Genomic DNA, 56,945 nt, shown 5'->3' with positions numbered 1-56,945 from the left:
CACGCTACATCCGCAACACCATCGCCGCCCAGCGTGCGCTTGAGGTGACCGGCCGCGCCCTTATCTTTGGGTCGCGCAAGCGAAGCCTTTGGTGGGCGGGTGCCACCACCCTCGGCGTTGCCAAGATTATCGAGAACATGGAACTTGGCCACAATGTGATGCACGGGCAGTGGGATTGGATGAACGACCCCGAGGTGCACTCCACGTCGTGGGAATGGGACAACACCGGTCCCAGCGCGCACTGGAAGCACACCCACAACTACATCCATCACAAGTACACCAACATCTTGGGCATGGACGACGACGTGGGCTACGGCCTCATCCGCGTGACGCGCGATCAGCGCTGGAAGCCGTTTAACCTGGGCAATCTGTTCTACAACACGCTGCTTGCACTCGGCTTCCAGTACGGTGTCGCAGCTCAGCACCTGGAGCTTGGCCGCAAGCGCCGCACGCCGGAAGATAAGGCTCAGTTCCAGCAGGATCTCCGCGATGTTGGCATGAAGATTGGCCGTCAGGCGGGCAAGGACTACGTGGTGTACCCGGCGATGGTTGGTGCCGTGACGCGATCGGGCACCGGAGCGCGGAAGGCGTTAACCGCGAACCTCTTGGCCAACGTGATCCGCAATGTGTGGACCAACGCGGTCATTTTCTGCGGACACTTCCCGGACGGTGCCGAAAAGTTCACCAAGCGCGACATGGTGAATGAGTCGCGCGGCGAGTGGTACCTGCGGCAGATGCTCGGCAGTGCGAATTTCCGGTCGGGCCCTGCGCTGGGGTTCATGAGCGGGAACCTGTCGTACCAAATCGAGCACCATCTCTTCCCGGACCTGCCGAGTAATCGGATGGCCGAGATTTCCGTGCGCGTGCAGGCGCTGTGCGCCAAGTACGACCTTCCGTACACCACGGGCTCGTTCCCGGTTCAGTACGCGAAGTCTTGGCGGACCATCGCGAAGCTGTCGCTGCCCAACAAGTACTTGGTCGCGACGCCCGACGATGCTCCGGAAACTGCTTCTGAACGCCGATTCAAGGAGCAGCCCGAACTGCGGCTGGTGTCGACGGTTGACCCGAAAACGGGCCGTCGTGAGGGACTTAAGACGGCAATTGGTGGCTTGAAAGCGCGCAGGAAGGAACGACGCGCAAAAACAAGCGCATAATGTGACCAATGGCGATTTCAGATATTAATGCGTATGCGCATCTGACCGACGCGGACGTCGAGGCGTTCGGTGTTGAACTCGATACCCTGCGTAGGCAGATTGAGTCGAGTCTGGGTGCGAAGGATCGTCGGTATCTGCGTCGCACCATTTACGCGCAGCGCGGACTCGAGGTGTTGGGGCGCGCAGCCCTCCTCGGCAGCAACCGTCGGCCCCTGTGGCTGCTCGGTGCCGGAGCCTTGGCCGTCTCGAAGATCATCGAGAACATGGAACTCGGCCACAATGTGATGCACGGGCAGTGGGATTGGATGAACGATCCCGAAGTGCACTCCACAACGTGGGAGTGGGACATGGTGTGCGCCTCTCCGCATTGGAAGCACTCGCACAACTACATCCATCACAAGTACACCAACGTGCTGGGCATGGATCACGACGTCGGTTACGAAGCGCTTCGCGTCACCCGCGACGAGCAGTGGGAGCCGCGAAAGCTATTTCAGCCGCTTCTCAACATCATCTTGGCTGCCGGCTTCGAGTGGGGGATCGGTCTGCACGATCTGCAGCTTAAGGACGCCCTGACCGGCAAGAAGCCGATGGAGCAGGCGCTTCCGGAGATCAAGCTTTTTGGCCGGAAGATCCTGCGGCAAGTCGGTAAGGACTACGTCCTCTATCCGGCACTGACCGGTCCGAATTTTAAGCACACGCTGACAGCCAATCTCACTGCCAACGTGATCCGGAATCTGTGGGCATACGTCGTGATTTTCTGTGGTCATTTCCCCGATGGTGCCGAGAAGTTCACGATGGAGACACTCGAAAACGAGACCCAGGGACAGTGGTACCTGCGACAGATGCTGGGAAGCGCCAACTTTGATGCTGGCCCCGCGTTGGCCTTTATGAGCGGCAACCTCTGCTACCAGATCGAGCATCACCTGTTCCCGGACCTGCCAAGCAATCGGTTGGCGGAAGTCGCGGTCACGGTTCGCGAGCTCTCCGAGAAATACGACCTTCCGTACAACACGGGTCCGCTCGCTGTTCAGTACATGCAGACGTTGCGCACCATCAACAAGCTGGCCCTTCCGGATCAGTTCCTCATTGACACCAGCGATGACGCCCCCGAAACCGCTTCCGAGCGTCGTTTCGAGGGACTTCCGAAGGTTGGTGGCGGACTCAAGACCGCCCTCGCCCAGGCCCGCGAACGTCGCCGCCGTCGCCCTCGCAAGCGCTAGCTTTTCCCGCCCCCCATTTGGGGTATCGGGGAACCGGGACAGGAACAGGCTCCCGGCGATGCCTACCTCGTCACCGAGTCGCGGCCGCAGCCCGTCGAAGATGGTTACCTACCGAATCACTTCACGTGGTTCCCGAAGCCGGAGCGGCTCAGCGAAGAAGAGTTCTTTCACGGCTGGCACTTTGTGCACACCCCGTCTGCGGCGAAGCTGCACCCGCTGCGGAATGGCACGACTATTTGCTCGGGACGAACCAGCGACCACCTGCGCCGAACTCCCGCTGTATGCCGACGGCGCCGACATCTCCAGTTGCCCCGTCCGGCGTACAACCTAGAAGGCGTCGTGGGACGGGTCTTCGGTGCCGTGCGAGGTCACCGAGACCAGCAGTTCCCGCACCGCCATGGCACGACGATGAGAACTGCCGGTGAGCGCGTCGAGGGCGCACTCGGGATCGGCGGGCGGACCCAAATGGGTACAGCCGCGGGGGCAGTCTTCGACGGCAGCCTGGAGGTCATCGAAGGCGTCGACAATCTGATCGGGGGTGACGTGCGCCAGCCCGAACGACCGGATGCCTGGCGTGTCGACGACCCATCCTCGCGGCGGGTCGCTCTCTTCACTGCCGGGTAACGGCAAGGCCACCGATTGCGTCGATGTGTGCCTGCCTTTGCCGACGCCGGAGACCACGCCGGTCGCGCGGAAAGCGTCCGGGACCAGTCGGTTCACCAATGTCGACTTGCCGACGCCAGAATGGCCGATGAGCGCGGTGAGATGGCCCTCGAGCACGGTCCACAGTTCATCGAGATTGTCGTCACGGCCGGCGGTGATGACCGGTAGGTCGAGGTCGGCGAAGTGTGCGGCAAATTCTTCCGGGGTCGCGAGGTCGGACTTGGTCAGGCACAGGATCGGCTTCAGGCCGCCAGCGTAGGCGGCGGCGAGCGCGCGTTCGACAAACCCGGTCCGGGGCGGCGGATCGGCGAGCGCTGTCACGATCAGCAGGTGATCGGCGTTGGCGACCACAATTCGCTCGTACGGGTCATTGTCGTCGGCGGTGCGTCGCAGGACGGTGCTTCGATCTTCGACGCGCACGATGCGGGCGAGGGTATCGGGCCTGCCGGTCAAATCACCAACTACGCCGACCCGATCGCCAACGACAATCGGAGTGCGGCCAAGTTCGCGGGCCCGCATGGTGACAACGCGCCGGTTTGGGTCGCCGTCAAGAACACAACCCCAACGGCCCCGGTCCACCGATACGACCATCGCTGTTTCCGCGTCGTCGTGCGACGGCCGGGTTTTGGTGCGCGGTCGACTGCCCTTGCTGGGCCGGATCCGAACATCGGACTCGTCGTATGTGCGGCCGCCGACCGTTCCCGCGCGACGGTTCACAACGTGATCCCCGCCAAGGCTTCCCACATTTGCACAAAGTCGGGGAGCGTTTTCCCGGTGGTCCCGATGTTCTCGACCTGCAGGCCTTGCACGCGCAACCCGAGGATGGCGCCGGCGGTCGCCATCCGGTGATCGGCGTAGCTGTGCCAGAGGTCGGCGTGTAGGCCGACACCGCCGTCGCCGGTGATGATGAGACCGTCGTCGGTTTCCTGGCACTGTCCGCCAATGCGGTTGATCTCGGTCCGCAGCGCTGTTAACCGGTCGGTCTCGTGGCCGCGCAGGTGGGCGATGCCGCGGAGGGTGGAGGTGCCTTCGGCGAGCACGCAGAGCGCGGCAATGGTTGGCGTCAGCTCACCGACCTCGTGCAGGTCAATGTCGAGAGGTTTCAACGTGCTCGGACCGGTAATCGTGAGCAGACCGTCCTCGGCGAGCTCACTGGTGGCACCCATCTGCGCCATGATTCCGACGATGGCGGCTCCGGGTTGCGTGGTGACCGACGGCCAGCGGGGAACGCTGATCCGACCGCCGGTCGCGGGGGCCGCGGCGAGGAAGGCTGCCGCGTTCGACAAATCGGGTTCGATGGCCCAGTCGACCGGCTTGATGGCACCGGGACCGATTCGCCAGCGCGTGGCTCCTGTATCGAATTCGACTGTGACGCCAGCAGTTTGGAGCATTTCGATGGTCATGTCGACATGCGGCATTGACGGAATCGATTCGCCGACGTGCGTGATCTCGACACCTGCGGTGAATCGCGGTGCCGACAGCAGTAGCCCGGAAACGAACTGCGACGACGCCGAGGCATCGATCGTGACCGGTCCGCCAGCAATGGTGCCGGTCCCGTGCACGGTGAATGGCAGGCCATCGCCATCGATGTCTGCGCCGAGCGTGCGGAGCGCGTCGAGGACGGTGCCGAGCGGGCGGTGGCGGGCTTGCTCGTCGCCATCGAAGACGACGTCTCCGGTGGCGAGGGCACCGACCGCAGGCATGAAGCGCATGACGGTGCCTGCCAGGCCGCAGTCGACGGTGGCGGCGTGCATCGGAGTGGGTGTGACGGTAACCGTCGACGGATCGGTGCCGTACTCGATACCGATTCCGAGTGCGGCGAGACCGTCGAGCATCAGGTCGGTGTCGCGCGAGCGGAGTGTGCCGGTGATGGTGGAGGGGCCGTCGGCGAGCGTGGCCAGGATGAGGGCGCGGTTGGTAATGGACTTGGATCCGGGAACGTCGACGGTGGCATCGACGGGGTGATCAAGGAACGGCGCGACCCAATTGCTCATGTAATCCAGTCTCTCATGCCGCTATTGGCGCACGTCCCGACGCGGTGAGGCGGCGTGGGGCTAGCGTTACAGGCATGGCGAAGGCTCAGACTAGCGCGGGAATTCTGCTGCATCGCACGACGGCGGACGGCGAACTGCAGGTGCTCCTGGTGCATCCGGGCGGGCCGTTCTTTGCCCGCAAGGACGACGGTGCGTGGTCAATCCCCAAGGGGTTGCTCGATGGTGACGAAGATCCGGAGACCGCTGCGCGTCGAGAGTTCGCGGAGGAGACGGGCCACCCGGCTCCCAGAACCGAAAGCGTGGATTTGGGTGACGTCCGACTCCGCAGTGGAAAGCGGGTGCGCTGCTTTGCGCTCGAAGGCGATCTGGACGTTTCGCGCATCGTCAGCAATACCTTCGAGCTGGTGTGGCCGCCGAAATCGGGTGTGGTGAAAGAGTTTCCGGAAGTGGACCGCGGCGATTGGTTCACGATCGACGAAGCCCGCGTGAAACTGAACGCCGCGCAGGCGGCCTTCGTCGACCGCCTGATTGCCGATCGCTCAGATCCTGCCCAGCTTTAGATGCTGTTCAGCAGGTTGCCCAGCCGTTCGATCGCTAGCGCGAGGTCTGCTTCGGATGCGGCATAGCTCAGCCGGACAAACCGTTCGGCTCCGGCGTCGCCGAAGTCCTTGCCGGGCGTGAGTGCCACGTGCGCCTCGGCGAGGGCTCGGTCGCAGAACTCGGACGCCGACAGGCCCGTCTTGCTGACGTCGAGGTAGACGTAGAACGCGCCGTCGGGATGCACCGGAACGTCGAGCCCAATGCGTTCGAGGCCGTCGAGCACCAGTTTCCGGCGACTGCGCATCTGTGCGCGACGATCTTCGGCGACGGCAAGGGTCTCCGGATCAAAGCAGGTCAGGGCGGCCATCTGCGATGGTGTGGGTGGGCAGATGTAGTAGTTTTGCGCGAGCCGCTCGGCCACCGGAATCATCTCTTCCGGAACCACCGCCCACCCGAGACGCCAGCCGGTGAGCCCAAAGTACTTCGAGAAACTGTTGATCACGATCGCACCGGGGTCGACGGCCGAGATGCTGCGCGGCGGGCCGTCGGGGCCGTCGTCGGCCAGGCCGAGGTAGATCTCGTCGACGATTCGCCAACCGTCATGGTTGGCGACCGTTGAGCACAGGGCGGTCAGTTCGTCGTAGGGCAGCGAGGTGCCAGTCGGGTTCGATGGCGTGGCCACCATGACTCCGCGCGTCCGCTCGCCCCAGGCGCCATCGACCATGTCCGCGGTGAGCTGGAACCGGGTCTCCGGTGTCGTCTCCAGCAATCGAACGTTGCCGCCGAAGCTCTCGGCGAACCGCCGGTTGCACGGATACGACGGGTCGGAGACGAGGACTTCGTCGCCCGGATCGATCAATGCAGCGCACGACAGCAGGAGTGCGGCCGACGCGCCCGTCGTCACGACCACCCGTTCGGGAGCGATCGGCGCCCCAAACTTGGTTGCGGTGAACTCCGCGATCCGACTGCGGAGCGTGTCGAGGCCCAACGCTCCCGTGTAGGCCATTGGACGACCATCGCTGATCCGCCGAACTTCCTCCAGAAACGCCGGCGGCGCACCGAAGTCGGGCTCCCCGATGTTGAGCTTCACCACGTGCACACCGCGTGCTTCCAGGGCTGCGGCCTTCTTGCCGAACTCCATGGCATAAAACGGAGTGACGGCATCGGCGCGAGCGGAGAACTTCATGCCCCGATGGTAGGTGCCCGATCGCCCTGCGACGAATCAGCGCGAGCCTGCCTCCGGCAGATTCCTCGAGCGAATTTGTGCTGCAGAACTCCTACTCGGGAATCCAGTTGAACTCGTCGGGATTGGGGCCGCGCCGACGGTCGGCGTTGAGGGCATTGATCCGGTCAACCTGGTCTGCGGTGAGTTCGAAATCGAAGATCTGGCGGTTCTCGACGATGCGCGAGGGAGTTGTCGATTTGGGGAAGACGATGCTGCCGAGTTGGACGTGCCACCGCAGCACCACCTGCGCGACTGTGCGTCCGGTCTCGGCGGCAATCGCCGTCAGAACCGGATCGTCGAGGACGTCGCCCTGCGCAATCGGCGACCACGCCTGCGTGTGAATCCCGTTGCTGCGGTTGAAATCTCGCAACGGAACCTGGGTCAGATAGGGGTGGACTTCGATCTGGTTGACGGCGGGTACGATCTCGGTCTCGGCGAACAGGCGTTCAAGGTGGGCTCGGTGAAAGTTGGAAACGCCAATGGCGCGGGTATGGGCATCCTCGTAGAGGCGCTCCATGGTTTGCCATGTGCGAACGAAGTCGCCGACGGCGGGCATCGGCCAGTGGACGAGGTAGAGGTCCATGGCGCCAATACCGAGGGCGTCGATGCTGCGCGCGGTCGCGTCGCGGGCGTCCTTCGGATCGTGCGCGTTGTTGTTCAGCTTGCTGGTGACGAAGACCTCAGTCCGGTCGAGCCCGGATTCGCGAACCGCCTCGCCGACCTCGCGCTCATTTCCGTACATCTGCGCGGTATCAATGTGCCGGTATCCCGCCTCCAGAGCGGTCAGGACCGCGGCCTTGGTGTCGGCGGGCGGGATTTGAAAGACGCCAAAACCCAGCTGCGGGATCTCGACGCCATTGTTCAACGTGATGTTCGGGATCTGATCGATAGCCATGGGAAGTCCAACTCTGCTCGGTCGCTGTCATATTCCCGTCCCCGCCAAATTATGAACAAGGTCGCACGCGTCGGGTGCCAACGATTCGACGAGTAGGGGAGGACCCTGAACTTACCCCCGTCTTGAGCTGCAGCGCGTGACTTTCTCGCTGAGTGGGACCACGGTGGAGTCATGGCTACCAACTATGAAACCAACACCCGCAAATCCGGTGGCGCGTCCATCTGGAAGATCCTGCTGATCGTCGTCGCGGTGCTCATCGCACTGTCGATCGTCGGTCCGCTCCTCAAGGCAGTCTTCTGGCTTGGCCTGATTGGCCTGGCCGTCGTCGGTGCCGCCACCCTCTACTTCAACAGCAAGAAATAGCGGAGCACATCAGGCGCGCGGGTTGAAGATCAGCTTCCCGCGCGGATGCGAGCCAGCGAGTTCTTCGAAGGCTTCGGCGGCGTCGTCGAAGCCGAACCGGCGGGCGATCTCGACGGTGATCCGCTTGGCCGCCGCGTCCTCCAGGAGGGGCTCGATAGCGCTGCGGCGGAAGTGCTTGCTCTGCTCGCTGCTCCCGTCGAGCACCACGATGCCGTCGCCGGATCGACCGAAGGCTGCCAGGCTGACGATGCGGTGCGGCTTCACCAACTGGAGTGAGACGTCGATAGCTTCGTCGGATCCGACGGTGTCGATGACGGCGGTGACCGCCTGGTCGCCGCGCGCCGCGTCGATAGCTTCAGCCAAGCCTTCGCCGTACGCGACCGGGATCGCTCCCAGCCTGCTCAGGTGCTCGTGATTGCGGGGTGAGGCGGTGGCGATCACCTTGGCACCGGAAGCGAGGGCTTCGCTCACGACGATGGATCCGACCGATCCTGAACCGCCGTGCACCAGTAGCACGTCGTCCTCCGAAATGCTGAGTGTCGCAAGGGTATCGATGGCGGCAACACCGGCCAGCAGCACAGATGACGCCACATCGAAACCCAACCCGGCCGGCTTGCTGTGCACGTTGTCGGCGCTCGACGACACGTACTCGGCCAGCGCGCCAGAAGCCGGATAGACAACCACCTCGTCGCCCACACGGAAACCTGAGTCGGCCCCAGCGGCATGCACTACACCTGCGGCCTCCCCGCCCAGCGACAGCGGCAGATTCTCCTCCTTGGTGCCCATCTGCCCGCGGACCACTTTCACGTCATACGGGTTGAGCCCCGCCGCGCGCACCTGCACGACCACGGTGCCGCGTCGCGCCCGCGGAATCTCCACTTCGGCCACTTCCAACACCTCCGACGGTTCCCCGTAGGCGGTCGCAGTGATTTTGCGTGCGGTAGTTGCCGGGGTTTCCGGGTTTTCGGTCGCAGGGGTCTTCTCGGCCATGATTGCGCACCAGCTCTCTGTCGGGGTGGGGTTGCCGTGCCGCGTAATCTGGCGCCTAGCAACCCTTTGGAGGCCATCATGCCAACTCCGTCGCCGTCAGCAAGCGCAGACCTGGTCAGCGGGTTGTCGGAGATCGTCGGTCGCAGTCATGTGCTCGTTGATCCGGCGACGACGGAGGGCTACCGAACTGACTGGACGGGATCTTGGCGGACCGGCGACGCCATTGTGGTGCGTCCGGCCAACGTCGATCAAGTGGCGGCGGTCCTCCGGCTGTGCGGGGATCTCGGAGCGACGGTGACGCCGCAGGGCGGCAACACCGGATTGGTGGGTGGGTCGCAGCCCGAAGCCGGTCAGGGCAGGCCCGCCGTGATTATGTCGCTGCGGCGGCTCGACGATGTCGGAGCCGTCGACGAGGTGAATCTGTGCGTCGGGGTGGGTGCGGGGGCCACGCTTTCGGCGGTACACCATGCCGCGGCCGCCGCTGGGCTGGCCTTCGGTGTGGACCTTGCGGCGCGTGACTCGGCCACGATCGGCGGAATGGTCGCCACCAACGCCGGGGGCATCGCGATGATTCGCCACGGCAACATGCGAGCGCAGGTACTGGGGATGGAGGCGGTGCTGGCCTCCGGGGAGATCCTGGTTCGCTGGCGCCCACTCCGCAAAGACAACGTCGGCTACGACCTCCCCGGGCTCCTGGCCGGCAGCGAGGGGACACTCGCGGTCATCACCCGGGTGTTACTCCGGCTCGTGATGCCGCCGCCCCGCACGGCGGTCGGATTGGTTGGTGTGGACTCGGTTGCCGATGCCCTGCGGATCGTCGGTTCGATAGAGCGGCAGGGGACTTCCCTCGAGGCGGTGGAACTAATGACGGCCGACGGCGTGGAGTTGGCGACGGCGGACACTCCCGCCGGGAACCCGATCGCGGAGAAGTCGAGATTCGTCCTTTTGGTAGAAGTCGCCGAAGACCCCGAGGGACTCGCCGACGCGCTCGCCCACCTCGATGGGGTGGTGGATGCGGTAATCGAGGAGGGTCCTGCGCGCCGGCTGTGGGAAGTTCGGGAACGGCACACCGAGGCGATCGCGGCTTCGACGACCACGCCGATCGTCAAACTCGATGTGTCGGTGCCGTTAGGAGTCCTCGGCGACCTGATGGTCGATGTGACTGAACTGGCACACCAAATTCCCGCTCGCCCCGTTCTGTTCGGTCACGTCGGGGACGGCAATGTCCACGTGAACTTGCTCGACGTTCCCACCGGTAAGCGTGAAGCGGTCACCGACCAGGTGCTGCGCCTGGTTGATGCGCTCGGCGGCAGCATTAGTGCCGAACATGGGATTGGGCGCGCCAAACGCAACTGGGTGCACCTGGGCCGCAGCGCCAGCGACATCGCGACCATGCGGGCTATTCGCCACGCCCTCGATCCGGCGGGAATGCTGAATCCGGGGGCTTTGCTGCCCGAGGGCCCTTCTGCTGCGGAGTGAATCAGGTTACTGTGTTTTCAAGTAACAGTAATCTGCAAGCGGCACCGCTGGTTGTGGGGATGGAGAACCGCCATGGGCGAACAGCAGCTAGACCACGAGGTCCTGATCATCGGTGCCGGATTCGGCGGCATCGGCGCGGGTATCGAGTTCAAGCGACTCGGGATCAACAACATCGCCATCATCGAACGCGAAGACGACCTCGGCGGCACCTGGCACGTCAACCACTACCCGGGCTTGGCCGTCGATATTGCGTCGGTGACCTACTCGTACTCATTTGAGCCCAACCCCCGCTGGTCACGACTGTTTGCGCCCGGTTCCGAACTGAAGGCCTACGCCGAGCACGTCGCCGACAAGTACGACCTCCGGCGTCACATGGAGTTCGGGATTGTCGTCGAAGGTGCCGAATGGAACGACGAAGCCAGCTTCTGGACCGTTCGCTTCGACAACGGACAGACCCGGACCTCCCGCTATCTCGTGACGGCGACCGGTTTCCTGTCGCAGCCGCACATCCCCGATTTCCCCGGGCTCAACGACTTCCAAGGCGACGTCCTCCACACCACCAAGTGGGAAGACGGCTACGACTTCACCGGCAAGAAGGCGGCGGTGATCGGTACCGGAGCGACCGCAGTCCAACTAATCCCGGAGATTGCCGAAACCGCAGACGACCTCACCGTTTTTCAGCGCACCGCCATCTGGGTGGTCCCGAAGGTCGACTTCGCGATTCCGTCAGCGGTCCAAAAGGCTTTCCAAAAGGTGCCATTCACCCAAAAGATTGCGCGCGCCGTCAACACATCGATGCTCGAGGTGCTGATGGTCGGCGGCGTCTTGCACTACAAGCAACTCAAGGCTGGCAACAAGCTGGCCGCCGAGGCATCGAAGGCCTACCTCAAGCGCGCCGTCAAGGACCCTGTCACCCGCCGGGCGCTGACCCCAACCTACGACTTCGGCTGCAAGCGACCGACCTTCTCGAACAAGTATTTCCAAGCCTTCAACAAGCCCAATGTGAAGCTGGAAACCGGTGGCATCGGCCACTTCACGCCCACCGGCATCGTGACCGGCGAAGGCACCGAGGTCGAGATCGACACGCTGGTTCTGGCGACCGGCTTCAACCTGTGGGATGTGAATTTCCCCGCCTTCACGATCACCGGGCGCGAAGGTCGAGACCTCGGCAAATGGTGGCGCGAAGGCCGGTTCCAAGCCTACGAGGGGATTACCGTCCCACAGTTCCCGAATTTCTTGACCCTCAACAGTCCGTATTCGTACAGCGGGCTGTCGTACTTCACGACCATCGAAGGTCAGATGAAGCACATTGGCAGGCTCTTTGGTGAAATGCGACGTCGTGGCACCGATCGGTTTGAAGTGTCGGAGGAAGCAAATGCGAAATTCCTCGACAAGGTCACCGGTGACTTGGACTCGTCGGTGTTCTACGCGGGCGACTGCAGCACGTCGCGCAGTTACTACTTCAACCAGCACGGCGAAGCCACGCTGCTGCGTCCCAGCGCCACGCTGACCACGCTGCGCGAGCAGGGCAGTTTCCCGCTGGAGGACTACCAGTACGCCTGACGGGTTGGTCTACCGTCCGTGACGATTCTGGTACTCGTCGCGGACGGCGTCCGCGCGCTTGGCTTTTCGTGCATCCAGCACGGACGCGTCGAGGCCATTGTTAACCAGCAGATGGCGGCGATACACCTGGCTCAACGCGATCTGGAAGTACACGAACGGGATCAATAGCAGCACGATCATCCCCAGCTGAACCCAAATGCTTGCCGGGATCAGCAGAAAGATGATGAACAACGGGATCACCGGGACCAGGCCGCGAACAAAGTAGCGACGCACGTGCCCCGGACCGGTGATGTCGGCCAGCACCCAGTCCTTCATGGATTCGGGCAGCGGTCGGCCCAGGAGGTAGCCGATCTTTTGGAAGAATCCTGGACGTTGAGCGCTCATGAGCACTGACTATGGCATGGAGTCGACGGGTTCGAGAAGTTCGGGACCGTTGTTCGAGACCCGGTTCACGAGTGGCGACACCTCGCGGATGGTAATGGCGTCGACGAGATTCGACGCGGGCGGCGCCAAGAGAACTGGATCAGCAGCGTGACCCGGGTCGAGCCAGGCCTCCCAGTATTCGAACGGCATGATCAGCGGCATCCGATGGTGCACGTCGGTCAGTTTCCCGACGGCGTCAGTGGTGATGATCGTCGTGCTCGACACCCACTGGCTGTCGTCGCCGGCGGCGCGTGCCTCGGCTGGTCGCCACGCTGCCCACAAGCCACCCATGAACAGTCGGGTGCCGTCCGCGGGGGACATAAAGAACGGGATTTTGGTCGGCTTGCCGTTGGCGCCGAGCGGACCTGGTTTCCACTCGTACCAGCCGTCCATGGGCACCAGGCAGCGCTTACCCGGTAGCGAACTGCGGAACGCGGGCTTTTCGGCGAGAGTTTCAGCGCGCGCATTGAACAACAGGGGACCTTTGCCCAGTTCTTTGGTCCACGACGGCACTAAGCCCCACCGCATGGCCCGCACTCGGCGCACTGGGTCGTCGTCGGGATGACCGTGCTCATGCCGAGAGACCACAGTCATGACCGTGGTGCTGGGCGCCACGTTGTACGACTCGCGCACTGCCTCGTCGGCCACCTCATTGACCGCGTCAATCTCCGCAGCCAACTTGGCCGGATCGGTAGTCACTGCATAGCGTCCGCACATAGCCTCCATGCTGGCATGGCTGAAGGGGCCGTGCCGGGCCCCTGGAACAAAGTCGCCCCGAGCGTTGTTGAGGGGGTCGATAACCATTGGAGTTCAGGAGGTGACAGGCACGTGGCTGCAGCAACACTTTCTCGCGGCACACAGGTGCATGGTCGGCTGGAAGGCGCGGACTTGGGACATGGCTCGCTAGACTTGGTTCAGCATATTTCCATCGAAGGGAAGCCATTGTCAGCCGAGAGTCCAGTTTCTCCTGAAGGTGTGACCTCGTCCGGGGTTGCCGAATCGGAAGTCAGTACCGCGCCGGAAGAGACGCAGGAGCAGCTCACCGAGCGCTTCGAGCGCGACGCCCTGCCGCTACTCGACCAGATGTACGGTGCCGCACTGCGGATGACCCGCAATCCGGCAGACGCCGAAGACCTGGTGCAGGAGACCTACATCAAGGCGTTCTCGGCGTTCAAGTCGTTCCGTGAAGGCACCAACCTCAAGGCTTGGCTGTACCGAATCCTGACCAACACCTACATCAACTCGTATCGGAAGAAGCAGCGACAGCCTGCTCAGTATCCGACCGACGAGATCACCGACTGGCAATTGGCCGCCAGTGCCGAGCACACATCGACGGGTCTGCGTTCGGCAGAGATCGAAGCCCTCGACGCGCTCCCCGACGACGAAATCAAGGAAGCGTTGGGCAAGCTGCCCGAAGATTTCCGGATGGCCGTCTACTACGCAGACGTCGAAGGACTTCCGTACAAGGAGATCGCAGCAATCATGGATACCCCCATTGGCACCGTTATGTCGAGGCTGCACCGCGGGCGTAAACAGTTGCGCGATGAACTTGTCGACGTCGCACGAGAACGTGGCTTCGGGCGCACACAGGAGGTCACGAAGTGAGCACCCCGAACGACGGCCCCAGCGAATTTGCGAACCTCGACTGCTCGGCAGTACTCGCTGACATTTGGCTGCTTCTCGACAACGAATGCGACAGTGGGGCCCGCGCCCGACTGGAAGGGCATGTCAACGGTTGCCCATCGTGCCTTGAGCAGTACGGCATTGAACAGCAGATCAAGGCACTCGTGAGCCGCAAATGCGGCGGCGAGCACGCGCCCGACAGCCTGCGTGAGCGACTCCGCATCAAACTGCGCACGGTGACGATTCAAACCACAACCACGTATCGCATCGAGTGAGCGAGCGGTAAGCCCCAAGATGCAAAAGTGGCCCGGTTCCCCTTGGGGGACCGGGCCACTTTTATACGCTGACGAGTTCGAAAACTCAGGCGTTGGGACGCTTGCCATGGTTGGCTGCGTTCTTCTTACGGCTGCGCCGCTTACGTCCACGCTTGCTCATGACGGATCTCCTTCGATCGTGCGGTGTCAAGTGCTGCCGTCCAGTATTTCATGCCAGCGCGTTGTCCAGGAAATCGCACCAACAACCTGACCGCCCGAACAGGCGCTCGGTTACCATTGCTCCCATGGCGGAAGACGTGATCAATGAAATCGTTGCGACTGTGCTCGAAGTGTCGGTGACGGCCGGTCAGAGCGTCGAGGTTGGCGACACCCTGGTGCTCCTCGAGTCGATGAAGATGGAGATCCCCGTCCTGGCCGAGGACGCTGGCGTCCTCGCCGAGGTCAAGGTCAACGTCGGTGACGTGATCCAGGCTGGCGACATCATCGCCACCTACCAGCGGGACTGACGCGGCATAGCCGGGCTGATCTAGAGATTGCCAATCTGAGCCCATGGCAACCCTGACCGATCTGCTCGCCGAGCACACCACCCTGTCGGCCTCGGCTGCCGAGCATCTGCAGCGACTCGTCGCCGAATGGCAGTTGCTCGCTGACCTGTCATTTGCGGACTACCTCCTCGCAGTTCCCGTCGACGACGACACGATCGAACGAGAGCACCTGGTGTATGTGGCACAGGTGCGCCCGAACACGGCGGCGACCGTCTTTCCCCGCGATGAGGTGGAGCGTCGCGTCGATCAACCCGCAAGCCCGCAGGGGGCTAATCCGCTGATGCCGGTGGCGCTGCGGTCGGGTGAGATCGAACGCGAAGGCTTGGCGACGCGATTCGGCAATCTGCTGATCGATCGGGTCGCCATCCCAGTGTCGTTTGAGGGGCAGGTTATTGCCGTCCTCGGGCGTGCGGGGGATGCCTCCGACCCTCGTCCCCCGTCACCGCTGGAGTCGGCGTATCGGGACGCCGCGGAAGCACTGTGCGCGATGGTCGTCGAAGGGACCTTTCCGCTCGACGAGGCCAACACGCTGGGCTTGTCAACACCGCGTGCAGGCGACGGTTTCATTCGCCTCGCGGCTGGCGGTGCCGTCACCTACGCCAGTCCCAACGCACTGTCGGCTGTGCACCGCATGGGGTGGACCACCGATCTCGGTGGGGTACGACTACCCAAGGTGCTTAGCGAACTGCTCACCGATCCGTTTGAAGCCGCAGAAGCGGGGGCGATGATCGAGGCCGCTGCGGGGACGGTCGGCGCGGGGTCGTTGCCCGCACCCGAACTGGCGTTGCGGATGGAACTTGACGCGCGGCGCGCGACGGTCCTGCTTCGCGCGGTACCGCTGCAAACGGGTGGACAGTCGCGCGGGGCGGTCCTGCTGATCCGCGACGTGACCGAAGTCCGACGCCGCGACCTAGCCCTCATTAGCAAAGATGCGACGATCCGCGAGATTCATCACCGGGTGAAGAACAATCTGCAGAGTGTCTCGGCACTGCTGCGTTTGCAGTCACGTCGGTCGGGTAACCCGGAGACGATCGCGGCACTCGGTGAAGCCGTCCGCAGGGTCTCGTCGATCGCCCTGGTGCACGAGATGCTTTCCGGCAGTGTCGATGAAGAAGTCGATCTCGATACCGTGGTGGACCGCTTGGGGACCTCGCTTGTCGACGTGTGGCTACCCGATGGTGCCACCCGGGTCACGGTGCGCCGAGACAGTCGCCTTGGCGTCTTGCCCGCCGATCTGGCTATGCCCTTGGTGATGGTATTGACCGAGGTTATCCAAAATTCCATTGAGCACGGGTTCACCTCCGGGAACGAAGGTGCGGAGATCGTTATCGGAGCCATTCGCGACGTGCGTGGCCTCCAGGTTTTGGTGACCGACAATGGAAGCGGTCTGCCCGACGGCTTCGACCTCAACACTTCCGACCGACTCGGCCTGCAGATTGTTCGCACCCTGGTGTCGAACGACTTGTCCGGCAGCATCGAGTTGCGGCCGGGCCCCGCCGGTATTGGCGCGCAGGTCGTCATCGACGTTCCGCTGCGCTGATTAGGCCAGCGCTAACCTAAACGCAGAGGAACCCTGGCCGTCACGGCCAGGGTTCCTCTGCAGAGTGCGTGTCTTTAGACGGCGCTGCGTGCGCGAGTGCGCGCATTGCGACGCTTCAGCGCGCGACGCTCGTCTTCGCTCATACCGCCCCAGACGCCGGCGTCCTGGCCGGTCTCGAGAGCCCATGCGAGGCAGTCAGCGGTGACAGGGCAACGCTGGCAAACCAACTTGGCATCCGCGACCTGGGCGATTGCCGGTCCAGAGGTGCCAACCGGGAAGAACAGTTCCGGATCCTCGTCACGACAAATGGCCTTGTGGCGCCAATCCATTACATACTCCTTCAAAGCTTTGCGGCGCTATGAGCGCGAGCTTGCATCATGGTCATTTTTGACAGTGTGCAATCCGAGATCGCCGGGTTCCGGGGATCACCTGGCTTGGGGCGCAGGACGTCGCTTGGCAGGGGTGGTTGATTGCGTCATTTACTGTTGTACTACTGTGTGTCGATCCTTGGCTAGGGTTGTTTCGCGATTGCCGTATACGTCACAAGGGGTTGGCAAGAAGTCAAACTCGTGCTTACCGGCCGGTAGCCCAGGGGTTAAACGGTCTTCGGGGGTGCAACCACATCGAGTACGCCGCGTCGGTGGCCGAACTCCAACTTTTCGAATAACCCCAGGTAGTCGCCGTCAATCTGGACGTCGGCAGGCTCGGGTGAGGTGAAACGAACCCAGTCCACATCGTCCTGGCGGAAGAGATGGCGGGCTTTGGGTTCGACGCCTGCGAGCAGTCGGGCACCGAGCAGAATATTGCGCGGCACGGACACAGAAGTAGCGGCGAAAATTCCGAGGCCGTGGTCAAAGTCCGTTCCCGGATTTGTCCGTATCTCGCGAGCACCAAAGTAGGTCCACGGGCCGGTATTGCTGACAAAACCGAAACGGACCCCGTCCACGGGGTCGTGGCCGGGCACTTCGACGGTGAATGACGGGGGAGTCACCGACGGGCGGAAGAAAGAACTGAGCGTGGTCCGAAAGTAGCGGCCAGCGGTCGCCTTGCGGCCTTTGTGGCGCAGTTCTTCCATTCGCCTGACGACGATCGCGTCCATGCCCATGCCTGCGTTGAAGAGGAACCAGCGGCCCGCAGTGTGGCCGAGACTAATGGTGCGCCGTTCACGCCGGTCAAGCATCGTCATGATCAAAGCGGTGGCCGCGAGGGGGTCGCGGTCGATTCCGAGCGCGCGGGCGAAGACGTTCGCGCTGCCGCCGGGAACCACACCGAGCGCCGGGAGCGTCGACGGATCGCGGGGGAGGGCATCTGGCGAACCAAGGATGCCGTTGGCGACCTCATTGACTGAGCCATCACCGCCATGCACGACCACCGCGTCGAACCCCTCGGTTACGGCACGTGCGCCGAGTTCGCCTGCATGCCCGCGGTGTGCGGTGTGCTCGACGACCACCTCGTAGCGGGAAGCGAGGGTATGGGCCAGCGCGTCACGACCTTCAGGCGTGGTGAAGGTGGCGAACGGGTTCGTAATGAGCATGACGCGCACGAGGCACCACGATATCCGCCGCGGGCCCAATTCACGATTCGAGGGTGTCGCGCCATAGGCTGATGCGGTGAGTAGTTCCTTCCCAGCACCCGAGCAACCCACCGTTCCCAGTACCCTCCGCTGGGCTGGTTTCGCCACGGCAGCCCAAGGTGCGCTGGGGCTGATCGTCGCCGTCGTTCTGATCGTGCGAGAGGCCGCAGGCCACCATGAAGCCGCCATCAGCGGGTATGGAACCGCGGCCTGGTTCATCGTGATTGGCGGTGCTGTCGCCGCCGGCGGAATGGCTCTGACACGCGGAAAGCGTTGGGGCCGTGGGCTTTCGTTGATGGCCCAGATCTTGTTGCTGCCCGTTGCGTACACGCTGATTACCGGCAGTGGGTTGCCACAGGTTGGCGTTCCGGTCGCCATCATCGCTTTGGCGATCCTGGCGCTGCTGTTTGCTCCGGCCTCGGTGACGTGGCTCAATGCCGACGAACTGCCTCCGGACGCCAAGCGATAGGCATGATTCGTGCCACCGTATGGTGGTGCCTATGACGCGCACCCTAGCTATTGCGAATCAGAAAGGTGGTGTGGCGAAGACCACCACCACCGCGTCGATCGGTGCGGCGCTGGCCGATAGGGACTTCTCTGTCCTCGTCGTCGACCTCGACCCGCAGGGATGCCTCACTTTTTCGCTGGGGCATGACCCTGACCAACTCGAAAAGTCCGTGCACGATGTGCTGATTGGTGCCGAAGAGATAGCGGATGTGCTCCTGGCTACCGAGGATGGGGTCACCCTCCTGCCCGCTACCATCGACCTCGCCGGTGCCGAAGCTCTGCTCCTCATGCGGCCGGGCCGCGAGTATGCGCTCAAGCGTGCGCTCGCCGAGGTCGCCGAAGACTACGACGTCATCCTCATTGACTGCCCACCGTCGTTGGGTGTGCTGACTCTCAACGGTTTGACCGCGGCTCAGGAAGTGATGGTGCCGTTGCAGTGTGAAACGCTGGCGCACCGTGGCGTGGGGCAACTGCTGCGAACCGTCACCGAAGTCCAGCAGATCACCAACCCCGACCTCAAGTTGCTGGGTGTTGTCGCCACCCTCTTCGACGCGCGCACCACACATAGCCGCGACGTCCTGTCGGATGTGAGTGACCGCTATGACCTGCCGGTGTTACTGCCGCCAATCCCGCGGACCGTCCGGTTTGCCGAAGCCTCCGCTTCCGGAGCCTCGGTGATGCGCGGACGCAAAAACAAGGGCGCGACGGCCTACCGGGAATTGGCCGACAACCTCGCCCAATCGTGGCAGGGCGGCAAACTCCGCACCTACGAACCCGAAGCAGAGTAGCGGCGCGCTAGTGCAGGGCTACCAGGTTTGAATCGCGCTGCTCCACGATGGTGGAGCCGATCACGCGGAGCGAGACCGGGGCAGCGGGTTCGCGGCCTGCGGCGTCCTTGCGGTCGACGGGGATAACAAACTCTTCGCGACCGTCGTAGGCGCGGCGTACGCTAATCGCTCCCGGCATGGGCACCAACAGCTGACCAGCCATAATGGTGCCAGCACCGATGCTGCCTGCGACCTGAAACAGGGGTGTGGCATTCGTGGCATCAAGCACCACTGTCGACTTCCCGGTCCAAAACGAAATGACGCCCTGCTCGGCGATCGGCTCACTGCGGACGGGAGCCCCCGGATCACCCGCGACGGGATGATCGGCGCGCACCTCGGCCTGCGGCGAGAAGAGGCGGATGCGCGGGCCGCCGGGCACACCGACGGCACCCGTCTGATCGCCGCCGCCGTCGTAAACCGCAATCGTGGAGTCGGTGGCAGCAATAACGCGGGGCGGGGGACTGCTCGCAGATGTCGTGATCAGCGTGGAACCCCACTGGCGGATCTTTTCATCGCTCGTCAGATTGGAACTCAGGACTGTCAGTCGATAGCCCGGGTCGCCGTCGCAGCGTTCCACAATCGCGACCCGATCGGCACCGGACAACGCTGAATAGAGGCGACATTCGGAGCGACCTGGCGTCACATCCGGATTGACGGGTGCATCGATACGGCCGTACTCGATGCCACGGACCAGATTGGAACCCCACGTCTCCAAACGGGTTGGTCCGTACAGGAGGGCATAGCTGGAATCGATAGACAGGTGCACCTCGGAGTCGGCGTCGCTGCTGCGAGACATGTGACGAGTACCGGTGCTGGCGCGAAGGGACATCACTTCGCTGCAACCGCGCGAATTTCGAAACACGGCAAGCACACTGTTGTCTCCGCCGGACCAGCCCGCAGCCGTTGCGCACAGCGGCAAATTACGGCTGTAACGCCACCGCTGCTTGCCGTCAGCCACCGCGTGGGCAACGACGGTCCCACCGTTTGCGGACACCACTGAGTCGCGGGTGATCTGCGGGATGGCCGTCACCTCCGACGGCGTCGACCAGCTCACCGAAACCTGTCGCGGCACGTTCTCCGCAGGCAGCTGAATCGGGGCGTCCGATGTTGCGGGCACCGACTCGCTCTGCCTCGCCGAAGAGGTCCACCACATGAGAACACCCGCAACAACCACGATCGCCGCAATCACTGCGGTAGCGATCAGGTCGGTGCGGGTGCGCCGCTCAGGTTTGATCTGTCCCATTCTCGCGAGAATATGTGAAAACTATTCGCTCGGCGTGGCTGATGATTCGCTTGGCGTGGCGGATCATTCGCTTGGCGTGGCTGATCATTCGCTTGGCGTGGCGGAGGGCTTTGAACCGGCACCGCTGCGGCGACGGCGCCGACGCGGACGACGGGCACCGCCCTCGGCGCCAGGCTCGCCGGCACCTTCGGTAGCGGTGGCAGCAGGCTTGTCGGCCACAGTTGTGTCGGCCGAGGTCTTGGCAGCGGCGTCGCTCTGGCCGCCGCGGGTACGTCGACGCTCACGCTTCGGGCGATCGGCCCGAGGCTCGCGCGGCTCACGGCGACGCTCATCCGGAGCGCTGGTCGGCGCGCCGACTCGACCGTTGGCATCGGCCGGGATATTGAGTTCTTCGAGCAGGTGATCGGAAGTCGAGTAGGTTTCGACCGGATCGGCCATATCGAGGCCGAGAGCCTTGTCGATCAACGACCATCGGTGCAGTTCGTCCCAGTCGATGAGCGTGATGGCAATACCGGTACGACCGGCGCGGCCGGTACGACCGATGCGGTGCACGTAGGTCTTTTCGTCGTCGGGGCACTGGTAGTTGATCACGTGCGTGACATCATCGACATCGATACCGCGTGCCGCGACGTCGGTCGCTACCAGGACGTCGATCTTGCCTTCACGGAACTTGTTTAGGGCCTTTTCTCGGGCCACCTGGCCGAGGTCGCCGTGAACGGCACCGACGGAGAAACCGCGCTCGGCGAGGTCGTCGGCTACCTTCTGCGCGGTGCGCTTGGTGCGGGTGAAGATCATCGTCGCCCCACGGCCCTCGGCCTGCAAGACGCGTGCCACGAGTTCAGCCTTGTCGAGCGCGTGCGCGCGGTAAGCGTACTGGGTGGTGCGCTCGTGGACGGCCGAGTCATTCGCGTGCTCGGCGCGAATGTGCGTCGGACGGTTCAGGAAGGTGCGCGCCAAGGTGACGATCGGACCGGGCATCGTCGCCGAGAACAGCATGGTCTGACGGTCTGTCGGCAGGGCACCCATGATGCGCTCAATGTCCGGCAGGAAGCCCAGGTCGAGCATCTCGTCTGCTTCGTCGAGCACCAGCACGGCAACCTTGCCGAGGACCAGGTGGCCCTGCTGTGCCAGATCGAGAAGTCGACCGGGCGTGCCGACGACAACGTCGACGCCGGACTGAAGTTCGGCGATCTGGTGCTCGTAGGGGCGGCCGCCGTAGATTGAGACGAGCTTCAGCGGGCGAACCTGGCCGTCGGCCAGGGTCACGTCGACGCCCTTGGCGGCGACTTCGAGGTCTTCGGTGACCTGGACACACAACTCGCGAGTCGGGACGATCACCAGGGCGCGCGGGGTGTTGTCGAGCGCGCGCAGACCCGTCTCTTCGGTGTGGAGCAGTCGGTGCAGCATGGGGATGCCGAAGCCGTACGTTTTGCCCATGCCGGTGCGAGCTTGGCCGATGAGATCAGAGCCAGCCATCGCCAGCGGAAGCGTCAGCTCCTGAATGGCAAAAGTGTGAGTCTTCCCATCCGCAATCAGCGCGTCAACAAGCGCCTGATCGACGCCAAGCTCAGCAAAAGTGGGTGCGGCGTGGTCTTCGGCGACGATCGTCGTAACGACGTCGTCGTCGGCTTTCGTGGCACCTGCGGTGGTGGTATCCACCGTGGAATCCGTGGTCATATGTAGTTCAAGCCTCTCGAGTGTTCATGCACGCACACAGGGAAAACCGCGAGATCTTGGGCTGTAGCGAGGTGCGCGCTCAAAGTCTGACGTGCCGCTCGCAACCGGTGTGGGTCGCCGAGAATTGTGCATTCGGCGGGTGGATCGGCCACACGTCTGGAATCTAGTGTACCGCCTTGCATACTCTGACTGGCATGTCGAACAACGCTGCCGCCATCCGAAAGCTGTACGAAGTCCTCCTCGCGGGCGAGTTTGCCGCGTGTTCTCGGCTGATGGATGAGTCATCGATGGCACCGACTTTGGCCGACCGGTTGGCGATTGCTCGTCTGATCGCCAGCGAGATGGGTCACTACGAGGTGTTGGCCGAGCAGATCACCGTGAGCGGCGGCAATCCGGAATCCGCACTCACCGCGCACCATCGCGTGTTCGACGAATACCACCGCGTCACCATGCCGACCTCCTGGCTCGAAGTGCTGGTGAAAATGCACGTCGGTGACGGCTTAGCGGCAGACTTCTACGCCGAAGTCGCCGACATGATGCCCGAGGAAGTGCGCCCGACAATGAGGTCGGTGATGGCCGAGACGGGGTCGTCCCAGTTTGCTGTTGACCAGGTGCGGGCCGCGGTCGCGGACAACCCGGCGGTCGCCTCGCCGCTGGCACTTTGGGGTCGACGCTTGCTCGGCGAAGCAATCACCCACATGCAGTGGGTTTTGGCCGAGGAGGAGGACGTGATGACCCTCTTGTTCGATGGGAACGCGACCCTTGCCAATGCGGCCGGTTTCTTTGACAACATGGCGGCCCGCCACGCGCAGCGGATGGCGGACCTTAATCTCGCCTGACGAGTACGATTCGAAACCATGAGCGTCGATGTCAAGATCGGTATTGAGAACAGCCCCCGCGAGTTGGGCTTCAGCACTTCAGCGAAGGCCGAGGAGGTCTACGCGGCGGCGGAACGGGCCCTCGACGGCACCGACGCAGTGCTGTCGCTGACCGACGATAAAGGATCGCGCGTGCTGGTCCCGGCAAGCAAGATCGCCTACGTCGAGGTTGGTAGCGCCGAGAACCGTCGCGTCGGCTTTGGCGCAGCCTAGGTACCTCCCTTCATCCAATAAAAATTCATGGCAGAACTGAACGCGACCCGGCTCGACGCACTGCTTTCCGAAGCAGTCGTCGGGCCGGAAGCGCATCGACTCCCGGGCGTGGTTGCTTCCGTGACGCGTGCCAGCGGAACCATCTACACCGGCGCTGCGGGCCGTCGAACCGTGGACCAGCCGATGACGGCCGACACCGTCCTAGCCCTGTATTCGGCGAGCAAGCCGCTGACCGCGACGGCGGTTCTGCAATGCGTCGAGGACGGACTCCTGGACCTCGACGCACCGGCGGCGGAGTACTTTCCCCTGCTGGGGGAAGTCGGTGTGCTCGACGGCTTCGCCGACGACGGCGGTCCCCGGATTCGACAAGTCCGCACACCCATCACGACGCGGATGCTGCTGTTGCACACGGCTGGATTCGCGTACCCGTTCTTCAGCGACAACTACCGGCGCCTGGTTCGCGACGGTCACTACCCGGATATCGCCACCGCGGCGGAAGCATCGTTGATGACACCGTTGCTGTTTGAACCCGGTTCATCGTGGAACTACGGCAGCAATATCGATTGGGCGGGCCGCATCGTCGAAGCGGTGCGCGGGGCAAGCCTTAACGAGGTGCTCGCGGAGCGGGTTTTCACACCGATTGGCATGGACAGTTCTGGCTTCTTCCTGACCGCTTCGATGAGCGAGCGGAGGGCGACCGTGCATCTCCGCCTTCCCGACGGCGGGCTGAAGGCCACTCGAATGGTCATGCCGCAGTCACCCGAGGTGCAGATGGGTGGGCAGGGCCTCTATTCGACGGTGCCCGACTACGTGCGCTTTCTCCAAATGTGGCTGCGCGACGGTGCAGCTGACGGTGGTCGGGTGCTGAGTACCGAGACCGTCAAATGGGCCACTCGCAATGGCCTCACCAATAATCAACACGTGCATCCGATGCGGAGCGTGGATCCGGTGATCGCCCGCGACTTCGAGTTTTTCCCCGGCCAGCCAGCCTCGTGGGCGTACTCGTTCCTCGTCAACGACGAGCAAGGCCCCACCGGACGCTCTGCGGGTTCCCTGGGCTGGGCGGGATTGGCGAACCTGTACTTCTGGATCGACCGCAGTGCCGATATCGCCGGAATGTGGGCCACGCAGGTCCTCCCGCTCGCCGACCCAACCGCCTGGAACAACTACCAGCGCTTCGAGACAGCGGTGTACGCGCCGTAGTGCGAGAACACGGTCAGGGAGCTATTCGTTCGACGCGTTCATCATTGGGACGCTAGCCAAACCGCCCCACAGGAGGGCGACGGTGGTGTCGATGGCGCTCTGCTTGTCGATGGGGCGGCTGGCGTCGACCCAGTAGCGGGCATTGACCACACTCGCGCCAACGAGGCCGGCGGCCAGCATCCGCGAGCGGTACGGATCCATGCCTGAGTCTTGCATCACAAGACCGTAAACCGCGTCGACGCAGGCTTCGGTGGCACCCTCAACGCGGCGAATAACTGCCGGATCCATGGCGTCCGAAGCGAAAATTAGGCGGTAGCCGGAGTTGTCATCGTCGATGAAATCGAAGAACGCTTCCACCGCAACCTGTACGCGCTGGCGGTTGTCACTGGTCGTCAATAGGGCCCGATTAACCTCGGACACCAGCTTGTCCGCATGCGAGTCGACAACCGCGATGTAGAGGTCCAACTTGGACGGAAAGTGCTGGTACAAAACGGGTTTGCTAACACCCGCGTGGATGGCAATTTCGTCCATTCCCGCAGAGTGATAACCCCGTTCGACGAAGATTTCGCTCGCTGCGTCGAGGAGTTGACGGCGGCGTGCACTGCGCGGAAGCCGGGTGCTGGTGCGCCCGCTGCCTTCCGTGGCCGACGTGGGAGAACTGGGAGAGGACATTCCTAAATGGTACTAGGAGAGGGCGCGATCACAGCTTTGGGATCGCGGAATCGGCGGGTAGATGTGCGGTGCCCAAGGCCATCTGTGAGAAAGTTGAGGCGTGACCGGTACACCTGAGCCAGGGACGCAACGTCCCCGTCGACCGCGGCCCGACCAGCCGCTGCGTGCTCGGTGGGACCCCATCGCCGACTCGGGACGAGTTCGCGCCGAGCGGGTGGAGCGCCGCAAGCGCAGCGCCCTTGGCAATTTTGTCAGCACCTACGGGTGGCGCGCGTACGCCATCCCGGTGCTTGCGGCACTCACCGTGGCGTTGCTGGTGCTGACGTTCCAACACAACGAGCCCGCCGCGCCCGCCGAGGCGACGATCACCGGGAACGACGTCCGGAACCCAGATGTGCAGCAGGAAGAGACGACGCCGATCGGTGCTCCTTCCGGGGAAATCCAAGAGGCTGCACTCCCGGCTGGCGCGTTACCGCCGGGCGGACCGTTTACCCGCAAGGGCCAACGCGTCTTTCACCCGGTGAACGGCACGAGTGCCAAAGTTGGGACGTCGAACCAGGTGTACACGTACACCGTCGAAGTGGAGGACGGTCTTAACCCGCAAGACTTCGGTGGCGAAGCGAGCTACGCGAAACTCGTGCAGAACACGCTGTCGAACGAAAAGAGTTGGATCGGTGGAGGCAAGGTGTCGTTCCGGCGCATCGCCACCGGCAATCCGGACCTGCGGATCTCGCTGTCTTCGACCGATACCACGCGTCAACTGTGCGGCTACCAAATCAAGCTGGAGAGTTCCTGCTATTACCCACCGGACAAGCGCGTGGTCCTCAATGAGGCCCGCTGGATCCGGGGCGCGCAGTCGTTTGAGGGCGACGACCTGTTCTACCGCCAGTACCTCATCAATCACGAAGTCGGCCACGGTATCGGCTACGAGAAACATCAGCCGTGCAAGGAAAACGGTGCGCTTGCGCCGATCATGATGCAACAGACGTTCGGCACCGCCAACGCCCAAATCATGGCCCTTGATCCCGGGATGGAAGCCGACCGCAGCCTGGTCTGCAAGCCCAACGCCTGGCCCTTCCCCAGTAAGTAGTCGAGACTTTTAGCTATGTCGTCGTTGCCGCCGCTTGTTGCACCCGTAGCGGAGTTGAGCCGAGATGAGGTAGCTCGCTACAGTCGCCACCTCATCATTCCGAACATCGGCATGACCGGTCAGAAGCGGCTAAAGAACGCGAAAGTCCTCGTGATGGGTGCTGGCGGCCTCGGTGCTCCAACGCTGATGTACTTGGCAGCGGCCGGAGTCGGGACCATCGGGATCGTTGACTTCGACGTCGTCGAAACTTCCAATCTGCAACGTCAGATCATTCACGGAGTGCACGACGTCGGACGCCTCAAGATCGAGAGCGCGCGGGACTCGATGCTAGAGATCAACCCGCACATTAACGTTCGCCTCCACAATCTTCGGCTCGAACCGGAGAACGCCGTGGACCTGTTTAAGCAGTACGACCTGATCCTCGACGGCACCGACAACTTCGCCACCCGGTACCTGGTCAACGACGCCGCGATTCTGGCGGGCAAACCGTACGTGTGGGGTTCGATCTACCGGTTTGAGGGCCAGGTGTCAGTGTTCTGGGAGGCCGCCCCTGACGGTCGTGGCATCAACTACCGCGACCTATATCCGCAGGCACCGCCGCCGGGGATGGTGCCGTCGTGTTCAGAGGGCGGCGTGCTCGGGATCTTGTGCTCATCGATCGGTTCCATCATGGGCACCGAGGCGATCAAACTCATCTGCGGTATCGGGGAACCGCTCCTGGGACGCCTCATGGTCTACAACGCCCTCGACATGACGTACCGCACCGTCCAAGTTCGTAAGGATCCGGCGGGGGCTGCCGTTACCGCGCTCATCGACTACGACGAGTTCTGCGGTGTGGTGTCCGACGAGGCAACGGCGGCGGCCGTTGGGTCCACCTTGACCCCGGCCGAAGTCGAGGCCGCTCTCCGCTCCGAGACGCCGCCGGCGCTGATTGATGTGCGCGAGCCCGTCGAGTTCGAGATCAACAAGATCGATGGTGCGGTGCTCATACCTTCCGGTGAGATCACGTCCGGTCGCGCACTGGGCGATCTGCCGCATGATCGACCCATCATCCTGTACTGCAAGACGGGTATCCGGTCGGCCGAGGCGTTGGCTTCGTTGAAGCGGTCGGGGTTCGGCGACGCCACCCATTTGCAAGGGGGAATTGCGGCGTGGGCGGCGCAGGTAGACCCGACGATGCCGATGTACTGACACGCCCGGCTGGATACCGCTGAATTGACATTTGGGGGTCCGCCCGCCGGTGTCGCTGACCGAAAAGCGGTGGTGTCCTGGGTAATCTGAGCCTCGTGACCACCATTGCCTCTCCGCCCGAGCAGGTGTTAACGACCTTCGGGCTCACCGCACATCCGCCCATTGCGATGGATGGTGCGGGCTGGCGTGTTGGTGAAGTGGTCCTCACGCTGGTCCCGGACCATGCGCGCGCCGCCTGGTCGGCAACCGCCCGCGAGCATCTCTATGTCGAGGGGATGCGCATCGCTCGGCCAATCCGCGCGTCCGATGGCCGGTACGTGGTCTCGGGCTGGCGCGCCGATACTTACGTGGCGGGGAGTCCGGAACCGCGGTACGACGAAGTTGTTGCCCTCGCTGACCGACTGCACGAAGCGACCGCCAAGTTCGAGCGCCCGCGCTTCATGCTGCAACAACCCGCCCCGCCGTTCAACGACGTCGATGTTTTCGTCGCCGCAGACCGTGCGGCATGGGAAGACGTACCGTTGCGCACCGCACGCGCAGCTGGCATGGACGACCCGGTCACGGAGGACGGCCAACGGAGCATCGCCGAGGTCAAGGTGCTCGGCAAACTCCGCAAGCCCGTCGACCTGCAGCCTCAGGTGGTCCACGGGGATCTCTTCGGCACCGTGCTGTTTGCGGGTGCCGCCGCGCCCGCCATCACCGACATCGTTCCGTATTGGCGCCCGGCGTCGTGGGCCGCAGCGGTCGTCGTTGTTGACGCGTTGGCGTGGGGTGGAGCGAGCGAAGATCTCATTGATCGGTGGTCGCACCATCCGGAATGGCCGCAGATGATGTTGCGCGCCGTGATGTTTCGGCTCGCCGTGCATGGTCTGCACCCCCGTTCAACCACGGGTGCCCTCCCCGGTCTGACTCGCGTCGTGGACCTCGTTCGGATGATGGTCTAGCGAAACCGCGCCAAAAACTTTGGAGTCAGTCGGAAGTCGGTGCTTTCCAAACCATCCGATGAACCTTCATATCGACGCGATCGTCGACTACGCGCACGCCCTCGTCGCGCAACTTCGCCAGCTGACGGGCCCGTAAACCGGCGGCGGGTCGACCGGACGCCGGGACCACTCGATGCCAGGGCAGGTCGGCCGAGTCGGTTCGCATAATCCAGCCGACGATCCGCGGGCTCGACAACCCGACGACGTCCGCGAGATCGCCATACGTGGTGACCATGCCCTCGGGGACCGCAGCAATGAGCGCGCGCACCTGCTCAACCTGTGCTTCGGTGACCGCTGCCATCGTTCGCCTACAGGAGGTCCAGGACGAGTTCGGCGCAAAACTCCGGCGCCAGGAACGGAATCATGTGCTCGGTGTCGACGTGGTGCACGGTTACGGTGTCGGCCCGCTCGGCGGCACACGCCGCCAAGAATTCGGGGCGGACAAAAGACGGTTGTACGCGGTCGGCCACCACAACGTGGGTTGGGATACCCGCAGGCGGGATGCGGAATCGGTCCGTCATCTCACTCCACGCCATCGCTGCCGCCGGTGCGCAAACGCGCCAGCTGACTCGACCGTCAGGCGTATCGACGAGGTGCTCGGCGATCTCGGCATCCAGGATTTCGGGTGGAACTTCGTTCCAGCCCTCCATGCGCTTGGCGGCGCGCGCATCGTCGGCGTCGGTGTTGCCCCAATGCGCCATTGCCGCTTCAGCGATGGTTCCGGCGAACTCGGCATCCAAACCCTGCGCGGGATCGAGCAACACCAGCCCGGCAATCGCGTCGGGGCGAGCCTCGGCAAGCGCCAGGCTGATGGCACTGCCATAGGAGTGCGCGAGAATCACGACGCGGCGTCCGCTCGGCAGATGGCGGTCGAGGACCTGCGCCAGGGCATTGGCGTTATCGGTGATACTCCACGGTGGCTGCCAGGGACTGCGCCCGTGCCCCAGCAAGTCCGGAGCAATAACACGCACACCGGGTAGGAGATCGGCGGCCAGAGATTCCCAGCGTCGCCCATGGCCGGTGAGCCCGTGCACCGCGAGGACGATCAACTCGGAGTCTTCGGGGCCGAACAGGTAAGTGTTCAAGGCGCGGGGCTGGCTCCGCGAGGATGATTCGGCCATGCCACAACTGTAGTGCGGCAGGCGAACGTCGCTGCGGTGACGTGGCGCCGACCGCAGCCGTCGATGTTCGTGCAGGGGCCTGCAGAATTGTCAGATGGGCATGATTCCATGGGTGCATGACCAGACCCGGTACTCGACTCGTGGCTGCGCCGGCACACGCCGACGTCAGTCGTCGATGGCCGGCCGACGTCGCAATGGTGGTCGACGGATCGCACCGCGTCGATCCCGCAAAGCCATGGCGGCCCTGGCGGATTACGGGTGGTCCGGGGACCGGGAAAACGGCCCTCATCGTCGACGCGGCCGTCGCCCGGATCCTGCATCCGGCGGTGGAACCGGAATCGGTGCTGGTGTTGGCCGCCAACCGGCGGGCGGCCACCGCTTTGCGAACCGAGATCACCCGGCGCGTGTTGTCGGCGGGAGGCAGCCTTGGCGGAGCCTTGCGCGAACCGCTCGTGCGTACGATTCACTCCTACGCCTTCGCCGTCCTGCGGCTACAGGCGTCCGCGCACGGTAACCCTCCGCCGCGACTGATAACCGGCTCCGAACAAGACGTGATCCTGCGCGAACTCTTGGCAGGCGACGTGGAGGACGGCGCGCACTATTGGCCCGAGTCGTTGCGACCCGCCCTCACCACCGATGGATTCGCCCAAGCTCTCCGCGACCTCATGATGCGTGCCGCTGAGCGAGGCTTAGGCCCCAGCGACCTCGCTGACCTTGGCCGCGAACACAATCGTCCGGAGTGGGTGGCCGCTGGCTATGCCTTCCGCCAATACGAGGAAGGGTTGCTGCTTCGCGGGGCGGTCGGACTCGACGCGCCCGAAGCCAGCGTCACCGCCGTCGATGCCGCCGAACTCATCGGCTCGGCGCTCTCTGCCTTTGCCACCGACCCCGAGGTACTGGCCGGCCAGCGGCAACGCATCCGGCACTTGCTGGTCGACGATGCCCAGCACCTCGACCCGCAGGCAGCATTCCTGGTGCGACTGGTCGGAACTGGCGCTGACTCCACGGTCATCACCGCCGACACCGATCAGTCAGTATTCGGTTTCCGCGGTGCGGACCCCAAGTTCGCCGACGGCCTAGCAGCCGACGATCCCTCCCGAAACCTGGCGCTCACCAACGACTTCCGCAGTTTGGCCGCAGTCAACGGGGTGGGCCGGGCCTTGGCGCGACGGCTTCCAGGTGCCCGCCCGCATCCATACCCGGATGCGGGCACCGGAGATCCCGGCCGCGCCGACGTACGCGTCTTCTCTTCGACCGCCAAAGAAGCCACGGCCGTCGCCGATCTGATGCGACGAGCCCATCTGTTCGACGGCGTGCCGTGGTCGCAGATGGCCGTGATTGTTCGTTCGGTGCCGCGGGCCCTGCCCGCGCTGCGACGGGCGTTCTCCTCGGCCGGTGTACCGATGGCCACTCCCACCAGCGACATCCCCATCCACCGTCAGCGTGCCGTCGAAGCCTTCACGCTTGTTTTGCGGGTGGCCGCCGACGATCGACTCCTCGATCCGGACGAAGTAATCGCGCTGCTGTCTGGACCGGTAGGGGGAGCGGACCCGACCCAGTTGCGGCGCCTTCGTCGCGGTATCCGTCGAGTCGACGAGGCAAACGGACGTGACTCCGATTCGCTGCTTTCGCTGGGCCGAGCCCTCGGCGACCCCGACCAGATGGACCACTACCTGAGCGGGCTCACCGAGTTTGAGTCGTATTCGCTGAAACATCTCCGCAAGGTCATTAATGCCGCCCGGCTCGCGAATCAGACGGCGGTGGGTGTCGAGGAAACCCTGTGGCGCGCGTGGCAAGCCAGCGGGCTCGAACGTCGGTGGACCGACCAATCGTTGCGGGGCGGGCGCGGCGGCGATCAAGCTGACCGTGACCTCGACGCGATGCTCGCGATGTTCGAGGCTGCGGGCACGTTCACCGACAACTTGCCTGCCGCCGGCACCCTCGCCTTCGTCGAATACCTTGGGCAACTGCAGATTCCGCGCGAATCGCGCATCGCGGTTTCGGGATCGGAGTCGGTGGCCGTCGTGTCGGCGCACGCGGCTGCCGGCCGCGAATGGGAAGTCGTGGCCGTTCCCGGTGTGCTCGACGGATTGTGGCCGTCGCTGCGCAGCCGCGGCAGCATCCTCGGTACCCCGGCACTCATTGACTTGCTCGACGGCATCGGTGCCGATGCGCTGAACACCATCGCGCGGGGCTCGGTGATGCTCGCAGACGAACGGCGACTGCTGCTGGTGGCGTGCACTCGCGCCCGCAGTCGCCTACTGGTCACGGCCGTCGAAGACGGTAGCGGTGACGCCTCGCCATCACGGTTTATTCCAGAGATCGCCGACGCCATCGGCGGCTACGGATCCGACACCGACCCGGAAGCCGACGCAACCGACGACATTCCGCTCGATCCCGGCGTCCGGCGGGTGCTGTCCCTGCCGTCGCTGGTTGCGGAACTGCGTGCGGTCGCCGTGTCTGGGGCGGATGCCGACGGCGGGCCCGACGAACGCACCCGCGTCGCAGCCTCGCTACTGGCCGACCTCGCACAAGCAGGAGTACCGGGCGCAGCCCCCGCCGACTGGTTTGGGCTGGTTGGTCCCAGCACCGGGACTCCGCTGTGGACTCCGGAACAGGGGCCGCGGACGCTGTCGCCGTCGAACATTGACGCCCTCACGCGCTGTTCCTTGCGGTGGATGCTCGAACGGCACGGCGGCCGCGACGGTGATGCCGAACAAGCCGTCACCGGCACCCTTGTTCACACCCTGGTGCAGGCCGTTGCTGGCAAACTCGACCGCGCCGAGGTCAACTCGGCACTGCACGAGGTGTGGGGTCGGGTGGCCTCGCCCGCCGAGTGGTACAGCCACCGAGAACTCGAACGCGCCGAAGGCATGCTCACGAATTTCCGTGACTGGCTCCGGGTCTCGCGCGATCAGCTGACCGAAGCTGGGGTGGAAGTTGAGGTAGATGCGACCCTGCCGACCGGGGTCGACGACGACGGGAATGCGTTGCTTCCGGTACGACTCATCGGGCGCATCGACCGTCTCGAAGCTGATGGTTCCGGGCGGCCAGTGGTGGTTGACGTGAAGACCGGCAAAAACCCGGTCCGTGCCATTGATGCCCAAGAACACCCCCAGCTAGCGACGTATCAGTTGGCGCTCAAACTCAGCGGCCAGGAGCCCGGCGGTGGCCGCCTCGTATATGTGGCCAGCGCCAACAAAAAGACCGGTGCCGCCGAACGCGTGCAGGATCCGCTGACGCCAGATCAAGTGCAGGAATGGATCGGCGTGGTGCGCAACGCCGCCCAGGCCAGTATCGGCCCGGTGTTCACGGCGACACCCAACAGCGGATGCAGTCACTGCGGGCTGGTTGCTTCCTGCCCGGCGCAACTTCGGGGGAAAGCGGTCATCGATGACTGACGACTTCATGACCAACCACCACGAACGGCCCCGCATTGGCGCTCGATCGCTGGCCGCAGCTCTCGGTCTGCCGTCACCGACCGACGAACAAGTTCAGGTCATCGAGGCACCGATGGAACCGATGCTGGTGGTCGCTGGCGCGGGTGCCGGCAAAACCGAGACGATGGCTTCCCGCGTGGTGTGGCTCGTCGCGAACAAGCTTGTCGGCCCCGAAGAGATCCTTGGCCTCACCTTCACCCGCAAGGCCGCCAGTGAATTGGCGGCTCGCATCCGGCGTCGACTGTCGATGCTGGCCGGGAGTCCGGCACTGATGGAGTGGGATCCGGGTGGCGAACTCGCCAGCCGTTTGCGCAGCGCAGACGCCGAAGTCAGCACCTACCACGCCTACGCAGGCCGCCTCATCTCCGACTACGGACTGCTGCTGCCCGTCGAGCCGACCGCCACGCTCCTGAGCGAAACCGAACTGTGGCAGTTGGCGTTCTCCGTGGTGTCGACATGGCCGGGCGAGCTCAACACCTCAAAGGTGCCGTCGTCGGTCACCGAGGCAGTGCTGCGCCTGTACTCAGAAATGGCAGAACACCTCGTTGACGTCGACGACCTGGAAGCGGCGGGTGCGGACCTGTACCGGATGATCGACACGCTCCCCAAGGGCCCGGGACAGCGTGCCGAACCGAACGGTCAACTCCGCAAAATCCAGGCGGTGATGGACGAACGCCGCGAACTGATACCCCTGGTCCTGGCCCTGCGGCAAGCCATGGCCGCGCAGGGGGCGTTGGACTTCGGCAGCCAGATGTCGCTGTCGGCACGGCTGGTCAGTGAGCACCCCGAAGTGGTCGACGCGGAACGATCCGGCATTCGAGCGGTGTTGCTCGACGAATACCAGGACACCGGCCACTCGCAGCGGATCCTGCTGTCGTCGCTGTTTGGGGGACACAGCGTTGGCGGCAGACGGACCATCGCAGTCACCGCGGTCGGCGATCCCATCCAGTCGATCTACGGCTGGCGTGGTGCCTCGGCGGCCAACCTGCCGCGCTTTGCGCGCGACTTCCCGCGGCCCGACAGTCGCGACGCGCCACGCAAGGAACTGCTGACCAGTTGGCGCAACTGCGTCGGTGCACTGTATTTGGCAAACCAAACGTCGGAGGAACTGCGGCGCCGCGGCGTCCCGGTCAGCCAACTGCGCCCGCGCCCGGATGCTCCCGCAGGAACCGTGCGGTTGGCGCTGACGGAGACCGTGATCGACGAACGCAACTGGATTGCCGACATCATCGAGGACTATTACGTCGCCGCGCAGCGCGACGAGGTCCCGCCGCCCACCACCGCCATCCTGGTGCGTCGCAACGAAGACTCGGCCCCGTTGGCCGCCGAACTGGAACGGCGCGGTATTCCCGCCGAGGTGGTTGGCATCGGGGGACTGCTCCACGTTCCCGAGATCACCGACATCGTCGCCACATTGCGGTTGATGGCCGACCCGATGGCAGGAACCGCGGCTATGCGCCTGCTGACTGGCGCACGCTGGCAACTCGGTGCAGCCGACCTGGCCGCGCTGTGGCGCCGGGCCCGCGAACTCGCCGCAGGCACCAACGGTGCAACCACGGGTGCGGTCACCAGTCGGGAAGCGCTCGACGAAGCCCTCGACGCCGCCCTGCCCGGCGAGTCCGTCGACTCCGCCGGAGTGTGCGATGCGCTCGCCGACCCCGGCGACCAAAGCCGTTACAGTGCAGCTGGATTCGAGCGAATCTCAACGTTCGGCAAACAGCTCGAAGGACTACGACGCCGGATCGGACAGCCACTTCCCGAACTTGTTGCCGACGTCGAACAAACCATCGGCGTCGCGGTCGAAGCCCAGATTCGGGCTCGTCGTATGCGCGGTGAAGTGACCGGTCGCGAGCATCTCGATGCCTTCGCCGAGTACGTGACCCACTATTCGGAGCGTTCCGGTGCCACCTTGTCCGGACTGCTGGCGTTCCTCGATGCCGCCGAAACCGTTGAGAAGGGCCTGGAGGCCGGCCAGGTGGAAGTTGCTGCGCAGCGAGTGCAGATTCTTACCGTGCATGCGGCCAAGGGCCTCGAATGGGATGTGGTGGCACTGCCGCATGTGGCCCAACGCATCTTTCCCGGCGGAAAGGCAGAAACGACATGGCTTGGTTCGGCGCGCGAACTGCCCGCCGAACTACGCGGTGATCTCTCGCGGGACGGCGACGAAGGTTTCCCACCGCTCGATCTGACCGAAGTCGCTGACCGGAAAGAACTCGAAGGCGCCATCGACGACCACAAAGAAGCGATCGGGGAGCGGCGCCTCGAAGAAGATCGACGACTTCTCTACGTCGCCCTGACCCGCGCCAAGCACACCCTCCTGGTGTCGGCTCATCACTGGTCCGAGACCGGCGACAAGCCGCGCGGTGGCTCCGATTTTTACACCGAGATCGCCGCGCTGGTCGCCGATGCCGCAGCCGGTAACGTCCCGGACGTCGACCCGACGGGGATGAGCATCGACATCGACGCACTTCCGCCGGAGGAAGACGCCACAAACCCACTGACCGAGCAGCAGGTGTCGGTTCCCTGGCCGGTCGACCTGCTCGGGGATCGCCGACTACCGATGGTCGCTGCCGCCGAGTTGGTCGACACGGCCCGCGCCGAACGGGCCCTGTTTGCCGTCGCGGACCCCGAACCCGCAGACCTCGACGCGCAGGAGTGGCAGCGGGAAGTGCGAGTTCTGCTCGACGAACGTGCCCGCACCACCGAGAAACTCGTGGAGGTGGAACTCCCCGGTCACCTGTCGGTGAGCCAACTGGTGGAACTGGACTCCGACGACCAAGCATTTGCCGCGCGCTTGCGTCGTCCGGTTCCATTTCGACCCAATCCGATGGCCCGCCGCGGCACCGCGTTCCACGCTTGGGTGGAACGACGCTTCGGGGCCACCAGACTCCTCGACGTCGATGAGCTGCCCGGTGCAGCCGACGCTGTCCCGGGTGCCGCCGAAGAAGACCTGGACCTGCTGCGGAGCAAGTTCCTGGCCTCTCCCTGGGCCGACCGGACACCCGTCGAAGTGGAAGTTGGCTTCGAAACCGTTATCGGTAGCACCGTGGTGCGCGGTCGCATGGATGCAGTCTTCGCCGACGGTGACGGTGCCCTCGTCGTCGACTGGAAAACCGGGGCCGTCCCAGAACCGGCCAAACGGGCACCGCTGTTTATTCAACTGGCCGCCTACCGGGTGGCGTGGTCGCAACTGTCGGGGATTCCCCTCGAGGCGGTTCGTGCCGCCTTTGTCTATGTGCGGCACGACTTCACCCTTGAGCCGGCCGTCCTACCCGGACCTGACGAGCTTGCCGCCATGCTGCACACCCGGACTGCCGGACATGCAGTAGCCTCCAATTCGTGATCAGGAGCGGCGTGCGAACACGGTTGAGGCGCAGAGGCGGCCTCGTAGACGAGCCGGATTATGCCCTCGTCGGTGTGGTCCGAATCCCGGAAACGGAAAAGAGTCCCGCCCGCGCAATCGGCCGCCGCGTCCTGTGGGCGCTGACCGCGCTGTTCGTCTGCTCGATTGTTGTGTACATCGATCGTTCCGGGTACATCGACGCCAAAGAGGGCGAGATGACGTATGTCGATGCGCTCTACTACTCGGCCGTGACATTGTCGACGACGGGCTACGGCGACATCACCCCGATCACCGAGTCGGCCCGGCTTGTGAACATCATCTTCATCACCCCGCTTCGCGTGCTCTTCCTGATCGTGCTCATCGGTACGACCCTGGAAGTGCTGACCGAACGTTCGCGGCAGGCGATCAAGATCCAAAACTGGAGGAACCGCGTGCGTAACCACACCATCGTCATCGGCTACGGCACCAAGGGCCGCACCGCGGTGGATGCGGTGATTGCCGATGGCGGTAAGCCCGCCGAAATTGTCGTCGTCGACAAAGATCAGATTGCCCTCGACTCGGCGGGTGCGCACGGACTGGTCACCGTCCGCGGCGACGCCACGAAGTCCGACGTCTTGCGTCTGGCTGGGGTGCAGCACGCGGCCGCGATCGTGGTTGCCGCCAACCGCGACGACACGGCCGTCCTGGCGACGCTCACCGCCCGCGAGATCAACCCGAACGCCAAGATCGTCGCCGCCATCAACGAGTCCGAGAACACGCATCTGATGCGGCAGTCGGGCGCGAACTCGGTGGTCGTTTCGTCGGAGACCGCAGGTCGCCTCCTCGGAATCGCGACGATTACTCCGTCAGTGGTGGAGATCGTCGAAGACCTGCTGAGTCCGGAAGAGGGCTATGCGATCGCCGAACGCGAGGTGGAGCCAGCGGAGACCGGCGGCTCGCCCGCACACACGAAGGACCTGGTCCTGGGCGTGGTGCGGGCGGGCAAGCTGTATCGAGTCGGCGATGAAGAAGTCGAAGCCATCGAAGCTGGTGACCGACTGCTGTACGTCCGACAGGGCGGACCGGCCTGATGCCCGCCTCGTTTGAGCTCGGCGAAGAGCCGCTGCTGGCGCGTGCCAACCTGGACCGCGCCGACCAAGTTCGAAAGAACCCGGAGCGGTTGCGTGCCGGGTGGGCAACGGCGCGCGTCTTGCTGGTTGATCACAGTGGCCAGTACGGCGTAACCGAGCAGGGAACGCTGGGCTGGGTTCCGGCCATCAGCCTCGGTGCCGAACCGGTCGCTGACGCCGTGTTCCTCGCGTTACAGGTGGTCGACGGTCACGAAGTCGACTCGTGGGCGCTGCGCGTTGAGGAGACACCGGACGTTTTCGGCGAGGCGCGCTCGGGGGCTCATCGCCTACCCGCAGATGAAGCAGGTCTGCTCGCGACGGCGCTCGGAATGCTCAACTGGCACCGGACCGCGAGCTATTCGCCGATCGACGGCGACCCACTTGAGCTCGTGCAGGGCGGGTGGCTACGCCGCAACCCCAAAACCGGGGCCGAAGAATATCCGCGCACCGATCCGGCCGTCATCATGGTGATTCACGACGGTGCCGACCAGGTTCTGCTCGGTAGGCAGGCCGTGTGGCCCGAACGCTGGTTCTCGACGCTCGCCGGGTTCGTGGAACCGGGAGAGTCACTCGAGCAGTGCGTGCGCCGAGAAGTGTTCGAGGAAGCCGGAATCCACGTGCACTCGCCGCACTACCTCGGTTCGCAGCCGTGGCCGTTCCCGCGATCGCTGATGTTGGGGTTCGAGGCAATCGGCGATCCGGCAGATCCGCTGTCGTTTCGCGACGGCGAACTGGGCGACGCTCGCTGGTTCCACCGCGACGACGTGCTGCAGGCCCTCGGCCGCGACCGGGAATGGAACGGCACCAACACCGACGCCGAACTGCTCCTCCCCGGATCGATTTCCATTGCCCGCAGCCTCATCACCGGCTGGGCTCGCGCACCGAAACCCTGAACTCGCCCCGGATGTGCCCGGGTCGGGAAAATATGTTGAGATAGCGACATGACTGATGCGGCGACCAACCCGGAACTGACCGTCTACACCACCTCGTGGTGCCCGTTCTGCGATCGCCTGCGCGCCGGACTCGCGCGTCAGGAAATCGAGTACACCGAGATCGACATTGAAGCCACGCCCGAGGCCGCCGAGTTCGTCGGCAGCGTTAACGGGGGCAACCATGTGGTTCCGACGGTCCTCTACGCGGACGGGACCACCGCCACCAACCCGCCGATCGGCGACATCCTCACCAAACTCGGCAAGGTTTAACACCCGCGTTAGGCCCCGCACCGACCACGAAAATGTCAGAGGTGCGTGCGACCGTAGGCGCATGACGGTGACGGAATCACGTACGGCGGGAAGTACTCGAACGGCAGGACGTATGGCAGGCGGCGGAACGGTTGGTAGTCGGTCGCGGACAGCAGGTTCAGCAACCACGTCCGGCCTCGACCCCGAACAACTCGAAGCCGTCCTCGCACCCCGCGGCCCGGTCTGTGTTTTGGCGGGTGCTGGCACGGGAAAAACCCGCACTATCACCCGGCGTATCGCGCATCTTGTCGAATCCGGGCAGGTCAACCCGGAGCAGGTTCTCGCCGTCACCTTCACCGCGCGGGCCGCCGCCGAAATGCGTGAACGACTCGCCGCCCTCGGTATCTCCGGGCCGGGCAATCAAGTCGTTGCCCAAACCTTTCACGCTGCGGCGATGCGTCAACTTCGGTACTTCTGGCCGATGGCCATGGGCGACGTCCGGTGGGAACTCCTCGAGCACAAGTTTCGGATGGTCGGACGCGTCAGCCGGGAGTTGGGGCTCGACGTCTCCGACCGCGACCTGCTGCGCGACCTCGCGTCCGAAATTGAGTGGGCCAAGTCGTCGGGCATCGGTCCCGGCCAGTACATGGCCGCTGCTCTAGAAGCGCACCGCGACGTCCCCACAGATCCGCGGACCGTGGCGCAGGTGTTTTCCGCATACGAGGCCGCCAAGGTGGCCCCCAACGGAGACCGTCTCCTCGACTTTGAAGACCTGCTGATCTTCACCACCACAATCCTGCAATCCGATCCGTCGATTGCCGAGGAGTTCCGGTCCCGCTACCGCAGCTTTGTGGTCGACGAATACCAGGACGTCACCCCGATTCAGCAGAACCTGCTCGACGCCTGGCTCGGTGGTCGTGACGACATCACCGTTGTCGGCGACGCCAACCAGACCATTTACAGCTTCACCGGGGCCACGCCCACGTACTTGCTCGACTTCACGCGCCGCTACCGCGAAGCCACGCTCGTCCGACTGCAGCGCGACTATCGGTCCACCCCGCAGGTCGTCGACCTCGCCAACACGGCAATCAGCCAGGCGCGCGGCCGCGCTGCGGGTACCCGCCTGACACTGATCGGTCAACGAGCCGACGGACCCAAACCCATCTTCGCCGGATTCGACGACGATGTCTCTGAGGTTGTCGGTGTTGTTGCCCAGATCAAGCGCCTCATCCGGACCGGTGTGAAGTCGTCGGAGATCGCGGTCCTTTACCGCATCAACGCCCAGTCTGAGCAGTACGAAGAAGCGCTCTCCGATGCCGGTATCGACTACCAGGTGCGGGGCGCTCAGAGCTTCTTCGACCGCCCGGAGATCGCGGCGGGCATGCGTCGCCTCATCTCGCTGGCGCAGGGTGCGCCGCCACCCATGCAACCGGTCGACGCGGTGCGCCACGCGCTCCGCTCGGTCGGCCTCACCGAAGCCGAACCCCAGGGTGCCAATGCGCGGTCCCGCTGGCAGCAGCTACTGCGGTTAATGGAGATCGTCGAAGCCATCGCCGCGGAAGCCCCCGATCTCGACTTCGAGGGCCTCGTGCGCAAACTCGACGAACGCTCCCGCATGCGGCACGCGCCGGTCGGTGGCGGCGTCACCCTGTCGTCGATGCACGCGGCAAAGGGCCTCGAATGGGACGCCGTATTCCTCACCGGTTTGCATGAGGGCTCAATGCCGCTGGGGCGCGCCTCCAAAACTACCGACGAAGTGGAAGAGGAACGCCGACTCTTCTACGTCGGAATCACCCGTGCTCGCGAGCACCTGCACCTGTCGTGGAGTCTTTCGCGCGGGGAAGGGCGCAGCAGTAAGCGTCGCCGGTCCCGGTTCTTGGAGTCGCTGATGCCTGAGAAGCCGCGGCTTGAAGCCGCTGCCGGGCCGATGCCTGAGCGATCCGAACCGGACCCCGACGTGTACAAGGCCATGAGCAAATGGCGGGAAGATTATGCCAAGTCCGAAGGGATTTCTCCGGTCAATGTGATGAGCGTATCGATGATCCGATCGATCGCCGTTGCCGTGCCGTCGAGCATCGAAGAATTGAAGAAGGTCCGCGGGTTTGGATCCGAACGAGCCGAGTTGATCGGTCGGCAGATCCTCGAAGTGGTGGATTCGGCTCTCCCCGGAGGCGTCGGCACCGGTAAAACCGCAGGTAGAAAATAGGTTGTGCGTTTCTAGCAGAGCCGCCTAAAGTAGGCGGAGTACTTACGCGGTGCGGGGATCTCCTGTGCCGACTACGACGGTCAAACGAAAGGGAGTCGACCGACATGAACTGGCAAGCAGAACATCTGGCTGTAACAGCAGCGATTGTGGCGCCAGCGCGCCAGCGATTCCCCGTGGCCCGTATGGACGGCATCACGACGTCCTTCCGAAGGTCTCTTACCTAAGAGATCACCGGAACATCAAGGCCACGGCGAATCGCGAAAGCGAATCCGTGGCCTTTTGCGTTGGCGCAAAAGCTCGGCCCGGGTTCACCAGATTCTTAACTTCTGCGAACAGAAAGCCGACTTGAAATGTCTACCCTTGCAATTCCCCGAATATCCCTGCCCTGCCAGGACGATCAGATCGACGCCGACATGTGGTTCGCGGATCAGCCGCAACTACTGGAGGAAGCCAAGGGCCTGTGCAAGCAGTGCCCGCTGCAGGTCCCATGCTTGGAGAGCGCCATGGAGCGCGAAGAGCCGTGGGGCGTGTGGGGCGGCGAGATCTTCGAGCGCGGCGCGGTGATTGCCCGCAAGCGGCCGCGCGGCCGTCCGCGCAAGTACCCGGCCGCGAGCATTTCTTGAAAAAAGGGGGTGAGCGACTCGGGTGCGCCGGACCGGTATACCGATCGACGCGACAAGCACAGAGCCGGGACAGGTAGTGACCTGTCCCGGCTCTTGTTTGGTTGGCGAGGTTACAGTTCCATGGTGCCCGGTCGGCGCCGGCTATTCGGCATCAATGCCCGGCATCCATTCCCGCAAGATGGCGCGGTAGGGGGCCTCGGCGTTGAGTTGAGCGGCGATGCCGACGCAGCCGATGAGGACGCGGAAAACCATCACATATTCGCGCGGCACATTGAGGTTGCGCGATGTCTTGTAGACGTCACCGTTGAAGTCGGTCGCCTTACCTGCGGCCCGCTGCAACCACTTGCGCGTGAAGTGGAACGTGTCCGTGTACAGCGGATCGACGTACGGTTGCAGGTACTTCGCGAGGTCTTCGGGCGTCACATGGTCGGCGTGCGAAGCCTGGATGAAGTTTGCTTCCACCATCAGATCGCGTAACTCGTCGTACTTCTTGTCGCGGGCCAGCGCTAAGATTTGGCCCGTCTTCGGAGGCAATCCGTCCGGGTAGTGCCCGACGGCCCCAAAGTCGAGGATCGCGAACCGACCATCGTCCAGGATGTAAAAGTTTCCGGGATGCGGGTCGCCGTGGATCATGCCGACGCGCGCCGGTGAGCTGATCTCGAACGTGGTCATCTTGGCGGCGGCGTTGTTGCGCTGCTCCTGCGTACCATCGACGATCAGCTTCGACAGTCGAGTTCCGTTAATCCATTCGGAAACAACAACTTTCGGGGCACTAGCAACAACCTTGGGGACAAAGAAGTCGGGGTCGCCGTCGAAAGCTTTGGCAAAGGCGCGTTGGTTGTCGGCCTCGGCGAGATAGTTGAGCTCGTCCTCGGTGCGATCGATGAGTTCATCGACCATCGCTTTGACGTCGGTGCCCGGGGACAGCTTTTGGATCATTCCCGACATCCGGCTCAGCGTCTTAAGGTCCGCTTTGAGGGCGTGATCGGCACCCGGATACTGCACCTTGACGGCAACCTCGCGGCCGTCTGACCAGACGGCCCGGTGAACCTGACCGATGCTGGCCGAAGCGGCGGGTTCGTCGTCGAACTCCAGGAATCGTTCGCGCCACCGCGTGCCGAGCTGCTGGTCGAGGACTTTGTGCACTGCTGCGGCCGACAGTGGCGGCGCTTCGGCTTGCAGTTTGGTGAGCGCTTCGCGGAATGGTTCGCCGAACTCATCGGGGATGGCGGCCTCCATGATGGACAGGGCCTGTCCCACCTTCATGGCGCCACCCTTGAGCTCACCGAGGACGGCGAAAAGCTGCTCGGCCGTCTTATTCATCAGCTCGGCGCTGACTTCTTCTTTGCTTTTACCTGCGATGCGCTTACCGAGTCCGGCTGCCGCGCGTCCGGCCATTCCCAACGGAAGTGAGGCCAGTTTGGCATTGCGACGGCCTTGGCCCCGCGTGATCTCGCTCAATGGTGTCCTTTCGCCGCATGGTTGAGGATAGAGGAAAGCCGGGGCCGAGGCGCGACCCGATTGATTGTGGTGCAGTCGCAGCGAGGATGGACAGGGGCGTCGATCGTCCGAACGGTGCTCGGATGCGGGCAAAATTCGATGGTATTTCCCAAGGTCGACGGAGGTTGGGCGTCGCGGACGCGGAGTTTGGTTGCCAGCTCATCGATTTGGGCCAGCGCCAACGCCGCAGTGGCGAACCGGGTTGCCGTACTCGACGCACCCGCGATGGAATGCAGCGTGGCGGCCAAGAGCGGCCATGCGGGGTCGACGTCGGTCAGGTGCAGGTTGAGACACCGCAAACAACTCGACAGCCCGGGTAATACCAGCGGTCCCACGGTCCCGACGTCGTCGCGGACGTATACCGGCAGGTGGGGGACCGCTGCCATCATCAGCGGATGCCACACCGCAGGGTCCGCCACCGGTTGATCGGCGATCACCACCAAACTCGGGCGCTGACCGCCCGGCCCGGGAAGTGCCTCGGGATCGTAGGGTTCGGTGGTGGTGCCCACGGGGACGCGGCCATTGAGGAGTACGTCGGCGAGTTCACCGTGCCCCGCGACGGCGATACGCAAAGGTGATCGGTGGGCGGTGGGTTCGACGGCCTTACCGTTGTCGACGAGTTGATCGAGGATCGACCAGAATGCGGTCACGGTAAGCCCAGACGATCGCACCGCCCGCCTGACATGCCGGTATCGCTGTGGCGTGCGGAGTCGTTTGAGGACCTCGGTAACGGCGGTGGCGGTGACGTTGGGGCCAACGTCTACCACCAGCGCGGTCCGCGGGTCGGTGCCAATGTGGACGCGCTTGTCTGCTCGAGTCAGCACCGGGGTACCCGGAGTCAGGATCGGAAGTAGATCGCGCGATTCCATGCAGCTAAGGCTGGCACCGTATCGCTAACTCCGCGACCACGCTATCCACAGATTTGTTGGAAGCCGATGACGGAACCGGCTACTCCTTGCCCCCGTCGTTCTTGCCCCCGTCGTCCTTGATATCCCCGTCGTCCTTGAACTGGCGTTCCAGTTCGGCGAGGGCGTCGTCGATGCCCGAGGTGTCGCCGCCGATTACGCGGTCGATGAATCCTGCCGGATTGTCGAGATCCTCGGCATCTGGGAGCAAGTCCGGGTGGCCCCACACGCCGTCACGAACGCTGACGTCGGAAGCCGCGGTCAACGACCGCCACAGCGTTGCGGCCTCGCGGAGCTTACGGGGACGCAAGTCCATGCCGATCAGCGTGGCGAAGGTCTGCTCGGCCGGTCCGCCCGATGCCCGCCGCCGACGCATGGTTTCGGTCAGCGCCGCCGTGCTCGGGATCCGGTCGCCCAGCGCGTCGGACACGACGGTCTCTACCCAACCTTCAATCAATGCGAGGAGGGTTTCAAGACGAGCGAGGGCGGCCTCCTGTGCCGGGGTCGTGACGGGCTCAAACGACGCCGCCGAACCCATGAGCTCTTCGATCTTGCCCGGATTGGTCAGCAACTCTTGCGGATCGATGCCCCCCGCCATGTTTTGTAGGCCATCGAAATCGACGCGGATTCCGCGCGCATACTCTTCGACGGTCGCGAGCAGTCGCTGCTTGAGCCACGGGACATGCGTGAACAAGCGGATGTGGGCGGCTTCGCGGGCCGCGAGAAATACCACGATTTCCTGGGCGGGCAGGTCGAGCCCCTCGGCGAACTTCGCGATCGCCTCCGGCAACAGCACGCCCATCTGATCCGGGGCCAGCGGCAAACCGATGTCGGTTGATGTCAGGACTCCGCCAGCCATCTGGCCGAGGCCCTGGCCCAGCTGTGTGCCGTACATCGTTCCGCTGAGCTGGCCGATCATCGCCATCATCGGGCCAGCGAGGGCCTTGGCTTCCTCGGGGAGACCGGCGTCCATCGTCTTGGCCATTTGCTCGGCGATCGGATCGCACAGGGTTTGCCAGGTCGGCATCGTGTTTTCCAACCAGTCCACAGGCGTCCACGCCGCAGTGGTGGTGATACCTGCAGGCATTGTCGTTTGGTCGTCGAGCCACACCTCGGCCAGCCGAACGGCATCGGCGACGGCGCGATGTTCCTTCTCAAGCATCGGGGTAAACGAGCCCACCTGCTGTCGAGCAAGGTTGGCTGCTACCTCGTAGTTGACCGCGCCTTGTCCGGCGCCACCGGCCATGCCAGCGCCCATACCGCTGAACATGTTGCCGAGCTGACTGAAAATTTGGCCCAGCTGGGATGGGTCAATAGCGCCGCCATCGCCCATCGCGAAGGCGAACGGGTTCGTCGGATTCTGACCGCCGTTGTTGCCGTCGTTATCGCCACGGTTGTTATCCCCGTCGCCGCTGTTTTTGTCACGGTCGTCGGAGGAGGAAAAGCCGAAGGGCAGATCATTCATACCGTCAACGGTACCGGCATCGGGACGCTGCGCGCCGCGTCCTTGAACACTGCTGCACTACCCTGGTTCGGGTGACCATCCAGCCAGCCCATCGCCGCATCGCCACGATCACTGTCGGCATGGCATTGCTTATTGTTTTCCTCGTCGCAGGCATGACGTTCAAAGTGCCCTACGTGGCGCTGAGCGGAGGCCCCACGGTGAACACTCTCGGCGACCAGAACGGGAAGCCGGTGGTCTCGGTCTCCGACGCGGTCGACCCCCACCCGAAGGGGCACTTAAACCTCACAACGGTGTCGCTCCACGACCAAATGACCTTGTTCCAAGCATTGGGTATGTGGCTGTCGAGCGACTATGAGTTGGAGCCGCGCGAGCTGTACTACCCGCCGGACCAGTCCGTGGAGCAAGTCCAGCAGCAGAACGTCGCTCAGATGAGCAGTTCGGAAGCGAACGCGACTGCCGCAGCGCTGAACTATCTTCATAAGCCGACCACGCTCGGCGTTGACGATGTGGCCCCGAAAGGCCCGTCTGCTGGCAAGTTGAAGCAGTTCGACCGGATCGTGAGTGTTAACGGCGTCGACGTTCCCGACCCTAAGGCAGTCGTTGAGGTGCTGAGCAAGCTCAAGCCAGGCGAGACGATTGAGGTGGTCGTGCAGCGTGGAAACGCGCGGTTGACCGAGCAAATCAAGCTGGGGGAGCGGCCCGATGACAAGTCGCGCCCTTACCTTGGCGTGACCTTCACCACGATGGCCGAAGACCCCAATACGAACATCACTTACAACGTCGGTGACATCGGTGGCCCGTCAGCCGGCACCATGCTGACCTTGTCGATCATCGACCAGATGACGCCCGGCGACTTGTCTGCAGGAAAGTTTGTCGCAGGGACCGGAACCATCAAGCCCGACGGCACCGTCGGACCGATCGGCGGCATCACGCACAAGATCAAGGCTGCGCGCGACGCCGGTGCCACCGTGTTCCTTGTACCGGCAGAAAATTGCGCCGCCGCGACCTCCGACACCCCTGACGGCATCGAACTCGTCAAGATCGACACCCTGACCAGTGCGGTGCAGTCGCTGGACTCGCTCGACGATCCGAAGGCGACGCGCCCTAGCTGCTCTTGATCGTTAGCCGTGGAAAGTCTCGGCGAGCGAATCGAGCAGGTTCGGCGCGAGATCGGGGTGAGTTTGCAGGTCACCGGACTGACCATCGCCGTCGCGCAAGGCTAGAAGCGCAACCCGCTTACCGTTGCGCAGCACACCTGCGGCGAGGCGAGCCTGCTGACGATCCGGATGGGCGTGGGCTGCCTGACGAGCCGCCTCGTCGGCGGCATCGGCGTCGGCCAGTAGCGGCTCAAGCGCGGCATCCAAATCGGCCTCGGCGTCCGGTGGCAGTAGCGTAATTTCCGACACCAGCGCACACCCGACCACCTGTGGTGGCCACGCCACCGTGGTGAGAAGTTGCTCGAGGTCGTCGCTCTCGGTTTCCTGAACCACCGGGCTCAACGCCGAAACGTCGTCGGGATCCACCAGGCCCGGAGCCTGGGCGGCCAATACCGCGGTCGGAACCAACGCGAACAAAATCGGCCGCGAACCCCAGGGCAACTCGGCGGTGTAGGCGAGGCATTGGGCGAGGGCATTGCCGACGTCGGCCTGCGAAAAGCCGGGGCGTGAGGAACTTTCGGAAGGGGTCACGGACTCCATTGTGCCGTGCGCGGGCCACGGTCAACTGGGCCGACTCGCACAAATCGGTAAGCTGGTCGGCATTGTGCTCGCAGTGGCGCGGGCACGGAGTAATCAGGGAGTTTATTCACGTGGTGAGCATGACTGGATCGCACCCTCGGCCATCGCTGTCGCGGCGGTCGAAGATCCTGATCGGGATCGGCGTCGGGCTTCTGCTCTTGGTGCTCATAGCGCCGCGCGTGGTGTCGCTGATTACCGACTGGCTTTGGTACTCGTCGATCGGTTACACCGAGGTGATGAGCACGACGATCGTCACGCGGATCGTCGTCTTCGCGGTGGTTGCAGTATTTGTGGCCGCGGTGATCTTCGGTGCCATGTATGCCGCTTACCGGGTGCGACCTGACTTCGTGATGCTTTCGAGTCCCAACGATCCCCTCGCGCGCTACCGCACCACCATCGGTACCCGACCAAAACTCATGTTCGCGCTACCGGCGGTGCTGATTGGTTTGATGGCAGGCCTCATCGCGCAGGGTTCGTGGGCGACGGTCCAAACTTTCGTCAACCGTGAATCGTTCGGGATCAAAGATCCGCAGTTCAACATGGATATCGGCTTCTACGCGTTCTCGTTGCCGTTCTTCCGGATGATCCTCGACATCGTGATCATTGCGCTGGTTGTCGCCTTCATCGGCAACCTGGTGATGCACTACGTGTTTGGCGGAATCAAACTTGGCGGCGGCGGGCAACGCGGATCGCTGACCCGTGCCGCTCGGGTCCAGCTCGCGGTTATCGCGGGCCTGTTCATGATCGCCAAGGCGGTTGGCTACTGGTTCGACCGTTACGACCTGCTCTACAGCGACCGTCGCGGCGACATTTTCACCGGCGCCACGTACACCGACATTAACTTCGTGCTGCCGTCGAAGCTGATCCTGATGGCTATTGCGATTGTCTGTGCGATTGCCTTCTTCGCGGCCATCGCCCTGCGTGACCTGCGCATCCCGGCCCTGGCTGCCGTGTTGATGCTGGTTTCGGCGCTGATTATCGGTGTCATCTGGCCGGCGGCGATGGAACAGTTCTCGGTGAAGCCGAGCGCCATCACCAAGGAAGACCCCTACATCCAGCGCAATATCCAAGCCACCACCGATGCCTACCGGATTCGGGACGGCGTCGATGTCACGTACGAGCAGAACTGGACTTCGACGCCCGCGAAGCCGGAGTTGGTGAACGCAGACGAGCCGACGCTGTCGAACATCCGCATCCTGGACCCGGACGTGGTGTCGCGCGCCTTCGACCAGCGTCAGCAGCTCAAGAACTTCTACGGCTTCCCCAAGCAGTTGGCCGTCGACCGATACCCGGTCAAGGAAACGCTGCCGGACTCGGAACAGACGGTTGAACGTCAGCGCGACTTCGTGGTTGCGGTCCGCGAACTCGACCCCTCGAAGTACGACGCAAACCAGCAGGGCTGGATCAATAAGCACACCGTGTACACGCACGGCAATGGTTTCATTGCGGCTCAGGCAAACAAGGTCGACGAGGCCAGCGGCGCGGACAGTCGTTCGGACCGCGGTGGGCAGCCGGTGTTCTTGGTGTCCGACCTCGACACGATCGGTAAGCCCGGCTACGCCCAGCAGCCGATTCAGGTGAAGCAGCCTCGCATCTATTTCGGTGAGCTTCTCGCCAACGTGAACCCCGACTACGCGATCGTCGGATCGGCAGACGGGCAGAAGCACGAGTACGACGGTGACGGCCTCACCTACACCTACACTGCTGATTCGGGTGTGCCGCTGAGTAACCTCGGCACCCGACTGCTGTACGCGCTGAAGTACGGCGAGCGGAACTTTGTGCTGTCGGATCAAATCAACGAGGCATCGAAGCTGCTGTACAACCGTGACCCGCGCGATCGCGTCAAGAAGGCGGCACCGTGGTTGAAGGTCGATTCGAAGACCTACCCTGCCGTGATTGACGGCCAGATCAAGTGGATCGTCGACGGCTACACGACGCTGCAGAACTACCCGTACGCGCAGCGCATGTCGCTCGCCGAGGCCACCGCAGATTCGCGGGCGACGACTGTCGGCCAGACCGGCCGCCAGCTGCCCGACGAGGATGTCTCGTATGTTCGTAACTCGGTCAAGGCAACTGTCGATGCGTACACCGGCGAAGTCGATCTCTACCAGTTCGACACCCAAGACCCGGTCCTCAAGACCTGGATGAAGGTGTTCCCGGGCACGGTGAAGCCGCGCGCGGACCTGGACAAGAACACCGACCTGCTAGCGCACATGCGGTACCCGGAAGATCTGTTCAAGCTGCAGCGTCAGTTGCTTTCCAAGTACCACGTGGCCGACTCGGGCACGTTCTACCGGGCGAATAACTTCTGGACGGTTCCGGCCGACCCGACAACCAGCGATGACAACCGGTTGCAGCAGCCGCCGTACTACTTCACGGCGAGCCGCCCCTTCGGTTACGACGCTCAGTACCAGCTGACCGCGGTCATGACGGCGTTGAATCGACCGAACTTGGCGGCCTACATGACGGCGGCGTCCGACCCCGACGGCTACGGCAAGATCACCGTCAAGGTGTTGCCCACAATCAACCAGACGATGGGCCCGCAGCAGGCGGCCGAGAACATGACCTCGAATGGTCGCGTCGCGTCGGACCGAAAGCTGGTGGAGGAAACCACCAAGGTCACCTACGGCAACCTGTTGGCGCTGCCGGTGGGCGGCAACGGCATCCTGTACGTCCAGCCGATGTACACCGAGGCCAAGAGTGGTAACTCGGCGATTCCGAAGCTGTACCGCGTCCTGACCTACTACAACGCGGCAGCTGGCGGCGACAACGTGAGTGTCGGCTATGCCCCGACGGTCGCCGAGGCGCTGGCGCAGGTCGGTATCTCACCGGTCGCGGCCACCGCGCCGGAGAAGGACGGTGGCGCGGCAACAGAGCCCGCCCCGACAGCCAATCCGACACCGCAGGCACCGTCGAACAACGGTAAGGACAGCCCGGCCCGTGATGCGGCAGTGAAGGAACTGGGGCAGGCGCTCGAGAACGTACGCAAGGCCCAGTCGAGTGGTGACTTCAAGGCCTACGGCGAGGCGCTCGACAACCTCGACAAGGCAATTAAGAAGTACGAGTCGACGGGCGGATAGCCCGAACGCGTAAAGAACGCCGGCCGATCGGAATCCGATCGGCCGGCGTTCTTTGTGTTGCAGGGATAGTTAGGAAGGGCGCACCTTTGCGAGGTAGCGGTTGATCTCTGCGGGAGTGTTGTCCGGCAATACCGGGGAGTGCCGCAGTTGCCTTACGAGCAAACTGAAAATCATGACCGAGAACACCAGGCAGCCGAGCGCCAAGACGCCGTAGGTGATGTTCATACCTTTGTTTGCGGGAAGGTCGGCGAGGGTAACGACCCACAGACCGGAGAATGCGCCGCCGGTCAGCAACAGAATGAAGGCGATTACGCCCATCCAATGGTTGCCATGACTTTGTCGCTTCATTGCGTGGTTCGACATTGCTCCTCCTCGGTAGGTCGAACAGTGGAGAAAACACCTGGTACAGAACCTGGGGTGCAATTTCACCCTACCGCAGTTCGTGAGAAACCTCACAGGAGTAAACCTCGCAATCGGTTCCTCACACGTGCGGGTTTGAAGTAGTGGACGGCGACTGCTGCGTCATACGCTCACCTGGAGATCGGATTTCCAGGTGAAGCCAATGCGTAGAGAAGGTCGTACATGCCGCCGCTCAGTCGACTGGTGAGGACCCAACTGGCGGTCGTGTTGATTGTCGGACTCCTTGCCGCGGTGTACGCGGGAGTGCGTTTCGCGCGCATGGATCAGGCCCTCGGAATCGCCGGGTATCGAGTGGTGGTCCACATGGACGATGCCAGTGGCATCTTCGACAACGCCGAGGTGACATACCGAGGGGTTCACGCAGGTCGAGTCAGTGCCATGCGGATGCGCCCGGGCGGCGTCGATGTTGAATTGATGATCGACACCGACCACAAGATCCCGGAGTCGTCAGTTGCGGTGGTCGCAAACCGGTCGGCGATCGGTGAACAGTTCCTCGACTTGCAGCCGCCGTCGTCTGCGGGGCCGTACTTGGCTGACGGTGCGGAGATCGACAAGGTCAAAATGCCGCCGGTGATCGCCGAAGTAATTGCCTCCACGATTGATCTGACGAAGACGATCCCCGTCGACCAGTTGCGCACCGTCGTGACCGAGCTGGGGAAGGCCTTCAACGGTAAGGGTGACGACCTGTCGCGGCTGATCGATTCCCTCGACAAGGTATCCGCAGACGGGCTCGCCAGCCTGAACAGTACGATCGGCCTGATTAAGAGCTCGAATGTGGTTCTCGAGACGCAGGCGGAACAGTCCGACGAGATCCTGAAGTGGTCGCGAAGTCTCGATCTGGTGGCCGCGCAGTTGGCGGGTTCGGACCCGGCGATCCGCCGGATTTTGGCCGATGGCCCCCGTGCGGCGGCCGCACTGTCAGGGTTTCTTGACGACAATGGTGCCGATGCGACCAAGCTGATCGGCCAGTTGGGGCGGACGGTTGATGCGATTTCCCCGACTTCGTTCGCTACCGAGATGACGGTCGCGCTGCTGTCGAATCTGTCGGCTGGTAGCCATTCGCCCGCCCCCGGCAACGGGCAAATCCGGTTTGGGATCGTCTTGGAGACCGGGAATCCGCCCAGCTGTACGCGGGGTTACGAGTCGACCCAGCAGATGATCGCGGAGATCAAACGCAAGAACCCGAACTTCGACATCAACTACGACGACTTCCCGTTCAACACGGACGCGAAGTGCGCCGTCCCGGTCGGCAACCCGACGTCGGTCCGTGGTGCTGATCGTGCGTCGCTGGCCAACCCGGATATCCCGCAACCGTGGGATAACAAGCCGAAGAAGGATCCCGACAAGCTGAACCTGACGCCTGTCGCCACCCAGATGGCAGCTCTCATGGGCGTCCACCCGCGGTAGAAAATGGCTGGTCAGTGTCCTCGATCACGTTGCAGGCAAACCGATTTGCGTTGGAAGTTCACCGGTGTGTAACGTAATCAATGCAACGCGGGGTGGAGCAGCTCGGTAGCTCGCTGGGCTCATAACCCAGAGGTCGTAGGTTCGAATCCTGCCCCCGCTACTAAACAAGAAGACCCGCACCATTTGGTGCGGGTCTTCTTGCATTTCCCGCGCCCCCCTGCCCGTTCTCGCATGATGCGTCGATGCCCGCACTACGTCTGACATAGTGCGGGAATCGACGCATCATGCGGGAACAAGGGGTGCTGCGGGTTCCGACCTAGGTCGGGGAGGCTGGTACGGTCCAAAGTTGCCAGTCGTACTCCATGTTGGGGTCAGGGAACCCGGTGAGATTCCGGGACTGACGCGCAGCGGTGAGGGGGACGGGCGGGGCACGCCGAGGAATCGGCAGCCACTGGAGCAACGCTCCGGGAAGGCGCCTCGGCCCGAATGAACCCGAGTCCGAAAACCTGCTGGCCCTAGCGGCAATCGCCGCCAGGTCAATGCCGGACCTCGCGCACTGGGTCCCTGACCAGATGGGTTACCCATGCCTGCCGGCCTAAGGCTCAACGCCCACCGAACGCGCAGCGACCGGTGTCCGGGTGCGCTGCGCCCGTGGCCCGCCGACGACGGACTCCTCGTCCGCCTCCGACTCATTGGCGGACGCGTCGAATCGGAACAACTTGCGGCAATCCTCGAAGTCGCCGAACGGTTCGGCGACGGCCGCATTCACGTGACGTCCCGAGCAAACCTGCAACTTCGGGCCCTGCAAGGCACGGGACAACTCGACGACGCGACGCTCGCGGCCATCGAAGCCACCGGACTCCTGCCGACGCGCACCCACGAACTCGTTCGCAACATCATGATCTCGCCGCAGACGGGACTGAGCGGTGGTCGAGCCTATCTTCGCCCGACCGGCCACGAACTCGATCGGTTGCTATGCACCGACCCAAAAATCGCCACCCTGTCAGGCCGCTTCCTGTTCGTCCTCGACGACGGTCGTGGCGACCTAATGAACCACGCCTGCGACCTCGGACTTGTCGCACTCGACGGCGCGACCGTCCAAGTCCGAGTCGGCGAAAAATGGGGTCCGGTCGTCGACCTCGACGATGCCGCCCAAACCTTGGCCGACCTGGCCACAGCCTTCGTCGACCGTCGCGGCACGGGTCCGACCGCCCCGTGGCATGTGCGCGAACTGGCGGCACCGCTCGTCGAACCCCAACTGCCGGACCCGCGCGTGCCTCCGCCAGGACCGGCCCTGGCTTACAGCGAGGCACACGTCGAGGTCCCCGGGGCGGGCATGGACCGCGACTTTGTCGAAGCCCGCACTAGCACCACCGATTACCTGATCGTCACGCCCTGGCGCGGCGTACTGATTCCCAAGGACCCACGATGACCAGCCCAACCAGGCCCTCGCGCCACTATCCGTACATTGATTCCGGCCCGGCCATTTACGTCGACTCGTTCGCGACGATCCGACGGGAAGCCGACCTCAGTGGGATTCCGGCGGACGCCGAAAAGCTCGCCGTCCGCATGATCCACGGGAGCGGTCAGGTCGACCTCGCCGCCGATCTCGTGGTGCACCCGGAGATGGTGGCGGCCTCGCGGGCGGCGCTGGCGTCGGGCGCACCGATACTGTGCGACGCCACCATGGTCGCGACCGGAGTCACCCGCGCACGTCTCCCTAAAGACAACGACGTCCTCTGCCTCCTCAACGACCGCCGTGTCCCCGGCCTAGCCGCCGACTGGTCGACGACCCGCACCGCTGCCGCCGTCTCGCTGTGGGAACCGCGCTTGGAAGGGGCGGTCGTGGCGATCGGCAATGCGCCGACGGCCCTGTTTCACCTGCTGGAAATGATCCTCGACGGCGGCCCGCGACCGGCCGCGATCGTCGGATGCCCCGTCGGCTTCATCGGTGCCGCCGAATCCAAGCAGGCCCTTATTGACTTCGCCGCGACCCACGGCATCGACATCCCGTACGTCACCGTCCGCGGACGTCGCGGCGGCTCGGCCATGACCTCATCGGCGCTCAACGCCCTGGCACAGGAGAAGGAATGACCGGCACTTTCACGATCGTCGGCCTCGGGCCCGGCGATCCCGAACTCCTCACGATCAAAGCTGCCCGAATAATTGGTGAAGCGACCGTCGTCGCGTATCACGCGGGAACCACCAAGCAGTCGCATGCGCGGCGGATCGCCGACAGCTTCATCCCGACCGAGACTATCGAAGAAGAACTGCGGTACCCGGTTACGACCGGCACCACCGACCATCCGGGCGGATACGTCGGTGCCATGACGGCGTTCTACGAGACGTGCGCCCAACGACTGTCCGCGCACCTCGACGCCGACCGCAATGTGGTGCTCCTCGCCGAAGGGGACCCGCTGTTCTACGGGTCATCGATGTACCTGCACGACCGTTTCAAGGACATCTATCCGACGGTGGTGGTCCCCGGAATCCCAGCGTTTGCCGCGGCGACCGCCGCCATCGGCGGCAGCGCCGGACCACTGGTCCGACAATCCGACGTTCTGACCGTCTTGCCCGGCACGCTGCCAGAACCGGAACTCGCTCGACGCCTCGCCGACACCGACGGCGCGATCATCATGAAGCTCGGTCGGACGTTCCCGGCGGTGCGGTCGGCGCTCGCGCAAGCCGGTCGCCTCGACGGTGCCTGGTACGTGGAACGTGCCTCCCAGCCGGAGGAACGCTGGCTGCCCGTTGCCGACGTCGACGCCGCGTCGGTGCCGTACTTTTCGCTGATCGTGGTGCCCGGCGACGACGCAAAGAAGGCCACGGCAGCGCGCATGCGGACCGACGGCGATGAGTCGGAGCCGCCGGTCGTCGAACGTCCGGCCGCGGAACTACTGGTGATCGGGCTTGGACCCGGCCCCGACGGATGGCTGACGCCCGAGGCGTCGACGGCGCTCGCTGAGGTTGACCACGTGATTGGCTACGGCCCGTACGTGGATCGGGTCCCGCAGCGGGTGGGCCTTACCCGGCACGCGTCGGGCAACACCGTCGAAGTTGACCGTGCCCGCCACGCCCTCGACCTTGCGAAGGCGGGGGAGAAGGTTGCGGTGGTTTCCGGTGGCGACGCCGGAGTATTCGGCATGGCCGCTGCCGTGTTCGAGGCGGCGGAGGATCCCGCCTATTCGGGTATCGCGATCCGCGTGCTGCCCGGAGTCAGTGCGGTGCAGGCTGTCGCAGCGAAGGCCGGTGCTCCGATCGGCGCGGACTTCGCGGTGATGTCGCTGTCGGATCGGCTGAAGCCGTGGGAGGTCGTGGAACGACGACTGCGCGCGATCGCCGAAGCCGACCTGGTTCTCGCCATCTACAACCCGGCCTCCCGGTCACGGACCGAGCAGATCGCGACCGCGCGGGACGTGCTGCTGGAACATCGTGACGGCGACACGGTGGTGATCGTGGGACGTGATGTGGGACGGGCCGAAGAATCGCTCACGGTGACGACCCTCGCCGCGCTGGATCCGACGACCATTGACATGAAATGCCTGCTCATCGTGGGTGCAAGTTCCACGCGAATCAGTGCTGCCGGGGTGTGGACGCCTCGCTACGTGAAGGCTTTGGAGCTGGCGCAATGACCGTCCACTTTGTGGGTGCCGGACCCGGTGCCGCAGACCTGTTGACCGTCCGCGCGACGAGACTGCTCGGCGCCGCCGATGTGGTGCTGTACCCGGGGACCTACCTCGATCCCGAGGTCCTTTCTCACACCAGCCCGGACGCGGAACTCGTCGATACACAGGGTCTCGACCTTGACCAGATCATCGACCGCATCGTCGAAGCACACGAGGCGGGTGACGACGTGGTGCGCCTGGCTTCCGGTGACCTGTCGATCTACTCGGCTCTCGCCGAACAAACTCGACGGCTCGACGCGGCAGGCGTCGCGTGGGACGTAACGCCGGGCGTTCCCGCCTACGCGGCCGCAGCGGCTGTCGTGGGGCGGGAACTGACGGTCCCGCTCATCAGCCAGTCAGTGGTGTTGACGCGGACGCAGGCTCGATCGACCGCGATGCAGGCGACGGAAAATCTGGCAGCGTTCGCGGCGACTCGGGCAACACTGGTGTTGCACCTGGCAATCACCAAAGCCCGCGCCCTGATGGACGACGTGATCGGCGACTACGGCGCCGACTGCCCGGTGATTGTCGTGTACCGAGCCAGCCAACCCGACCAGCAGATCCTTAGGGGAACCGTGGCGACCATCGCCGACATCGTCGACGCGGCCAGGCTCAAACGGGCAGCCGTAATCCTGGTCGGTTGGGCGCTGGACCCGACGGCCGGAGGGGAGTCGTTCCTGTACGACCCTGCGCGGGAGCGCGGAACTAAGCTCCGCGCGTAAACGCCCACTGGGTCACCGTGCGCATGGGCGTCCAGCCGGTGAAGGTGCCGATCGGGGCGGCGACCTCCACCGCGAGGCGGGTAAGTTCGCCACCGTGCGCGGCGTGCAATTCGCCGAGGAGTCGTTCGGTTTCGATCGTCACGCCGTGCACCACCAGGCGGCCACCCGCGGGCAGTGCGGCCAAGCAATGGTCGACGACGCCGGGGGCGGTCGCGCCGCCGCCGATGAAGATCGCTGACGGTTCGGGTAGGCCGTCGAGGACTTCTGGTGCCTTCCCGACCACGACCCGCAAACCAGGCACCCCGAGGTTGCTGGCGTTGCGGGCGATCCGTTCTGCCCGGTCGGGGTGGGCTTCGACTGCGGTGGTCGTGCAGGTGGGATGCGCGCGCATCCACTCGATCCCAACCGAGCCTGCGCCAGCGCCCACGTCCCACAGGTGCTCGCCGGGGACAGGAGCGAGCCGCGCCAACGCC

The 56,945-nt window shown here is 64.0% G+C and carries 53 protein-coding genes, 1 tRNA gene and 1 riboswitch (2 of these 55 only partly in view); of the genes, 33 read left to right on the top strand and 21 right to left on the bottom strand.

Annotated elements, in window-relative coordinates; all coding sequences use genetic code 11:
- Positions 1-1,154: the 3' portion of a fatty acid desaturase family protein gene (locus tag WBA38_RS04910; RefSeq protein ID WP_424293491.1), read on the top strand. The gene continues 118 nt to the left of window position 1, outside the view; the window shows 1,154 of its 1,272 coding nt (coding positions 119-1,272); the start codon falls outside the window, past its left edge; the stop codon is at positions 1,152-1,154.
- Between the two features lie 8 nt (positions 1,155-1,162).
- Entirely contained in the window at positions 1,163-2,374 is a 1,212-nt protein-coding gene (locus WBA38_RS04905; protein WP_424293490.1) for a fatty acid desaturase family protein, read from the top strand.
- Between the two features lie 327 nt (positions 2,375-2,701).
- On the opposite strand, the gene rsgA is transcribed toward WBA38_RS04905, so the two are convergent.
- Both rsgA and aroA read right to left on the bottom strand, forming a co-directional pair.
- Positions 2,702-3,754 (bottom strand): ribosome small subunit-dependent GTPase A, encoded by a 1,053-nt coding sequence (gene rsgA / locus WBA38_RS04900; protein ID WP_424293489.1) that lies wholly within the window; start codon positions 3,752-3,754, stop codon positions 2,702-2,704.
- Positions 3,751-5,031: a 3-phosphoshikimate 1-carboxyvinyltransferase gene (aroA, locus tag WBA38_RS04895; protein ID WP_424293488.1), complete on the bottom strand. Its 1,281-nt coding sequence runs from the start codon at positions 5,029-5,031 to the stop codon at positions 3,751-3,753. The genes rsgA and aroA overlap by 4 nt, the downstream gene beginning before the upstream one ends.
- A 74-nt stretch (positions 5,032-5,105) precedes the next feature.
- Here aroA and WBA38_RS04890 point away from each other — a divergent pair, with 74 nt between their 5' ends.
- Complete coding sequence (locus WBA38_RS04890) at positions 5,106-5,591, top strand: NUDIX domain-containing protein (RefSeq protein ID WP_424293487.1); 486 nt, start codon at positions 5,106-5,108, stop codon at positions 5,589-5,591.
- Here the strand turns inward: WBA38_RS04890 and WBA38_RS04885 are convergent.
- Both WBA38_RS04885 and WBA38_RS04880 read right to left on the bottom strand, forming a co-directional pair.
- Positions 5,588-6,757: an aminotransferase class I/II-fold pyridoxal phosphate-dependent enzyme gene (locus WBA38_RS04885; protein WP_424293486.1), complete on the bottom strand. Its 1,170-nt coding sequence runs from the start codon at positions 6,755-6,757 to the stop codon at positions 5,588-5,590. The two genes, WBA38_RS04890 and WBA38_RS04885, sit on opposite strands and share 4 nt — an antisense overlap.
- A gap of 91 nt (positions 6,758-6,848) precedes the next feature.
- A complete protein-coding gene (locus WBA38_RS04880; protein WP_424293485.1) occupies positions 6,849-7,691 on the bottom strand; it encodes an aldo/keto reductase in 843 nt (280 codons plus the stop codon).
- A gap of 171 nt (positions 7,692-7,862) precedes the next feature.
- Here WBA38_RS04880 and WBA38_RS04875 point away from each other — a divergent pair, with 171 nt between their 5' ends.
- Positions 7,863-8,054: a hypothetical protein gene (locus WBA38_RS04875; RefSeq protein WP_424293484.1), complete on the top strand. Its 192-nt coding sequence runs from the start codon at positions 7,863-7,865 to the stop codon at positions 8,052-8,054.
- Positions 8,055-8,063: 9 nt separating this feature from the next.
- On the opposite strand, the gene WBA38_RS04870 is transcribed toward WBA38_RS04875, so the two are convergent.
- Positions 8,064-9,044 (bottom strand): NADP-dependent oxidoreductase, encoded by a 981-nt coding sequence (locus WBA38_RS04870; protein WP_424293482.1) that lies wholly within the window; start codon positions 9,042-9,044, stop codon positions 8,064-8,066.
- Between the two features lie 78 nt (positions 9,045-9,122).
- On the opposite strand from WBA38_RS04870, the gene WBA38_RS04865 reads away from it, so the two are divergent.
- Both WBA38_RS04865 and WBA38_RS04860 read left to right on the top strand, forming a co-directional pair.
- Positions 9,123-10,523, top strand: a complete 1,401-nt coding sequence (locus WBA38_RS04865) for an FAD-binding oxidoreductase (protein ID WP_424293481.1) — start codon at positions 9,123-9,125, stop codon at positions 10,521-10,523.
- Between the two features lie 72 nt (positions 10,524-10,595).
- Entirely contained in the window at positions 10,596-12,086 is a 1,491-nt protein-coding gene (locus WBA38_RS04860; protein WP_424293480.1) for a flavin-containing monooxygenase, read from the top strand.
- A 9-nt stretch (positions 12,087-12,095) separates the two neighbouring features.
- Here WBA38_RS04860 and WBA38_RS04855 read toward each other — a convergent pair whose 3' ends face one another.
- Together WBA38_RS04855 and WBA38_RS04850 are read right to left on the bottom strand one after the other, a co-directional pair.
- Positions 12,096-12,470, bottom strand: a complete 375-nt coding sequence (locus WBA38_RS04855) for a DUF5313 family protein (RefSeq protein ID WP_424293479.1) — start codon at positions 12,468-12,470, stop codon at positions 12,096-12,098.
- A gap of 9 nt (positions 12,471-12,479) precedes the next feature.
- Positions 12,480-13,226 (bottom strand): SOS response-associated peptidase, encoded by a 747-nt coding sequence (locus tag WBA38_RS04850; RefSeq protein ID WP_424293478.1) that lies wholly within the window; start codon positions 13,224-13,226, stop codon positions 12,480-12,482.
- A 156-nt stretch (positions 13,227-13,382) separates the two neighbouring features.
- Between WBA38_RS04850 and WBA38_RS04845 the strand changes: the two genes are divergently transcribed.
- Both WBA38_RS04845 and rsrA read left to right on the top strand, forming a co-directional pair.
- Entirely contained in the window at positions 13,383-14,114 is a 732-nt protein-coding gene (locus tag WBA38_RS04845) for a sigma-70 family RNA polymerase sigma factor (protein WP_424293499.1), read from the top strand.
- Positions 14,111-14,407, top strand: coding sequence for a mycothiol system anti-sigma-R factor (rsrA, locus tag WBA38_RS04840; protein ID WP_424293477.1), 297 nt, complete (start codon positions 14,111-14,113; stop codon positions 14,405-14,407). The genes WBA38_RS04845 and rsrA overlap by 4 nt, the downstream gene beginning before the upstream one ends.
- A gap of 85 nt (positions 14,408-14,492) precedes the next feature.
- On the opposite strand, the gene WBA38_RS04835 is transcribed toward rsrA, so the two are convergent.
- Entirely contained in the window at positions 14,493-14,567 is a 75-nt protein-coding gene (locus tag WBA38_RS04835) for a 50S ribosomal protein bL37 (RefSeq protein ID WP_372434446.1), read from the bottom strand.
- Positions 14,568-14,691: 124 nt separating this feature from the next.
- Here WBA38_RS04835 and WBA38_RS04830 point away from each other — a divergent pair, with 124 nt between their 5' ends.
- Together WBA38_RS04830 and WBA38_RS04825 are read left to right on the top strand one after the other, a co-directional pair.
- Entirely contained in the window at positions 14,692-14,913 is a 222-nt protein-coding gene (locus WBA38_RS04830) for a biotin/lipoyl-binding carrier protein (RefSeq protein ID WP_424293476.1), read from the top strand.
- Between the two features lie 43 nt (positions 14,914-14,956).
- A complete protein-coding gene (locus WBA38_RS04825) occupies positions 14,957-16,492 on the top strand; it encodes a sensor histidine kinase (protein WP_424293475.1) in 1,536 nt (511 codons plus the stop codon).
- A 74-nt stretch (positions 16,493-16,566) separates the two neighbouring features.
- Here WBA38_RS04825 and WBA38_RS04820 read toward each other — a convergent pair whose 3' ends face one another.
- Positions 16,567-16,821: a WhiB family transcriptional regulator gene (locus tag WBA38_RS04820; RefSeq protein ID WP_009679257.1), complete on the bottom strand. Its 255-nt coding sequence runs from the start codon at positions 16,819-16,821 to the stop codon at positions 16,567-16,569.
- Positions 16,822-17,087: 266 nt separating this feature from the next.
- Positions 17,088-18,035, bottom strand: coding sequence for a diacylglycerol/lipid kinase family protein (locus WBA38_RS04815; RefSeq protein ID WP_424293474.1), 948 nt, complete (start codon positions 18,033-18,035; stop codon positions 17,088-17,090).
- Positions 18,036-18,102: 67 nt separating this feature from the next.
- Here WBA38_RS04815 and WBA38_RS04810 point away from each other — a divergent pair, with 67 nt between their 5' ends.
- Positions 18,103-18,534 carry a hypothetical protein gene (locus tag WBA38_RS04810; protein ID WP_424293473.1) on the top strand — a complete coding sequence of 144 codons (432 nt, stop codon included), beginning with the start codon at positions 18,103-18,105 and terminating at the stop codon, positions 18,532-18,534.
- Positions 18,535-18,565: 31 nt separating this feature from the next.
- A complete protein-coding gene (locus WBA38_RS04805; RefSeq protein ID WP_424293472.1) occupies positions 18,566-19,360 on the top strand; it encodes a ParA family protein in 795 nt (264 codons plus the stop codon).
- A 7-nt stretch (positions 19,361-19,367) separates the two neighbouring features.
- On the opposite strand, the gene WBA38_RS04800 is transcribed toward WBA38_RS04805, so the two are convergent.
- Positions 19,368-20,642 (bottom strand): hypothetical protein, encoded by a 1,275-nt coding sequence (locus WBA38_RS04800; RefSeq protein ID WP_424293471.1) that lies wholly within the window; start codon positions 20,640-20,642, stop codon positions 19,368-19,370.
- Positions 20,643-20,726: 84 nt separating this feature from the next.
- Positions 20,727-22,319, bottom strand: coding sequence for a DEAD/DEAH box helicase (locus WBA38_RS04795; RefSeq protein WP_424322214.1), 1,593 nt, complete (start codon positions 22,317-22,319; stop codon positions 20,727-20,729).
- 194 nt (positions 22,320-22,513) lie between these two features.
- On the opposite strand from WBA38_RS04795, the gene WBA38_RS04790 reads away from it, so the two are divergent.
- Genes WBA38_RS04790 through WBA38_RS04780 form a run of 3 tightly spaced genes read left to right on the top strand, consistent with a single transcriptional unit; the run spans position 22,514 to position 24,613 of the window.
- Positions 22,514-23,158 carry a ferritin-like fold-containing protein gene (locus tag WBA38_RS04790; protein WP_424293469.1) on the top strand — a complete coding sequence of 215 codons (645 nt, stop codon included), beginning with the start codon at positions 22,514-22,516 and terminating at the stop codon, positions 23,156-23,158.
- Between the two features lie 18 nt (positions 23,159-23,176).
- Positions 23,177-23,410, top strand: coding sequence for a DUF3107 domain-containing protein (locus tag WBA38_RS04785; RefSeq protein ID WP_424293468.1), 234 nt, complete (start codon positions 23,177-23,179; stop codon positions 23,408-23,410).
- A 27-nt stretch (positions 23,411-23,437) separates the two neighbouring features.
- Entirely contained in the window at positions 23,438-24,613 is a 1,176-nt protein-coding gene (locus WBA38_RS04780) for a serine hydrolase domain-containing protein (RefSeq protein WP_424322213.1), read from the top strand.
- Positions 24,614-24,634: 21 nt separating this feature from the next.
- On the opposite strand, the gene WBA38_RS04775 is transcribed toward WBA38_RS04780, so the two are convergent.
- On the bottom strand, positions 24,635-25,285 hold the full coding sequence (locus WBA38_RS04775; RefSeq protein WP_424293466.1) for a TetR/AcrR family transcriptional regulator: 651 nt from the start codon (positions 25,283-25,285) through the stop codon (positions 24,635-24,637).
- 100 nt (positions 25,286-25,385) lie between these two features.
- Between WBA38_RS04775 and WBA38_RS04770 the strand changes: the two genes are divergently transcribed.
- The 3 genes from WBA38_RS04770 (at position 25,386) to WBA38_RS04760 (ending at position 28,510) form a co-directional block, all read left to right on the top strand.
- Positions 25,386-26,375 carry a DUF3152 domain-containing protein gene (locus WBA38_RS04770; protein ID WP_424293465.1) on the top strand — a complete coding sequence of 330 codons (990 nt, stop codon included), beginning with the start codon at positions 25,386-25,388 and terminating at the stop codon, positions 26,373-26,375.
- 15 nt (positions 26,376-26,390) lie between these two features.
- Positions 26,391-27,566: an adenylyltransferase/sulfurtransferase MoeZ gene (gene moeZ, locus WBA38_RS04765; protein ID WP_424293464.1), complete on the top strand. Its 1,176-nt coding sequence runs from the start codon at positions 26,391-26,393 to the stop codon at positions 27,564-27,566.
- Between the two features lie 95 nt (positions 27,567-27,661).
- Positions 27,662-28,510, top strand: a complete 849-nt coding sequence (locus WBA38_RS04760; RefSeq protein WP_424293463.1) for a TIGR02569 family protein — start codon at positions 27,662-27,664, stop codon at positions 28,508-28,510.
- A gap of 25 nt (positions 28,511-28,535) precedes the next feature.
- On the opposite strand, the gene WBA38_RS04755 is transcribed toward WBA38_RS04760, so the two are convergent.
- Together WBA38_RS04755 and WBA38_RS04750 are read right to left on the bottom strand one after the other, a co-directional pair.
- Positions 28,536-28,850: an MGMT family protein gene (locus tag WBA38_RS04755; protein ID WP_424293462.1), complete on the bottom strand. Its 315-nt coding sequence runs from the start codon at positions 28,848-28,850 to the stop codon at positions 28,536-28,538.
- Between the two features lie 7 nt (positions 28,851-28,857).
- Positions 28,858-29,670: an alpha/beta fold hydrolase gene (locus WBA38_RS04750; protein WP_424293461.1), complete on the bottom strand. Its 813-nt coding sequence runs from the start codon at positions 29,668-29,670 to the stop codon at positions 28,858-28,860.
- Positions 29,671-29,786: 116 nt separating this feature from the next.
- Here WBA38_RS04750 and WBA38_RS04745 point away from each other — a divergent pair, with 116 nt between their 5' ends.
- The 7 genes from WBA38_RS04745 (at position 29,787) to WBA38_RS04715 (ending at position 41,572) form a co-directional block, all read left to right on the top strand.
- Positions 29,787-33,071: an ATP-dependent helicase gene (locus tag WBA38_RS04745; RefSeq protein ID WP_424322212.1), complete on the top strand. Its 3,285-nt coding sequence runs from the start codon at positions 29,787-29,789 to the stop codon at positions 33,069-33,071.
- Positions 33,064-36,453, top strand: coding sequence for an ATP-dependent helicase (locus tag WBA38_RS04740; RefSeq protein ID WP_424322211.1), 3,390 nt, complete (start codon positions 33,064-33,066; stop codon positions 36,451-36,453). The genes WBA38_RS04745 and WBA38_RS04740 overlap by 8 nt, the downstream gene beginning before the upstream one ends.
- Positions 36,454-36,464: 11 nt before the next feature.
- A complete protein-coding gene (locus tag WBA38_RS04735) occupies positions 36,465-37,523 on the top strand; it encodes a potassium channel family protein (protein WP_424293498.1) in 1,059 nt (352 codons plus the stop codon).
- Positions 37,523-38,455 (top strand): NAD(+) diphosphatase, encoded by a 933-nt coding sequence (nudC, locus tag WBA38_RS04730; protein ID WP_424322210.1) that lies wholly within the window; start codon positions 37,523-37,525, stop codon positions 38,453-38,455. The genes WBA38_RS04735 and nudC overlap by 1 nt, the downstream gene beginning before the upstream one ends.
- 48 nt (positions 38,456-38,503) lie before the next feature.
- A complete protein-coding gene (locus tag WBA38_RS04725; protein ID WP_424293457.1) occupies positions 38,504-38,764 on the top strand; it encodes a mycoredoxin in 261 nt (86 codons plus the stop codon).
- Between the two features lie 112 nt (positions 38,765-38,876).
- Positions 38,877-40,949, top strand: a complete 2,073-nt coding sequence (locus tag WBA38_RS04720; protein ID WP_424322209.1) for an ATP-dependent helicase — start codon at positions 38,877-38,879, stop codon at positions 40,947-40,949.
- Positions 40,950-41,299: 350 nt separating this feature from the next.
- Entirely contained in the window at positions 41,300-41,572 is a 273-nt protein-coding gene (locus WBA38_RS04715; protein ID WP_424293455.1) for a WhiB family transcriptional regulator, read from the top strand.
- A 141-nt stretch (positions 41,573-41,713) separates the two neighbouring features.
- Here the strand turns inward: WBA38_RS04715 and WBA38_RS04710 are convergent, their stop codons facing one another.
- The 3 genes from WBA38_RS04710 to WBA38_RS04700 form a co-directional block, all read right to left on the bottom strand.
- A complete protein-coding gene (locus tag WBA38_RS04710; protein WP_424322208.1) occupies positions 41,714-43,033 on the bottom strand; it encodes an ABC1 kinase family protein in 1,320 nt (439 codons plus the stop codon).
- The gene (locus WBA38_RS04705; protein ID WP_424322207.1) at positions 43,030-43,941 is read right to left on the bottom strand and encodes a hypothetical protein; all 912 of its coding nucleotides are present in this window, start codon (positions 43,939-43,941) and stop codon (positions 43,030-43,032) included. Before WBA38_RS04705 ends, WBA38_RS04710 begins: the two co-directional genes overlap by 4 nt.
- A gap of 79 nt (positions 43,942-44,020) precedes the next feature.
- Positions 44,021-45,442 (bottom strand): zinc-dependent metalloprotease, encoded by a 1,422-nt coding sequence (locus tag WBA38_RS04700; protein ID WP_424322206.1) that lies wholly within the window; start codon positions 45,440-45,442, stop codon positions 44,021-44,023.
- 71 nt (positions 45,443-45,513) lie between these two features.
- Here WBA38_RS04700 and WBA38_RS04695 point away from each other — a divergent pair, with 71 nt between their 5' ends.
- On the top strand, positions 45,514-46,560 hold the full coding sequence (locus WBA38_RS04695) for a YlbL family protein (RefSeq protein ID WP_424322205.1): 1,047 nt from the start codon (positions 45,514-45,516) through the stop codon (positions 46,558-46,560).
- Positions 46,561-46,563: 3 nt separating this feature from the next.
- Here the strand turns inward: WBA38_RS04695 and WBA38_RS04690 are convergent, their stop codons facing one another.
- Positions 46,564-47,130 carry a PPA1309 family protein gene (locus WBA38_RS04690; protein WP_424293453.1) on the bottom strand — a complete coding sequence of 189 codons (567 nt, stop codon included), beginning with the start codon at positions 47,128-47,130 and terminating at the stop codon, positions 46,564-46,566.
- Positions 47,131-47,258: 128 nt separating this feature from the next.
- Between WBA38_RS04690 and WBA38_RS04685 the strand changes: the two genes are divergently transcribed.
- Positions 47,259-50,258 carry a UPF0182 family protein gene (locus tag WBA38_RS04685; protein WP_424322204.1) on the top strand — a complete coding sequence of 1,000 codons (3,000 nt, stop codon included), beginning with the start codon at positions 47,259-47,261 and terminating at the stop codon, positions 50,256-50,258.
- 69 nt (positions 50,259-50,327) lie between these two features.
- On the opposite strand, the gene WBA38_RS04680 is transcribed toward WBA38_RS04685, so the two are convergent.
- Entirely contained in the window at positions 50,328-50,621 is a 294-nt protein-coding gene (locus WBA38_RS04680; RefSeq protein ID WP_424322203.1) for a hypothetical protein, read from the bottom strand.
- 219 nt (positions 50,622-50,840) lie between these two features.
- Between WBA38_RS04680 and WBA38_RS04675 the strand changes: the two genes are divergently transcribed.
- The 6 genes from WBA38_RS04675 (at position 50,841) to cobM (ending at position 56,472) form a co-directional block, all read left to right on the top strand.
- Positions 50,841-52,085 carry an MCE family protein gene (locus tag WBA38_RS04675; protein ID WP_424322202.1) on the top strand — a complete coding sequence of 415 codons (1,245 nt, stop codon included), beginning with the start codon at positions 50,841-50,843 and terminating at the stop codon, positions 52,083-52,085.
- A gap of 86 nt (positions 52,086-52,171) precedes the next feature.
- Positions 52,172-52,245 (top strand) — tRNA-Met (locus WBA38_RS04670).
- A 173-nt stretch (positions 52,246-52,418) separates the two neighbouring features.
- Positions 52,419-52,613, top strand: a riboswitch (cobalamin riboswitch).
- Positions 52,614-52,668: 55 nt separating this feature from the next.
- Entirely contained in the window at positions 52,669-53,517 is an 849-nt protein-coding gene (locus WBA38_RS04665) for a nitrite reductase (protein WP_424294089.1), read from the top strand.
- Complete coding sequence (locus WBA38_RS04660) at positions 53,514-54,179, top strand: precorrin-8X methylmutase (protein ID WP_424294090.1); 666 nt, start codon at positions 53,514-53,516, stop codon at positions 54,177-54,179. The genes WBA38_RS04665 and WBA38_RS04660 overlap by 4 nt, the downstream gene beginning before the upstream one ends.
- Positions 54,176-55,717 (top strand): precorrin-3B C(17)-methyltransferase, encoded by a 1,542-nt coding sequence (gene cobJ / locus WBA38_RS04655; RefSeq protein ID WP_424322201.1) that lies wholly within the window; start codon positions 54,176-54,178, stop codon positions 55,715-55,717. The genes WBA38_RS04660 and cobJ overlap by 4 nt, the downstream gene beginning before the upstream one ends.
- Positions 55,714-56,472, top strand: a complete 759-nt coding sequence (gene cobM, locus WBA38_RS04650) for a precorrin-4 C(11)-methyltransferase (protein ID WP_424322200.1) — start codon at positions 55,714-55,716, stop codon at positions 56,470-56,472. The genes cobJ and cobM overlap by 4 nt, the downstream gene beginning before the upstream one ends.
- Here cobM and cbiE read toward each other — a convergent pair.
- Positions 56,456-56,945 carry the 3' portion of a precorrin-6y C5,15-methyltransferase (decarboxylating) subunit CbiE gene (cbiE, locus tag WBA38_RS04645; protein WP_424322199.1) on the bottom strand. Its footprint extends 737 nt past the window's final position, so the window shows 490 of its 1,227 coding nt (coding positions 738-1,227); the start codon falls outside the window, past its right edge — the gene reads right to left on this strand; it ends in the stop codon at positions 56,456-56,458. The two genes, cobM and cbiE, sit on opposite strands and share 17 nt — an antisense overlap.

It is taken from the genome of Gordonia sp. (in: high G+C Gram-positive bacteria) (genome assembly GCF_049647785.1).
Lineage (GTDB): Bacteria > Actinomycetota > Actinomycetes > Mycobacteriales > Mycobacteriaceae > Gordonia.
The sequence above is the reverse complement of the archived record's forward strand: the minus strand, read 5'-3'. Positions and strand labels throughout refer to the sequence as shown.

Excerpts from the sequence above, each read along its gene's own strand:
- cobM (WP_424322200.1), top strand. The coding sequence starts at position 55,714 with ATGACCGTCCACTTTGTGGGTGCCGGACCCGGTGCCGCAGACCTGTTG.
- WBA38_RS04825 (WP_424293475.1), top strand. The coding sequence starts at position 14,957 with ATGGCAACCCTGACCGATCTGCTCGCCGAGCACACCACCCTGTCGGCC.
- WBA38_RS04820 (WP_009679257.1), bottom strand. The coding sequence starts at position 16,821 with ATGGATTGGCGCCACAAGGCCATTTGTCGTGACGAGGATCCGGAACTG.
- moeZ (WP_424293464.1), top strand. The coding sequence starts at position 26,391 with ATGTCGTCGTTGCCGCCGCTTGTTGCACCCGTAGCGGAGTTGAGCCGA.
- WBA38_RS04745 (WP_424322212.1), top strand. The coding sequence starts at position 29,787 with ATGACCAGACCCGGTACTCGACTCGTGGCTGCGCCGGCACACGCCGAC.
- WBA38_RS04725 (WP_424293457.1), top strand. The coding sequence starts at position 38,504 with ATGACTGATGCGGCGACCAACCCGGAACTGACCGTCTACACCACCTCG.
- WBA38_RS04830 (WP_424293476.1), top strand. The coding sequence starts at position 14,692 with ATGGCGGAAGACGTGATCAATGAAATCGTTGCGACTGTGCTCGAAGTG.
- WBA38_RS04805 (WP_424293472.1), top strand. The coding sequence starts at position 18,566 with ATGACGCGCACCCTAGCTATTGCGAATCAGAAAGGTGGTGTGGCGAAG.
- WBA38_RS04800 (WP_424293471.1), bottom strand. The coding sequence starts at position 20,642 with ATGGGACAGATCAAACCTGAGCGGCGCACCCGCACCGACCTGATCGCT.
- WBA38_RS04665 (WP_424294089.1), top strand. The coding sequence starts at position 52,669 with ATGCCTGCCGGCCTAAGGCTCAACGCCCACCGAACGCGCAGCGACCGG.
- WBA38_RS04700 (WP_424322206.1), bottom strand. The coding sequence starts at position 45,442 with ATGAATGATCTGCCCTTCGGCTTTTCCTCCTCCGACGACCGTGACAAA.
- WBA38_RS04780 (WP_424322213.1), top strand. The coding sequence starts at position 23,438 with ATGGCAGAACTGAACGCGACCCGGCTCGACGCACTGCTTTCCGAAGCA.
- WBA38_RS04755 (WP_424293462.1), bottom strand. The coding sequence starts at position 28,850 with ATGGCAGCGGTCACCGAAGCACAGGTTGAGCAGGTGCGCGCGCTCATT.
- WBA38_RS04905 (WP_424293490.1), top strand. The coding sequence starts at position 1,163 with ATGGCGATTTCAGATATTAATGCGTATGCGCATCTGACCGACGCGGAC.
- WBA38_RS04680 (WP_424322203.1), bottom strand. The coding sequence starts at position 50,621 with ATGTCGAACCACGCAATGAAGCGACAAAGTCATGGCAACCATTGGATG.
- WBA38_RS04795 (WP_424322214.1), bottom strand. The coding sequence starts at position 22,319 with ATGACCACGGATTCCACGGTGGATACCACCACCGCAGGTGCCACGAAA.
- WBA38_RS04790 (WP_424293469.1), top strand. The coding sequence starts at position 22,514 with ATGTCGAACAACGCTGCCGCCATCCGAAAGCTGTACGAAGTCCTCCTC.
- WBA38_RS04660 (WP_424294090.1), top strand. The coding sequence starts at position 53,514 with ATGACCAGCCCAACCAGGCCCTCGCGCCACTATCCGTACATTGATTCC.
- WBA38_RS04705 (WP_424322207.1), bottom strand. The coding sequence starts at position 43,941 with ATGGAATCGCGCGATCTACTTCCGATCCTGACTCCGGGTACCCCGGTG.
- aroA (WP_424293488.1), bottom strand. The coding sequence starts at position 5,031 with ATGAGCAATTGGGTCGCGCCGTTCCTTGATCACCCCGTCGATGCCACC.
- WBA38_RS04775 (WP_424293466.1), bottom strand. The coding sequence starts at position 25,285 with ATGTCCTCTCCCAGTTCTCCCACGTCGGCCACGGAAGGCAGCGGGCGC.
- WBA38_RS04855 (WP_424293479.1), bottom strand. The coding sequence starts at position 12,470 with ATGAGCGCTCAACGTCCAGGATTCTTCCAAAAGATCGGCTACCTCCTG.
- WBA38_RS04675 (WP_424322202.1), top strand. The coding sequence starts at position 50,841 with ATGCCGCCGCTCAGTCGACTGGTGAGGACCCAACTGGCGGTCGTGTTG.
- WBA38_RS04885 (WP_424293486.1), bottom strand. The coding sequence starts at position 6,757 with ATGAAGTTCTCCGCTCGCGCCGATGCCGTCACTCCGTTTTATGCCATG.
- WBA38_RS04860 (WP_424293480.1), top strand. The coding sequence starts at position 10,596 with ATGGGCGAACAGCAGCTAGACCACGAGGTCCTGATCATCGGTGCCGGA.
- WBA38_RS04750 (WP_424293461.1), bottom strand. The coding sequence starts at position 29,670 with ATGGCCGAATCATCCTCGCGGAGCCAGCCCCGCGCCTTGAACACTTAC.
- WBA38_RS04720 (WP_424322209.1), top strand. The coding sequence starts at position 38,877 with ATGGCAGGCGGCGGAACGGTTGGTAGTCGGTCGCGGACAGCAGGTTCA.
- WBA38_RS04715 (WP_424293455.1), top strand. The coding sequence starts at position 41,300 with ATGTCTACCCTTGCAATTCCCCGAATATCCCTGCCCTGCCAGGACGAT.
- WBA38_RS04850 (WP_424293478.1), bottom strand. The coding sequence starts at position 13,226 with ATGTGCGGACGCTATGCAGTGACTACCGATCCGGCCAAGTTGGCTGCG.
- WBA38_RS04865 (WP_424293481.1), top strand. The coding sequence starts at position 9,123 with ATGCCAACTCCGTCGCCGTCAGCAAGCGCAGACCTGGTCAGCGGGTTG.
- WBA38_RS04685 (WP_424322204.1), top strand. The coding sequence starts at position 47,259 with ATGACTGGATCGCACCCTCGGCCATCGCTGTCGCGGCGGTCGAAGATC.
- WBA38_RS04785 (WP_424293468.1), top strand. The coding sequence starts at position 23,177 with ATGAGCGTCGATGTCAAGATCGGTATTGAGAACAGCCCCCGCGAGTTG.
- WBA38_RS04880 (WP_424293485.1), bottom strand. The coding sequence starts at position 7,691 with ATGGCTATCGATCAGATCCCGAACATCACGTTGAACAATGGCGTCGAG.
- WBA38_RS04740 (WP_424322211.1), top strand. The coding sequence starts at position 33,064 with ATGACTGACGACTTCATGACCAACCACCACGAACGGCCCCGCATTGGC.
- WBA38_RS04875 (WP_424293484.1), top strand. The coding sequence starts at position 7,863 with ATGGCTACCAACTATGAAACCAACACCCGCAAATCCGGTGGCGCGTCC.
- nudC (WP_424322210.1), top strand. The coding sequence starts at position 37,523 with ATGCCCGCCTCGTTTGAGCTCGGCGAAGAGCCGCTGCTGGCGCGTGCC.
- cobJ (WP_424322201.1), top strand. The coding sequence starts at position 54,176 with ATGACCGGCACTTTCACGATCGTCGGCCTCGGGCCCGGCGATCCCGAA.
- WBA38_RS04870 (WP_424293482.1), bottom strand. The coding sequence starts at position 9,044 with ATGGCCGAGAAGACCCCTGCGACCGAAAACCCGGAAACCCCGGCAACT.
- WBA38_RS04890 (WP_424293487.1), top strand. The coding sequence starts at position 5,106 with ATGGCGAAGGCTCAGACTAGCGCGGGAATTCTGCTGCATCGCACGACG.